The following is a 55728-nucleotide window of genomic DNA, read 5'->3' as shown; positions in this document are numbered from 1 at the left end:
TGCGGCTGGAGATCGACTTCGTCCGACGGCACCTGGCCCCGGCCGGGCGCGACGGGGACGGGGAATCGGCGTGAGACGTGTGCTGATGCTCGCGGGGGCGGTGGTGGCCGGGGCCCTGGTGCTCACCGGCTGCTCCGGTTCGCGCAGCGACAGTGCGGCCTGCCCGCCCCCGGCCGGGCCGGGCGCACCCACCACCGCGCCCGCGGTCCCGGCCGCACCACCGGCCGCACCACCCGCCACGCCGCTCGCCACGCCGCTCGCCACGGCGACCCGGGCGAGCGCGGTCGGAGCGGGCACCTCGACCTCCGTGGTACCGGCGGCGTACCAGGCGTACGAGCCGTACGGGCTGTACGACGCCGGGGCCGCCCGCACCGCGCACGAGCCGGCCGACGGGGAGGGCCCGGTCCAGCTCGCCAAGGGCTCGAAGGGCAAGAGCGGTTCCAAGGGCTCATCGGGCTCATCGGGCTCGTCCGGCTCGTCCGGCTCGTCCGGCTCGTCCGGCTCGTCCGGCTCGTCCGGCTCCAAGGGCTCGAAGACCGGGCGCACCGTGCACCACCACATCGACCACTACGACTCGGACGCCAACACCGGCAGCAACCACAGCCGCTGCTTCGGCAACCCGACGCCGGTGCCGACCGCCTCGACCGCCTCGACCGCCTCGACCCAACCGCTGATACCGACGCCGGCCCCGACGGCACCGGCGCTGCCGACCCTGCCGCCGGTCAAGCCGACGGTGGCGCCACCGCTGCCGACCAAGCGCTGAGGCCGGGACCGGCCGGGAGGTCATCCCCCGGCCGGCCCGCAGCCGTCAGCCGTCAGCCGCTACTCCAGGACCGGGTCCAGCCCCAGGGCCCGGTCCTGTTCCGCCTCCGCCTCACGGCGCATCAGGCGGTACCACATGAAGACGACGAAGCCGCCGAAGACGAACCACTCCAGCGTGTAGCCCAGGTTCTGGAACGCGCGCAGGGTGAGACCGTCCCCGCCCTGCGGCTGCACGGTCGGTACGGGGGTCAGCCCGGCGGGCGCCTCGTCGGCGGCCACCCAGCCGTCGTACCAGCCGTCGTACTCCAGCACGTTCAGCAGCGAGGCCCGGTTGATCATGCCGAGCTGCCCGGCCGGCAGGCCGCCGGCCACCGCGCCGTTGGTGCCCACGGCCTCGTTGGCCTGCAGCCGCCCGGACACCGTCACCGATCCGTCCGGCGGCGGCCCGGCGGCGGTCGCCCCGGCGGTCGTCCCGGCGGCCCCCGGGCCCGGCGCCCCGGGCGCCCACCCGCGCACCACGGCCACGGCGTGCCCGTCGGCGGTGCGCAGCGGGGTGAGCACGTAGTAGCCCTGCTTGCCGTCCACCACCCGGTTGGGGACGAGGAGCTGGTGCTCGGTGTCGTAGCTGCCGGTGACGGTGACGGACTTGCCGACGGTCTCCGTGGTCACCTGCGGCGTCACCTGGTTGAGCAGGGCGTCGATCGGCCTGGCGTCACCCGATGCGGCGAGCGCCTGCTTGGTCTCGTTGTGCGTGGACACCCGGTCCTCGAACCGACCGAGCTGCCAGGAGCCCAGCCACACGCACACCGCCACGGCCGCCACGGCCAGAGCAGTGCCGCCCAGCCAGCGCGGAGTCAGGAGGAACCGGTACACACCCCCCACGGTAACCACTCCTCACACCCGTCCGGCCCCCGGGCCCGGCCCTGGCCCTGTCGGCCCACCCCGTCGGCCCGCCCCTTCGGCCCGCCCCTTCACCCTGCCCCGGACGCGCCGGCCCGGCGGGGGCGAGGGCCCGTCACCCCGCCGAAGGCGAACCCGACGGCTGCGGCACCGCACCCGGCACCGCCTGCACACCGCCCCGGTACAGCGTCCCGCTGCAGGCCAGCGGCAGCGTCGCCGTGGCGGCGGTGGGGCTGCCCGGGGCGGGGGTGTGGGCGATGGTGGCGGTGGGGGCCGGACCGGTGGGGTCGGTGGTCGGGGTGGCGGTGGGGCTGGGGGCCGAGGTGGGGCCCGCCGAGGGGGACGAGGTGGCCTGCGGGTTGGAGCTGGGGGCGGCGGAGGCGCCGGAGGCCGGCCCGCCCGAGGCTGCGGGGACCTGCGTGGTCAGGGACACCCGGTTGGCGCCGGTCGGGGCGCTGGTGGCGCCGCCCGCCACGGTGCAGCTCGGGTCGGGGATCCAGGCGAACGGCAGCCGGTAGCCGCCCTGCGGGGCGAGCACCGGCGGTTCGGCGTCCATGGCGGTCAGGCCGCCGGCCGGATCGCCCGGGGAGTGGTCGGCGGTGCGGATGCGGTTGCGGTCGCCGCCGCTGACGCCGGTGACGGCGACCGCACCGGGCCCGCCGAGGCGGCAGCTGTGCCCGGAGACGTTGTAGACGGTGAACGAGCCGAAGATCCGTCCCGCCGCGTCGGCCGAACCGACCTGCGCGGCGCCGTCGCCGAGGTCGGTGCGGGTGCAGAGCGGGATGATGCCGCCGTCGCCGGCCCCGGAGGTCCCGGTGGGCGAGACGGTGCCGTCGGTGCGCGTGGCCCCGGTGCCGGGGGTGCGGGAGGCCCCGGCCGTGCCGGCGGCGGGCGAGGCGTCCCCGGTGCCGCTCGGGCCGGTACGCGGAGCGGTGCCGGTGCCGGTGGCGCCGATGACGGCGCCGCTGGGGGCGGTGGCGGCCGGGCTCTTGGCGTCGGCCGAGCCGGGGCCGCCGGAGAGTCCGAGGTGCTCTCCCTCGTGCAGGACGGGCAGGGCGATCGCGACGGCGAACGCGAGGGCGGCTGCGCCGGTCCAGGCTCCGCGCCGGGCGGTCCGCCGGCGGGGTACGGCCCGGCGGATCCGGGGCAGTCCGGCGGCCGAGGGTTGGATCCCGGCGACGGCGTGGTGCATCAGTTCCCGCACCGCCCGCTCGTCGGGCGACAGCTCGACCGGTCCCGAGAGCTCCGCGGCCCCTCCCGAGAGCTCCGCGGCCCCTCCCGAGAGCCCTGCGGCCCGTCCCGAGGCCCCCGGGGCCCGTCCTGAGAGCTCCGCGACCGCCGAGGTCACCGACGCCGCCGGGGCGGCCTGGGCGGCCGGGAAGGCCTCCGGCGTGCCCGGGCCCTCGGACGGTACGCCGTCCGCCCCCCGTCGCCCGCCGCCCGCCGCCGCCTCAGCCATGACCGGCCTCCATCTGCGCGCGCAGGGCGGCGAGTCCGCGCGATCCGTAGGCCTTCACCGAGCCGAGCGAGATGCCCAGGGTGTCGGCGACCTGCGCCTCCGTCATGTCCACGAAGTAACGCAGCACCAGAACCTCCCGCTGACGGCGTTGCAGACCACGCAGCGCGGCCTTCAACTGGTCGCGCTCCAGGGCATCGTAGGCACCTTCTTCTGCACTGGCCATGTCAGGCATGGGCTTCTGCAGCAGTCTCAGACCGAGGATCCGGCGGCGCAGTGTGGAGCGGGACAGGTTGACGACCGTCTGCCGCAGGTAGGCCAGGGTCTTCTCGGGCTCGCGAACCCGGCGCCGGGCGGCGTGCACCCGGATGAACGCCTCCTGGACGACGTCCTCGCAGGTCGAGAGGTCGTCCAGGAGCAGCGCGGCGAGCCGCAGCAGCGAGCGGTAGTGCGCCTGGTAGGTCTCGGTGAGCAGGTCCTCGCTGGTACCCGCGTCGGTACCGGCGCCGGAGTCCGCCGCACCGGGTGCGGCCGCCGTCATCTGGTCGTCTTCCGGCCTACTCGCAGGCCACGGGGCGCGCGAGGGGAACGACACCGCGGCCCTCGCCGGGATGCCCGCCCTTGCCCCCACCATCACGTTCGCCACGCCCGTTGGACACTCGATCCCCTGTCATGGTTGCCCAGCCCGGGGACCATTCTTCCGCATGGGCGGAAGAGGCCTCCAGGGGATTCCCTCGGGATTCCGGACAGATTGTGTCGAGGAGCGGACACAGGTATGGACACAGGTGCGTCCATAAGCGGGCAGATCGGAAGCGGCGTCAGGGTTCGACGTCCTGCTTCACCGTCAGTTCACCCGCCACCAACTCGGCGATCTGGACCAGGTTGAGCGCCGCCCCCTTGCGGAGGTTGTCCCCGCAGAGGAACAGGTCCAGCGCGTCCGGCTCGTCCAGGGCCCGGCGCACCCGCCCGACCCAGACCGGGTCGGTCCCGACCACGTCGTTCGGCGTCGGGAACTCGCCCGCGGCCGGGTCGTCGTAGAGGACCACGCCGGGCGCGTCCCGCAGGATCTCCTGCGCGTGCTCCTGGGTGACTTCCCGTTCGAACCGCGCGTGCACGGCCAGCGCGTGGGTGCGGACGACCGGGATGTGGACGCAGGTCGCGGAGACCTTCAGGGCGGGCAGGCCGAGGATCTTGCGGGACTCGTCGCGGATGCCCAGCTCCTCGGCGGCCCAGCCGCCCTCGCGCAGTCCGCCGGTCCAGGGCACGGCGTTGAGCGCGAGCGGGGCGGCGAACGGCCCGTGGTCGGCGATCACCGCGCGCAGGTCGCCGGTCTGCCGGCCGACGTCCGTGCCCGCCACCAGCGCGGTCTGCTCGCGCAGGGCCGCCTCCCCGGCGCGGCCCTCGCCGTCGGCGGCCTGGTAGGAGGCGACCACGAGCTGTGCCAGCCCGTACTCGGCGTGCAGTGCGCCGACCGCCGCGATCATCGCCAGGGTGGTGCTGGCCGGGCTGGCGACGATGCCGCGCGGGCGGATCCGCAGGGCGGCCGCGTTGACCTCGGGGACGACCAGCGGCACGTCCTCGGCGGTGCGGAAGGCGGCGGAGTCGTCGACCACCACGATGCCCTTGGTCGCCGCGATCGGCGCCCACTGGGCGGAGACCGCGTCCGGGACGGCGAACACGGCGACGTCGATCCCGCTGAAGGCCTCCTCGGTCAGCGGGACGACCTCGACGGCCTCGCCGCGCACGACCGGCTTGCGGCCGGCCGAGCGCGGGGAGGCGACGAGTCGGACCTCGCCCCAGACGTCCTGACGGAGCGAGAGCAGGCCGAGCAGCACCTCGCCGACCGCGCCGGTGGCGCCGACGACGGCGAGGTTCGGCCGCCGGGTCATCGCCCGGTGCTCCCGCTCCGCTCCCGGGTCATCGCCCGGTGCCGCCGTAGACGACGGCCTCGTCCGTCTCGCTGTCCAGGCCGAAGGCGCTGTGCACGGCGCGGACGGCCTCCGGCACGTCATCGGCGCGGGTGACCACCGAGATGCGGATCTCCGAGGTGGAGATCAGCTCGATGTTGACGCCCGCGGCGGACAGCGCCTCGAAGAAGGTCGCGGTGACGCCCGGGTTGGATCGCATGCCGGCGCCGACGAGCGAGATCTTGCCGATCGCGTCGTCGTAGCGCAGCGACTCGTAGCCGATGCCCTCCTTGACCCGGCCGAGCGCGTCGATGGCCTTCTGGCCCTCGGTCTTGGGCAGGGTGAAGGAGATGTCGGTCAGGCCGGTCGACGCGGCGGAGACGTTCTGCACCACCATGTCGATGTTGACCTCGGCGTCGGCGATGGCGCGGAAGATCCGGGCGGCCTCGCCCGGCTTGTCGGGCACGCCGACGACGGTGACCTTGGCCTCGGAGGTGTCGTGGGCGACTCCGGAGATGATGGCCTGCTCCATCTCGCCCCCTTCGGGCTTGTTCGGGTTGTCGTTGCTGACGATCGTCCCGGGAAGACCCGAGAAGGACGAGCGTACGTGAATCGGGATGTTGTAGCGCCGGGCGTACTCCACACAGCGGTCGAGCAGCACCTTGGAGCCGGAGGACGCCAGCTCCAGCATGTCCTCGTAGGCGATCCAGTCGATCTTGCGGGCCTTCTTCACCACGCGCGGGTCGGCGGTGAACACGCCGTCCACGTCGGTGTAGATCTCGCAGACCTCGGCCTTGAGGGCGGCGGCGAGGGCGACGGCGGTCGTGTCCGAGCCGCCCCGGCCCAGCGTGGTGATGTCCTTGCTGGACTGGGACACGCCCTGGAAGCCGGCCACGATCGCGATGTTGCCCTGGTCCAGGGCGGTGCGGATGCGGCCCGGCGTCACGTCGATGATGCGCGCCTTGTTGTGGACGGAGTCGGTGATGACGCCGGCCTGACTGCCCGTGAAGGACTGGGCCTCGTGACCCAGGGATTTGATCGCCATGGCCAGCAACGCCATGGAGATGCGCTCCCCGGCGGTCAGCAGCATGTCGAACTCGCGGCCGGCAGGGATCGGTGACACCTGCTCCGCGAGTTCGATGAGCTCGTCCGTCGTGTCGCCCATCGCGGACACCACGACGACGACCTCATGGCCGGCCTTCTTGGCGTCAACGATTCGACGGGCCACGCGCTTGATGCCCTCGGCATCCGCAACGGATGAGCCGCCGTACTTCTGCACGACAAGGCCCACGTGCGCTCCTCGACTCGTGTCGTCTTCCGGGGGCTCCGGGCCCCCGCACCCCCCGGGGGAGGGGGGTGTGCGGTCGGCGCCAGTCTACCGAGCAGGGGTGCTCCGACCGGCGCTTTCCATATGATGAGACACCTGTTTCAGCAGGTGATCGGCGGGGTGGGTGGCCGGACGGGCAGGTCTGCGGGCGATTCGGTACGGGCCCGGAGAAACGGCGGATCCGCGGACGGCGATCCGGCCGGATTTCCTTTCCGGGCGGATCGCTGAGGCATTCGTCACAGTCGACGCCGTACGCCCGGCCGGGCCCTTCCGTCCGCTCGGCTCGCGGCCGCACCGGTTCAGCGCCTCACCGGTTCAGCGCTGGAGCCCCAGCTCGGCCGCCATCAGGTCGCCCGCCTGCTGCTCCAGCTGCTCGTCGGTGAGCCCGTCGTCGTCGGTGTCAGCGCCGTCGAGCGCGGCGCCCATCGGGCTGTCCAGCCGGACGTGCGCGATCAACGACTGCAACGCCCGCAGCACCGCGGTGCAGGTCGTGCCCCAGTTGGAGAGGTACGAGAACTGCCACCACCACAGCGCCTCGCTGACCCGGCCCTCGCGGTAGTGCGTCAGCCCGTGCTGGAGCTCGCTGACCACACCGGCCAGGTCGTCCGAGATCCGGAAGGCGTTGGGCTTCTCCGGCGGGCCGTACGGGTCGAAGACCTCGTGGTAGACGTCGATCGGCGCGAGCAGCTCGGCCAGCCGCTCGCGCAGCTGCTCGCCGTCCGGCTCCGGACCGGCGTCGGGCTCGAAGCGGTCCTCCGGGACGACGTCCTCGATGGCGCCCAGCCGGCCGCCGGCCAGCAGCAGCTGCGAGACCTCCAGGAGCAGCAGCGAGACCGCGCTGCCCGGCTCGTCGCCCTTGGCGACCTCGGTGACGGCGAGCACGAAGCTCTCCACCGAGTCGGCGATCTGCACGGCGAAGTCGTCCGGCTCCGAGCCGTGGGCGTGGGTGTGCTGCTGGTTGATCGTCCGGTCAGACATCGAGCAGTCGTCTCCCTTCGAAGGCGCGGCCGAGGGTGACCTCGTCCGCGTACTCCAGATCCCCGCCGACGGGCAGGCCGCTCGCCAGACGGGTCACCTTCAGGCCCATCGGCTTGCAGAGCCGGGCCAGGTAGGTGGCGGTCGCCTCCCCCTCCAGGTTGGGGTCGGTGGCCAGGATCAGCTCGGTGACCGTGCCGTCCGCGAGGCGCGACAGCAGCTCGCGGATGCGCAGGTCGTCCGGGCCGACGCCCTCGATGGGGCTGATCGCGCCGCCCAGCACGTGGTAGCGGCCGCGGAACTCACGGGTGCGCTCGATGGCGACGACGTCCTTGGGCTCCTCGACCACGCAGATGACGGCGAGGTCGCGGCGGGGGTCCAGACAGACCCGGCACTGCTCGGCCTCCGCGACGTTGCCGCAGACCGCGCAGAAGCGGACCTTGTCCTTGACCTCCAGCAGCGCGTGCGCGAGTCGGCGCACGTCCGTCGGGTCGGCCTGCAGCACGTGGAAGGCGATCCGCTGGGCGCTCTTGGGCCCGACGCCGGGCAGCCTGCCCAGTTCGTCGATCAGGTCCTGAACCACGCCCTCGTACAACGTCGCGCCTTCCTTCGGATGGTCGGTGGTGCTCCGGTGCCATCATCCAACGAATCGGGCGTCGGACACAGCGCCCGACGCCCGACTCCCACATAAATCACATGGGTCTGTCGTCTGAACTTCAGACCCTTCCGGCCCGGTCACTCAGAGCAGCGGGGCCGGAACGGCAGGCTCGGAGCGGTGAGCCCGGAGCGGTGAGCCCGGAGTCCGCGGGCTCGGAGCAGTGGGCTCAGAACGGCAGACCGGGGATGCCGCCGCCGAGGCCCTGGGTCAGCGGGCCCATGCGCTCGGCCTGCATCTTCTGCGCCGTCTGGTTCGCGTCCCGGACCGCAGCCAGGATCAGGTCGGCCAGGGTCTCGGTGTCCTCCGGGTCGACCGCGGCCGGGGCGATGGTCAGCGCCACCAGCTCACCGGCGCCGGTCACCGTCGCCTCGACCAGGCCGCCGCCCGCCGAACCGTTCACCTTCGCCTCGGCCAGCTCCTGCTGGGCCTTCGCGAGATCCTGCTGCATCTTCTGCGCCTGCTTCAGCAGCTGCTGCATGTTGGGCTGGCCACCACCGGGGAACACGGCTCTCTCCTTGCTGTCACGGCTGTCTGCGGTGCGTCGTACGTCACCGCCGAGCCTACGTGCTGCGTCCTGCTCGGGTGCCTCGACGGCTCGGATGCCCCCGCGGCCCGGCTGCTTCGGCGACTCGGCCGTCTCGGCGGCCCGGGTGCCCGGCGGCTCAGCCGCCCCGGTGGTGGATCTCCTCCAGCACCGTCGCACCCAGCTCGCGGATGATCAGCTCCTGGCCGGAGAACGCCTCCTCGTTGAGGTCAGGGTCGTCCTCCTCCGGGATGTCGTCCTCCGGGGCCACCGACTGCACCGGGCGGATCGGCGGAGCCGCGGCGGGCGGCGGGGCCTGCACGGGAGCCGACTGCACGGGCGGAGCCTGCACCGGCGCGGGCGCCGCCACGGGCGCCGGAGCGGGCGCCGTCACGGCCGGCGCGGAGGCGGCGGGACGAGCCGGGGCTCCCCAGCCCCCACCGCCCTGGGCGCCCCCGGGAGCACCACCGCTCGGGGCGGCCCCGGCGCCGCCGGACGGGTCGACGATGCACTCGATCCGCCAGTCCACGCCGAGCGCGTCGGCCAGCGCGGCGCGCAGCACGTCATCGCTGTTGCTGCCGACGAAGCTGTCCCGGGCGCCGGCGTTGATGAACGACACCTGGAGCACACTGCCGTCGAACCCGGCCACCTGGCCGTTCTGGCTGAGCAGGATCCAGGTGAAGCGGCGGCGGTTCTTCACCGCCTCCAGGATCTGCGGCCACAGCTGCCGGACCTGCGCCGCGCCCTGCTGTGCGGAGGCCGACGGCTGCCCGCCGGGAACCGCCGCGGGGGCGGGGGCCGGCGCGGGCACCGGAGCAGCGGCCGGAGCCGGGACCGGCGCGGCCTGCTGCTGCGGCGCGGCGGGAGCCACCGGCGCGGCGGGGGCCTGGGCGGGGGCGCCGCCACCGGCGGGCGGGAAGCTGCGCGGGATCGGCCACGCCCCGGGCGCGGGCCCGGCGGGCGCGGCGGGTACGGCGGGCGCGGCCGCGGGCGGCGGAGCCTGCACAGGCGCCGCCACGGGCGCGGCCTGCACGGGAGCCGCCACCGGCGCCTCCATCGCGGGCGCCGCAGCGGGCGCGGCAGCGGGTACGGCCACCGGCACGCCCGCCGGCACGCCCGGCGGAGCCGCCACGGGTACCGATCCCGGCACCGCCATCGGCGCGGCGAACCCGCCCGCCGTCGCGCGCCGCTCCAGCTTGTCCAGGCGCGCCTGCAGCGACAGCTCGTCGCTGTACGCGCCGGGCAGCATCACCCGGGCGCAGATCAGCTCCAGCTGCAGCCTCGGCGCCGCGTTGCCGCGCATCTCGGTGAGCCCGGTGTTGACGATGTCCGCGGCCCGGCTCAGCTCGGCCGCGCCGAACGCGTCGGCCTGTGCCTGCATCACCGCGACCCGGTCGGCCGGGGCGTCGATCAGCCCCTTCTCCCCGGCGTCCGGCACGGTGGCCAGGATCACCAGGTCGCGCAGCCGCTCCAGCAGGTCGGTGACGAAGCGGCGCGGGTCGTGCCCGCCCTCGACCACCCGGTCGATCACCTGGAACACCGTCGCCCCGTCGTGCGCGGCGAAGGCGTCCACCACCTCGTCCAGCAGCGCGGAGTCGGTGTACCCGAGCAGTGCGGTCGCCATCTGGTACGTCACGCCGCCCTCGGCGGCCCCGGCCAGCAGCTGGTCCATGACCGACATCGAGTCACGCACCGAGCCCGCCCCGGCCCGGACCACCAGCGGGAACACCGAGTCCTCGACCTGGATGCCCTCGCGGCCGCAGACCTCCGTGAGGTAGTCGCGCAGCGTGCCGGGCGGGACCAGCCGGAACGGGTAGTGGTGCGTCCGGGACCGGATCGTCCCGATGACCTTCTCCGGCTCCGTGGTCGCGAAGATGAACTTGAGGTGCTCCGGCGGCTCCTCGACCACCTTGAGCAGCGCGTTGAAGCCGGCCGAGGTCACCATGTGCGCCTCGTCCAGGATGAAGATCTTGTACCGGCTGTGCACCGGCGCGAAGAAGGCCCGCTCACGCAGCTCGCGCGCGTCGTCCACACCACCGTGCGAGGCGGCGTCGATCTCGATCACGTCGATCGAGCCGGGCCCGCCGGTCGCGAGGTCCCGGCAGGACTGGCACTCCCCGCAGGGCGTGGGCGTCGGCCCCTGCTCGCAGTTGAGACAGCGGGCCAGGATGCGCGCACTCGTCGTCTTGCCACAGCCTCGCGGCCCGCTGAACAGGTACGCGTGGTTGACCCTGTTGTTGCGCAGGGCCTGCTGGAGCGGAGCGGTCACGTGCTCCTGCCCGATGACCTCCGCGAAGGTCTCGGGGCGGTAGCGGCGGTACAGGGCTAGGGACACACCACCGACGATATCGGGACGGACCGACAAACGCGTCGCCCCGCACCCCACGACCCCCGCGCCCACGGGCCCGGGGAACGCAAAGACCCCTCGTGCACCCGCCAGAGCTCTCCTACCCTTGCTGCCTTCCGGCCCTGGGGGGGTTCAGAGAGATGACGCCACACGAGGGGCTGACCCCCACACTACCGGATTCCGGGCCCGACGATCCACAGGCCACCCCCACCCCCCGGCCTGCGGGATAGGTGGTCGCGACCACCCCGAAACATGTACTAAGCTCTCCCTCGGAGGATTCGCCTAGAGGCCTAGGGCGCACGCTTGGAAAGCGTGTTGGGGGCAACCCCTCACGAGTTCGAATCTCGTATCCTCCGCCTTCGACGAAGGCCCCGACCGGTTCGCCGGTCGGGGCCTTCGTCGTGTTCGGGGGATGCCGTCCGCCGGGGGCTCCGAGGCCGCCCGGCGATCCGGGACGGGAAACCGTCGGGGTTTCCCGTCGTGTCGCGGGCGGCCGCGGCGGTGCGGGTCAGGCTGCCTGTCCGGCGGGGCGGACCAGGCGGCGGGCCGCCCAGACCGCTCCGCCGAGGGCGAATCCGTAGACGGAGACGAGCCCGTGGCCGTTGTCCTGGGCGATCCACATCGCGAGGCCGAGCGCCGGGACGCCGGCCGCCAGGGCAATCTCCTTGGGCAGGCGGGTGCGGGTGAGGAAGGCGAGGGCGAGGGTGGCGCCGAGGAAGTAGGTGGCGCCGGAGCTGCCGGCGAAGTTGCGGGGGTCGGTGCTGGGGCCGTCGCCGAGGCCGAGCAGGGTGTCGAGGCGGCCGGGCAGCAGGATGCCCGTGAGGAAGAAGGCGAGGGTGAGCGGGCCGCCCCAGTACCACTGGGCGAGTGCGGCGACGGCGGCGAGGGTGACGAGGTTCCACAGGCCGCCGAAGAGGCCGCCGTTCTGCATGAACACCGAGGTGAACTCGCGCCACCAGCCGGACTTGGCGGGGTCGGCGTCCAGCGCGTCCATGGCACCGGACCAGACCAGCTGGAGCAGCACGCCGCCGACGGCGACCGCGGTCAGGGCGATCGCCGCCCACGGGAGCGGCCGTCCGCGCAGGGTGTCACGGCCGACCACGCCGAGCCCGCAGTTGACCATCATGACCATCAGCGCGGCTGTGGTCACGTTGAAGACGATCGCCCCCATGTCGGCCCTCCCCCCGGTTGCGGCGCTTTCCAACGCCGTTCGAAAACCTGATGGCGCAAAGCTAGCACAGTTTTCGAACAGTGTTGGAAAAGCGTTGTACGGTGGATCGCATGAAGCTCACCAAGGACCGCATCGTCGACGCGGGCATGGCCGTCTTCGCCGAGGTCGGCTACCAGAACCTGTCCATGCGCCAGGTCGCCGACCGCCTCGACGCCCACGCGGGCAGCCTCTACTACCACGTGCGCAGCAAGGACGAGCTGCTCGCCCTGATGGCCGACCGCGTCTGCCGCCGGGCCCACGACACCGGCACCGAAGCCCTCGCCGCCCTCCCGCCCGACGCCACCTGGCAGGACCGCATCGAGGCCCAGGCCATCGCGCTGCGCCTGAGCATCAAGCAGCACGCCGGCGGCGCGCAACTCCTCGCCGAGAGCCCGGGCATGCTCAGCACCGGCGCCCTGTCCCTGATGGAGCGTCTCCTGCGCACCCTCCTCGACGCCGGCCTGCCCGCCGGCCACTGCGGCATCGCCGCCGACACCCTGCTCAGCCACGTCACCGGCTTCGTCCTCCAGGAGCAGAACCAGCCCGCCACCCCGCCGACCGTCACCGCCGAGCTCTACGCCGAGCTGTGCGAGCAGTTCCCGCTGATCATGGGCCCGCTGATCCCGCGCCTGAGCCAGGACGAGAAGTTCGCGCAGAGCGTCCAGCTGCTCTGCGCCGGCTTCGCGGCCGCCCTCGAATGACGGGAACCGGGATCACTTCGAGATCGTTTCAGACGATGTTCGAAGCGGCGCCGGGGACGCGGTGGGTGGCGACCGTCTTCGCCGGCCGCCGCAACGACAAGGACGCCTGGATCCCCGTCGTCTTCTACGCCCTCCCCGACGGCACCCGCTACGTCCACTTCGGCGTCCGCGCCACCGCCAGGACGGCCTGACCCCACGCGCCCTCCGCGATGATCGAAGGCCCGGAGCGTCTCGCGTACGGTCCGGGCCTTCGCCGTCGTGCCCCACCCGTCGAGGAGCAGCCGGCCGCCGGGCGGCCTTGCACGCCCCTCCGGCCCACCGCCCCGGACAACCGGAGCAGGCGCCGATGCGCCCGGTGCCGTCGACGACGTCAGCCGGACGGGCTCCACGTCGCCATCTGCTCCCGGAAGGTCGGGCAGCTGACGATGTCCGTCTCGCCGCACTGGAGGGCGTGGGTCAGGAGCTGGTGGGCGTGGTCGAGATCGACCATGCGCTGCTCGATCTCGGCGACCTTGGCGCGGATCATCGCCTGCCGGCGCGGCTGGTCCTGCTGGAACTCCCTGACCTCGGCCAGGCTCAGCCCGGCCTGCTGGAACTTGCGCAGCAGCACGATCCGCTCCGCAGCCTGCGGCGGATAGCGCCGCTGCCCGCTCTCGCGCTCGGGCGCCGGCAGCAGGCCGTGGCGCTCCCAGAACCGGATGGCCGACGCCGGAACGTCGGTCATCTCGGCGAGCTGGCCGATCGCCATGCGCATGCTCCGCCGCTCCTCTCCCCTGTCGTCGTCCCGTCGTACCGGGCCGAGGCTTGACTTGAACCTTAGTTCAAGTCACAGAGTGGGCGACACGTGCAGCGGCGGCGAACCGGCCGCCGCCGACAGGGAATTGGAGATGCCGAGATGACAGACGCGCCCGAAGTGAAGAGCCTGGCCCACCAGCTCGTCGAAGCCGCCCGGCAGCTCTTCGCGGCCGGGGTGATGTCACACTCCGGGCACGCCAACCTGAGTGTCCGGCTCGACGCCGACCGCTTCCTGCTGACCCCGGGGTTCGTCCGCGACCTGGAGCCCCACCAGCTGGCGACCATCGGTCTCGACGGGCAGGTCCTGGAGGGAGAACTGCGCTCCGTCAGCGCCGAGATCATCACCATGCACAGCGCCGTCTACCGCGCCCGCCCGCACGTGGGCGCGATCATCCACACCCATTCGCCCTCCGCGACCGCCTTCGCGGTGGCCCACCGGCCGCTGCCGTGCCGCACCGAGCCGATGCTCCGCTTCGGACAGCCCGAGGAAGTACCGGTGGTGCCCTGGGGGCCGCGCGGGTCGGACGTGTCGGTCCGGGGCATCGCCGACGTCCTGGAGCGACGCCCGACGACGTCCGCGGTCCTCCTGGCCAACCACGGGCTGCTGGTGTTCGGCCCGGACGCGGCGGCCGCCGGCCACCTCGTGGTGGCGATCGAGGAGAGCGCCGAGGCCGAGATCGCCGCTGCCGCGATCGGCGGGGCCGTGGACTTCCCCGAGGGCGCCCTGGAGGCCGTCCGGGCCTCGATCGCACGGGTCTCGTCATGACCGACCACACCTTCGCCGAGCGTTCCGAAGCCCTGCGGAAGCGCTACCGCACAACGCTCGGAGCCGTCCCTCCCGCGGTGGAGGACCGTCTACGGGTGGCCCAGGCCTTCGGGCGGCTCTCCACCGAGGAGGCGTTCACGGCCCTGCGCCACATCGTGCTGGCCGACAGCCCACTCGGCGGTCGAGTGCAACAGCTGGTCCACTTCGGGCAGTTGCTGTCCCTCGGCCGGGCGGAACCGGCCCGGATCCACGCCCGGGGAGCACTCCACGCGGGCGCCGGCATCGCCGACCTCATCGGAGTCGCGGAGACCGCACTCATCACCTCGGGCACGCCGGCCTACGCGCTCGGCATCGAGATCATCGTCGAGCTCCTGCCGGACGACCACGGCCAGGACGGCTGACCACCGCACACGGGCGACGCAGGACGCGCGAACTCCCCGCCCGCAGGCCGGAGCTGGTGGCGCGTCTGCCGATGAGCCAGTACGAACCTCGCATCCGCGTCCTCCCGAAGGCCCCGGCCGGTTCGCCGATCGGGGCCCTCGTCATCGTCCGGCCCGGCTCTCCGTCCCGGCTCTCCCACCCGGCTCCGGCTCGGCTCTCCGGCCGCGTTGTCGGCCGCGGCCGGATCGGGGCTCAGCCCGGGCCCGGGGCACCACCTCGGCGGGGGCCGTGGGTGAAGGCGGCGCGGTAGGCGGTGGGGGTCAGGCCGGTGCGCCGGAACACGTGGTGACGCAGGGAGTCGGGGGTGGCGAGGCCGCTGAGCCGGGCGACCCGGTCCATCGGCAGGTCGGTCGTCTCCAGGAGTTCCTGGGCCCGGATCACGCGCTGGTGGAGGAGCCACTGCAGCGGGCTCAGGCCGGTCTCCTCGTGGAACCTGCGGGTCAGGGTGCGGACGCTGGTCGCCGCGTGGGCGGCGAGGTCGGTACGGGTGAGCGGTTCGTGCAGGCGGTCGAGCGCCCAGGCCCGGGTCACGGCCAGCGAGGTGCCCGTCTCGGGTGGCAGCGGGGTCGCGATGAACTGCGTCTGCCCGCCGGGCCGCACCGGCGCCGCCACCACCAGCCTGGCGACCGCGTTGGCCGTCGCGGCGCCGTAGTCGGTGCGCACCAGGTGCAGGCACAGGTCGATGCCGGCGGACAGCCCGGCGGAGGTCAGCACGTTGCCGTCCTCGACGTACAGCACGTCGGGCCGCAGCCGAACCGACGGGAAGCGCGCGGAGAACTCCTCGGACTTGGCCCAGTAGGTGGTGGCGCTCCGCCCGTCGAGCAGTCCGGCCCGGGCGAGGACGAATGCTCCGGTGCAGATGGAGGCGACGCGTTTGCCCGCGGCAGACGCACGGTGCAGGGCGGCGAGGACGCGCGGGTCGACGTCCTCACGGGCCCCGGTCCCGGTCACGATGACGGTGTCGGCGTCGTCGACGGCCTCCAGCCCGTGGGGGACGGTGACCTGCAGACTGCCGCTGGTGGCGACGAAGCCGGGACGTGCGGTGCAGACCCGGACCCGGTAGCCGGGGCGGCCGTCGACGACCGTCTCGCCGAGGACCAGCTCGGGGATGGACAGGTCGAAGGTGGTGGCAGGGGGGACAGCGATGACGGCGACGCGGTGCACGGCCCGAACCTCCGGATGTTTGGCATTCGGGCCACTACTTTACGAATCGCCCGCGGTGGAGGGTGGAGCAGCCGGGGCGGTCCGCCCCTTCTCGTGGACCATCGACCAGGGAGTACCAGCGTGTCCTTGAACGTCATCGTGGGAGCCGGAGCCACCGGAGCGGCCGCGGCGCAGCTGTTGGCGGACGCCGGTGAGCGGGTCCGGCTCGTCACCCGCCGGGGCGGCGGGCCGCTGCACGAGCGGATCGAACGGGTGGCCGCGGATGCCACCGACACCGGTCGGCTGGCCGAGCTGACCCGCGGGGCGGCGGTCCTGTTCAACTGCGCCATGCCGGCCTACGACCGCTGGCCGTCCGAATTCCCGCCGCTGGCCGCCTCGTTGCTGGCGGCTGCGGAACGCACCGGGTCGGACTACGTGATGCTCGGCAACACCTACGGCTACGGGCCGGTCGACGGACCCGTCACGGAAGAGCTGCCGATGGAGCCCAGCAGCGTCAAGGGCCGCGTCAGGGCGCACATGTGGCACGACGCACTCGCCGCGTACGAGGCCGGCCGGGTGCGGGTGACCGAGGTCCGGGCGAGCGACTACCTCGGTGCGGGTGCCTACTCGCCGTTCACCCTCATGGTGGGGGCGCAGGTGCTGAGCGGCGCCCCCGTCGCCTACCCGGGGGATCTCGACGCCCCGCACAGCTGGACCTACACCGGTGACGCCGCGCGCACGCTGATCGCGGCGGCCCGGAGCGAGGAGTCGTGGGGCCGGGCCTGGCACACGCCGTCCACCTCCCGGGCCCCGGTCCGTGAGCTGGCCGCGTCCCTGGCACTGGCGGCCGGTGCGCCCGCTCCCGAGCTGACCCACATGACCGGGGCCGCGCTGGAGGAGATCGGCCGGACGGATTCCGTCATGGCCGAGTTCCCGGAGATGCTGTACCTGTACGACCGCCCCACCCTCCTCGACGCAGCCAACACGTCGGCGGTCCTGAACCTGACTCCCACGCCGGTCCACGCGGTCCTGGACGAGATGGCCGCCGAGCACCGACGCACCGCCCGCTGAGGGCCGCCAGAGTCCACCGGCCGACTCCGCACGCCGGCGAGGCTGCGTGCGGATCGAATCGGCTCCTGATCACACCTCCGGCCGCCTTCACCCCGTCCAGGGCCGTTCGGAGCGAGGCCTACGCTCCCCGGGCCGCCGGTCTTCCCGGCCTCCGCGATCCCCGGATCGGCCGGATCGAGGCCTGCGGAAAGGTGGTCTTACGAGAGGCAAAGCAACCACCAAAGACACAGAACACGACGCCCTCTCTGCAAACCCTCAATTTGCGAGACAAGTCGGCGTCACGACGCGCGAACGCCTCATCCGCAGCCCGTTCGAAACGGCGCGGCAGATCTGCCGGTAAGCCATGAGCACACAAACCACCCTTTGTACACATGGCAAGCAAGGCAGCACCGACGCATCGACGCCCGATGCGTCTACGTATCACCCTAAAGCGAATGTGATCCACGCCACACCTTTTCCGCGACCCGATCTGACGACCACTCAGACAGTTAGAGTCATGGCCGTTGGTCACCCTCGGGAGTCATATCCTCACGGAATGATCAACATCTGATCGCGCTTCAACGAACTCTTGGAGGGAACATGCGCAAGCCGTTGCGCACGGGTGTGGCAGTCCTCGGACTGACCGCAGCCGTCGTCGTCGGCGCAGCGACATCGGCTGCCGCTCGGGGCGGAAACGGGGACGTCTGGGTGGGCACGAGCACTCAGAACCTCAGCGGGAGCATCTACTGGTGGCCGTCGGGCAGCAACCACGGAGGAATGGAAGTCTCCGGCACGCTCTCCGACACCGCTGCGGACAGCAACAGCGTGAAGGCGCTCGCCAAGGTCTCCGGCTACGGCTACACCACAATCGGTGACAGCTCGGGCGGTAGCGGGTCCTCGGTGTGGGTCGACCGTGTGATCTACGACCCGCAAGCGACCTACGTCACCTACGGCTGGGTCCAAACCTGCCGCTACAACAGCTGGGGTACCGACAACTGTGCCACTGAGTACATGACCCGCTGACCTGCGCTCGACGCGCCCGCCCGGACTTGGTTCAGAAGCCCGGGCGGGCGCCCAGTCACGATACCGCTCGATTCGATCGGAACCACATGCTCGTCGGCAAAGACATAGGACACTCGTTCCAGGCGGCGCGGGTCCTTCACGGGGTGAGTATCTCGGTGGACGCGGGCGAGGCCGTCGCCCTGGTCGGACCGAGCGGCTCCGGGAAGACGACCCTGCTCTACTGCCTGGCCGGACTGATCCAACCGGAAGATGGAACGGTCGCGTTCCAGGGGCGGTCGCTGGCGGAGTTGGGCGACGACGCCCGGTCCGAGCTCCGCCGCACAGCCTTCGGATTCATCTTCCAGTCATCCGAGCTCGTGCCGGAACTGACGATTGCGGAGAACGTCGCGCTTCCCCTGGAGCTCCTCAAGGTGCCGAGGGCAGAGCGGCAGGAACGGGTCGGAACACTCCTGGACCGACTCGGTCTGAGCGAACACGCCGACCGGCGGCCCGCCAGGGTCTCGGGAGGACAAGCACAGCGCGCGGCTGTGGCCCGGGCCGTGATCCACAGGCCGACGGTCGTCTTCGCGGACGAGCCCACCGGCGCGCTGGACAGCGCCAACGGAGCCGTTGTCATCGACCTGCTGTGGGAGTTGGCGCGCGAACAGAACTCCGCCGTGGTGCTGGTGACACACGATCACGCCCTGGCGCAGAAGGCGGACCGGACGATCGCCCTGCTCGACGGTGCTGTCCGGGGCGAGGGAGCAGCCACCGCTCCGAGGGGTGCCGAGCAGTGACCGATCTTCGGCTGGCCCTCCGTGTCATCAAGGGCGGCGGTGTCAACGGCGGTGTCCGGATGGCACTGATGGTGCTGGGTCTGGCACTGGGCGGCGTGGTGGTGCTCCTGGTCGGAATGATGCCTTCGGTCCTCACCGAACGTGGTGCCGTCACCTCGAACAGGCAGCCACTCAGCGTGCTCGGCGACGGGCAGGGCAGCTTCGCCTTCCAGATCGCGTTCGGCGCCTGGCACGAGTCCCGGGTCACTCGGGTCCTGGTGACGCCTTCCGACAGTGCGCCGCTCCCGCCCGGAGTCACCCGACTGCCCGGCCCCGGCGAGGTCCTCCTGTCCCCCGCCGCGTCCGAACTGGCCCACCGGAACGATGACTTCAGGAGCCTGGTCCCCGGCACACCCATCGGTGAGATCGGCCGGCAGGGTCTTCTCGGGCCCTCCGAGCTGTACGCCTACGTGGGCGTCCGGCCTGATCAGATGGGCCGACCCACACAAGGCCGGAGTTGGGGCGGTGCGGGTGCGGACGCCGAGGTGCAGGCCCAGTTCGGTGACGTTCCGGCCGAGTTGGCCCTCATCATCGTGGCACCGATGGCCGTCTACCTCGTCGTGTGCTCGCGGCTCTCCGCCGTGACCCGCACCCGCCGGTACGCGGCACTGAGGTTGCTGGGGCTGACCAAGCGCCGCGTGCTCCGGCTGGCCGCACTGGAGTCGGGCGCCGCGGGGCTCCTCGGCGGCCTGCTCGGGATCGCCGGCTACGCGCTGGCCAACAGGCATCTCGGACCGTCGGGAACTCTGGGGTTCACGTGGTACCCGTCGGCCTCCGAGCTGCCGGCACCGGGAGCGGTCTCCGCGGTGGTCCTCACCACGCTGGGAGCGGCCTTCGTCGGTGCTTACGGCACCAAGAGGGCCCTCACCAAGCCACTGGAAGCGCGGTTCGACGCTGCCGACAAGGACCCCAAGTGGTGGTACGGCGTGCCGTTCCTGCTCGGGCTGGGGCTGATCGGTTTCCCGCTGCTCACCTCGGACCACGAGGGCGGCCGGCACGCGGCGATGAACGGCGGATCCGGAGCGGTCCTCATCGTCGGCGTCGTGTGCGCCTCGGTCGGGCTGCTGTTGATCGTGCGTCCGCTGCTCGCCGTGGCCGCCGATGGGCTGGCCCGGGCGTCGGTACCGTTGCCCCTGCGTCTCGCTGCACGCCGGATCGGGTACGAGTCGACGGGGCTTTCCTGGCACCTCGCCGGCCTGTGCGTGCTCGTCCTCACGGCGACGATCGGCTCCGGCGTGCTCCGACAGGCCGAGCTCGCTGCCATGCCGGCCCCCAGTCAGCTGATCGTGCACCTGTCCGGGAGCGACATTCCGGAGGAGGCGCGGTCCCGGGCCCTGGCGCTGCCGGCCGCGTTCCACTGGCTGCAGCAGAGGAGCATCACCGCACCGCCCACCGGCGGTGGCGCACCGCCGACGGAGGCGGACAAGGTGCGCCTCATGGGTGTGCAGAGGATCTCCGCGGACTGCCGAACACTGCGGGTCATGACCGGCACGCCCCTTCGTGACTGCCAGGACGACTCCGTGTACCGGCTCCGCAGCCACCTCGACGGCCGTGAGTCGCCACTGGTACCGGCCGGTGCCACGGTCCCGTATCTCAACGCCCGCGGCGGCACCGACGCGGTACGGGTTCCGGAGCAGACGCTGGACCTCCCCAACACCGGACTGTTTCCCGTCGGCATGGCCCTGCTGGACACCCGGACCTCCCCCGCGGACTCGCTGACCTCCAACACCGTCTACTTCTTCCGCCTTCCGCCCAGCATCAAGGGTCTTGACCGCTTCGCCGCAGACCTGGTGAAGGTGGCGCCCTCCGCAACGATGAACGTGGTCGACCTGGACCTTGACGGGCTGGAGGCGTACCGGGTCCACCAGGGGGTGGTGTACAGCGGGATCTGGGTCGGCTTCGTCCTGGGAGTGGTCGCCTTCCTCATCAGCGCCGTCGGAAGATCCCTCGAACGCCGCCGACAGGTCGCCTCCCTCATCGTCGTCGGTGCACCCGCACGGATGCTCCGAGTCGTGCAGGCCGTCCAGCTCCTGGCACCGCTCGGATTGGCGCTCGTCCTGGCCCTGGGAACAGGACATCTGGCCGCGAACGCGGTGCTGCTCCTGTCAGGCCAACAGATCGGCTGGTTCTACGGCACGATCGGCTTCGCCCTGCCGCTGGTGGCCGTCGCCCTGGCCTTTGCAGCCGCCGTGAGCATGTTCGTCTCAGGGCTGCATCCCCGACCCGAGGACCTTCGTCGCGAATAGTGGGCAAGGAGGAGAACTTTGGACAGCAACTCCGGTGGCCGCCCGATCCCGGACACGACAAAGGAGTCAGCCTCACCCGACCCGGAACCGCATGGGGTGGCTTCAGCGTCGACGAACGGTCACTCAGCCGTCGGCAAGGCGGCATCACCTCCGTCGAGCACACGGCGGAGAGCTCGGCGCCGGCAGATCCTGCCGGCCGCAGCCGGAGCGGTGCTGTTGTTGACCGGCACACTGCTACTGGCCCCACGTTACGACCTCCACACGGTCGGGACCATTGCCATGTCCCCGACGGTGAAGGCCTGGGACGACGCCTTGGTGGACACGGACGCCTCCGGCGGGAAGGGCCTCCGGCGCGGTGACGTCGTCCTCGTCCGCAGCGGGGACTGGAGCGGCGACCAAGTCGGACTCTCGTACACCGTGAGGGTCGTCGCGATGGGCGGTGAGACGGTCGGCTGCGACGACCAGGGCCGAATCACCGTCAACGGGAAGCCGGTTGAGGAGCCGTACGCCCACGGCGATACCGCAGCCTTCGGACCGTTCACCGTACGGGTTCCCACCGGGCGGATCTTCGTCCTCGGCGACGCCCGCAGCGTCTCCGTCGATTCACGCTCCCACCTCAAGGAAGCCGACGCCGGAACCCTGCCCGTGAGCAGCGTGCAGGGACGGCTCGTAGCGATCGCCTGGCCCCTCACGGACCTGGGCACCCTGTCGGAACCCTCCGGAGCAAGGGGCTTCCCGGTCTACCTGCTCGGCGTCGGGAGCCTCCTCGTGGGGGCTCTGCTCGAACTCGCGGCGGCCTGGCCGACGCTACGCCGTCGGACCGCGTGGATCATCACCAAGATCACCAGGCGGCGCCGTGCGCAGGCCTGGTGAGTGCGCCCGGGGACCTCGCGGCCACAGTCGGCCCGAATCCGATTCCCCCGGGGCGGGGCCTGGCCGGAACCGCCGCTACGGATCGGGGGCACCCGTCGACGGCGGGCCCCCGACGGCTCCGGGCCTGCGCTCCGGGCCTGCGCTCCGGGCCTGCGCTCCGGTCGCGCTTCGGTCGCGCTTCGGGTGTTGCGGACATGCTCAATGCGTGCCTAGCGTGAATGATCCCTTGATCCGTTCACCTGGAGAGGCACACTTTGATGTTGCGTCACGTCAGAACCGCCGCGCGGGCGTTACTCGCGGCCGGCCTGCTGGTCAGCGGGACCCTCGCGGGCGCGTCGCCGGCGGCGGCCGCTGCGGCGCCGACGGCCCTGCCCGCGTCCGACTACACCCTCACCGCGGACTACCACCGGTACGACGCGCTGAACTCGGCGCTCGTCTCGACGCTGGGGACCTCCGCCGTGCACACGGTGATGGAGAACGCGAACCACCAGCGGCAGGCGCTGCCCTCGTCCTTCTCCGTCGCCGGCCTGTCCACCGGCTTCCGGTTCGACGACGGCGACGACTCCGACTGCCAGAGCTTCCCGCAGGGCATCACGACAAGCCGGGACGCCGTGGGGACCGCGAACAGCGGCAACTACGACGGCCACCAGCTCGTGCTGGTGAGCTGGTACACCAAGGACGGCTGCAACGGCGCCCAGCAGCGCAGCCGGATCACCCTGGCCGACTGGGACGCCACCTACCCCAACACCTACCGGAAGATCCTCCTGGTGGAGCCGACCGGCACCGCCGCGGCGCCGGACTTCAAGGACATCCCGATCCACGCCGGCGGCGTCTCCTGGTACGGCGACTACCTCTACGTCGCCGACACCGGGCGCGGCATGCGCGTCTTCGACATGCGGAAGATCCTCAACACCGACTCCGGCGGCACCGCCGACCAGATCGGCCGGCAGTCCGGCACGGTCTACTACGCCCACAACTACGCCTACGTGCTGCCCCAGGTCGGCACGATCACCTCGCACACGCCCCCCGGCAAGGACCTGGTGTGGTCGTCGGTCTCCCTCGACCGGGTGAGCAAGTCGATCGTGATGACGGAGTACACCTGCCAGGCGGACTGCACCGACTACCCCAACCGCCCGCCGAGGGCGGTGCGGTTCCCGTTCGAGGCCGGGGCGACGACGTTCGCGGCGACGACGACCGCCGGTCAGGCCCTCCAACTGCCCTGGTACAAACTCAACGGCGTGGCGTCCCACAACGGCCGGTGGTGGTTCAACTCCTCGGGGCAGAAGAAGCTCTACTACTGGACCCCGACCGCGGGCCCCGCGACCTTCGCCTGGGTCAGCGGCGGCGAGAGCCTGTCCTACTGGGAGGACACCACCAACCCCGACCTGCTCTGGTCGCTGCAGGAGCCCGCGGGCGGACGCAACGTCTTCGCGGTCACCCAGGCCACCTACGGCGGCGGCTGAGCACCGGACCCGCACCCGGGCCGGGGCGCGGGGCCGGGCAACGGGGTCTTGGCGGCCAACTTCGGTTCCAAGGAGGGCGGTTCGCCGAGTTCACGGACGAGGAGTGCGCCGCCTCCGGGCGCCTGACGGCCAGTCTGATAGGTTGCCCGATACAAGGAGTTGATCATGTTTTCTTCCCGCGAGACCCATGTGATCGTCCTGCGCGAGCTGGACGACGCCCGCACCGCCCTGCATGAGGCGCTGGCCGCCGCCACCGCCGAGGAGCGTCCCGGTCTGGAGCGCGCCCTGTCGGTCCTCGACGGCATGGGCGGCACCGAGCAGCAGCTGAAGGCGAAGTGGGCCACCGGCCTGCTGGCGCAGGCCGGGATCGACCCGCGCGCCAAGGAGGTCGTCGCGATCCGCGAACTGCGCCGCGCGGTTCCCGGCCTCAGCCTCGCGGCCGCAGTCGACCTGGTCAAGCAGGTCAACGCGGCCGCCTGACGCACCACGTGAGCGCCGGGCCCGATCGAGCACCGATCGGGCCCGGCGCCTTTTGTATCTCCGGCGGGGGGTCGACCACCTCTCCTGCGCGCCCACGGGTGTCCGATTCCTTCAAGACCCGGTGGACCTGCGCCGCCTAGCGTGGCGGGCATGACCAGCACACCGGCACCACAGTTCGCCTTCATCGGGCTCGCCGTCTCCGACGTGGCCGCGTCGATCGCCTTCTACCGGCGGCTCGGCATCGAGTTCCCCGCGGGCGTCGAGCACGAGCCGCACGTCGAGGCCGAGTTGCCCGGCGGGCTGCTCCTGGTGCTCGACGCCGAGTCCACCATCCGCTCGTTCCACCCGGCCTGGCAGCCACCGACCGGCGGCTGGCGCACGGCGCTGGCGTTCCGCTGCGGGAGCCCCGCCCACGTGGACGCGCTGTACGAGGAGTTGACCGCCGCCGGGTACCACGGGGAGCTCAAGCCGTGGGACGCCTTCTGGGGCCAGCGGTACGCCGTGGTGCACGACCCGGACGGCAACGGGGTGGACCTGCTCGCGCCGCTGGCGTGAGCGGGCCCTGGGAACCCACGTGAGCGGGCCCTAGGAACCCAGCAGGGACGTCACCGGCACGCCCGCCAACTCCCGTACGTCACGGGACAGGTGGGCCTGGTCCGCGTAGCCGGTCCGGGCCGCCGTCTCGGCCAGCGGGACGCCGCGGCGGGCCAGCGCGAGGGCGCGTTGCAGACGCAGGATGCGGGCGAGCGTCTTGGGACCGTAGCCGAAGGCGGCCAGCGAGCGGCGGTGCAGCTGCCGCGCGCCGAGGCCGACCGCCTCGGCCGTCGCCGCGATGGTCCGCCCGGCCGAGAGCGCAGCGACCACGGCCCTGACCTGCGGGTCCTCGGGCGGTGCCGCGGCCGCCAGGCGCACGGCCAGGGACTCCAGCGCGACGGCCGGGTCGGGTGCCGCGTCGATCCGTTCGGTGAGCCGCCGGACCTCGGCACCGGGCCACAGGTCGGCCAGGTCGACCCTGCGGTTCCGCAGCTCGTGCGCGGGGACGCCGAGCAGCGCGGGTGCTGTGCCGGGGCGGAAGCGCACGCCCGCCCACGGGCCGCGCAGCCCGGGGCCGGGGCGGAAGGCCGTGGTGTCCGGGCCGGCGACGAGCAGCCGTCCCTCCGTCCACAGCAGGTCCATGCAGCCGTCGGGCAGCACGAGCCCGGCCGCGCCGGCACCCGTACGCCCGACCAGGGCCTGCTTCGTCCACACGACCGCGCCGGGCAGCCGGGACGTGCGCTCCGCGTACTCGGGGGCCATGGGGCGAACGCTACGCCTCCGCGCCGGGGAGCGCCCCGGACGGCCGACGGACCCCACGCCGACGGACCCCACGCCGACGGCCCCGGCCGCACGAGGCAGCCGGGGCCGTCGAGGCCGTCGAGGCCATCAGAGCGGGCAGGGCACCGGAGGCTCAGCCGACCGCTTCGGCCGCCTCGGCCTCGGCCGCCGGCTCCGCAGCCGCCCCGACGGAAGCGGCCGCCCCACCGCCTCCGCGCATCAGCACCAGGGTGAGCGCCGCGGCCGCCACCACCGCGATGCCGCCCGCCGTGAAGGTGGTGGAGGTGGCGGTGTTGAACGCCTCGCGGGCGACCGCCGCCAGCCCGCCGTCCCCCGTGGAGCCCGCGACGGCCAGCGCCCCGGTGATGTCGTGGCGCGCGGCGGCGGGGGCGGCGTCGGGCATCGCGCCGGTGTAGGTGCTGGAGAGCACCGTTCCGAGGACGGCGACGCCGAGCGCGGCGCCGGACTGCTGGATGGTGTCGTTGAGTGCGGAGCCGACGCCCGCGTGCTCGCCGGGGATCGCGCTCATCAGGGCGTTGGCGGCGGCCGGCATGCCGAGGCCGGAGCCGACGCCCAGCACCAGCATCGCCAGGGCGACCTTGGTGAAGCCGTCGCCGACGGACAGGGTGGCCAGCAGGCCGAACCCGCCCGCGATGACGAGCATGCCGACGGCCGTCAGCACCCGCGCGGGGACCTTCTTGCCGAGCGCGGCGCCGATCCCGTTGAACACCAGCGAGGCGACGGCCAGCGGGATGAAGGCCAGACCGGTGTCGGTGGGCGAGAACTCCAGCACGAACTGCAGGTACTGGGTGAGCACCAGCATCAGTCCGCCGGTGGCGAAGGTCAGCAGGACGAGCGAGAGGCTGGCGCCGGTGAACACCCGGTTGCGGAACAGCTTGAGCGGGACCATCGGCGCGTCGGTGCGGACCTGTCGGACGGCGAACCCGGCCAGCGCGGCCACGGCGACGACGAGCGCGCCGAGCGTGCCCGGACTGCTGAGGCCGTCGCGGGGCAGCACGATGATCGACCAGACCAGCGCCGTCATGCCGACCATGGACAGCACCATGCCCGGCAGGTCGGGCCGGCGCCACGGCCCCTTGGACTCCGGCATCAGCAGCACCGCCGCGAGGATCGCGACGGCCGCGACCGGCACGTTGAGCAGGAAGACCGCGCCCCACCAGAAGTGCGCGATCAGCGCGCCGCCGAGCACCGGCCCGCCGACCAGGCCGACCATGGCCACCGCCGTCCAGGCCGCGATCGCCTTCGGCCGCTCGTCGTCGTCGAAGACGGTGATCAGGATGGAGAGCGTGCTCGGCATGACGAGCGCGCCGCCGACGCCCATCAGGACGCGGCCGGCGATCAGCTGGCCGGGGCTGTCGGCGACGGCCGCGACCAGGGAGGCGGCGCCGAACAGTGCCAGTCCGACGATCATCACCTTCCGCCGCCCGTAGCGGTCGGAGAGGCTGCCCGAGGTGAGCAGCAGGCCGGCGAAGACCAGGATGTACGAGTCGATGATCCACTGGATGTCCTGCGCGCCGGCCCCGAGGTCCTCCGCGATGGGCGGGATGGACACCGTGAGCACCATGTTGTCGATCACCAGCACCAGGCTGCTGAGGCAGAGCACGACCAGGATGAACCAGCGCCGCGGATTCCGTTCCACCGCGTTCCCCCTTGAAACTCTCGGACGTCTCGATCGAACAGCTCGGACTTCCCGGGCACGGCCGCGCAGACATCGGCACGCGGAAGTCGGTGCGCGCGGCGGTCGTGCGGGCGGAAGCCGTGCGGGCACACCGCCCTCCGTCCCCACGGGTACGGTGTGCGCCGCTCCGAACACTGTACGGAGACCGAACACCGTACGCAACGCCGAACACTGTACGGCGCCACTTATGCTGAACCCCACGGAGCCGGGACGGGCGACGGCGAGCGATCACGAGTGACGAGGAGGGCCCGATGGCGGCCAAGCCGGAGGACGGAACGTCGGGCATCCCGACGCTGTGGACCCGACCCCAGCGACCCCGCCGGGAGCAGCCGGCCCTCAGCCGCGAGCAGATCGTGACCGAGGCCCTCGCCCTCCTGGACAGCGACGGCATCGAGGCGCTGAGCATGCGCAAGCTCGGCGCCCGCCTCAACGCCGGCGCGACCTCGCTGTACACCCACGTCGCCAACAAGGAGGAACTGCTCGCGCTCGCCGTCGACCAGGTCTTCGCCGAGCTCCCGCTGCCGGAGACCACCGCCACCCCCGGGGACGACCCGAAGGTCTGGCGCACGGCCGTCGAGGGGTGTGCCGAGGGCGTGCGCGCGGTCATCCTGCGCCACCCCTGGATGGTCTCGGTGATCGGCGACGTCGGGATGGTCTACTTCGGCCCCAGCTGGATGCGCCTGTCCGAGGCCTTCCTGACGCTGCTGGAGACGTCCGGTCTCGACCTCGCCGACGCCAACGAGGCGATGGGTGTCGTCATCGGCTACACCATCGGCGCGGCCACCGTGGAGGCCGCCTGGCTGAGCGCGCTCGCCAAGCGCGGCCGGGAGGAGCAGGAGTGGATGGAGCAGCTCCTGCCCGCCGTCGTCGAGGCCACCAAGGAGCACCCGCGACTGCACCGGCTGTACACGACACAGGTCGACCAGGAGATCGCGGCCGGCCGGGACACCGCCTTCCTCAGCGGGGTCCGGCTGATCCTGGACGGGATCGAGGCCTCCTGGGCGGCCCGGTCCGCCGACCGCACCGGTCGGGCCTGAGGGGCAGCCGGGCTCCGACCGCGCGGCACCGGGGCGCCGATCGCCGACTCCCCCCGGATCAGCGCTCGTTGAGGGCCTGCACCTCCGCGTAGCCCGGCACCGGCCCGACCGGCTCGCCCGCGGCCACGGCAGCCGCCGTGGCCACCGCCGCCGCCAGCGCGGAGCGGTAGAGCAGCGAGCCGAGACTGACCCGGGCCACCCCGAGCGCGGCCAACTCGGCCAGGCCCGGGCCGTTCGGCGTCCAGAGGATGTTGAGCGGGGCGGCGACGGCACCGACCACCCGGGCGATCGCCACCGGTTCGGCCAGCCCGGGGACGAACACGCCGTCCGCCCCTGCCCGCCGGTACGCCTCCAGGCGCCGGAGGGTCTCCGGCTCGGGGTCGTCCTGCGCACACCAGTAGGTGTCGGTACGGGCGTTCACGAACAGCTCCGGCACCGCCGCCTTCACCGCCGCGACCTTCGCCGCGTGGACGGCGACCGGCGCCAGCGTGCCGTCCGCCCGGCCGTCCTCAAGGTTGATGCCGACCGCCCCCGCCTCCGCCAACTCGACGGCCAGCACGGCGACCTCGTCCGGGTCGTCGCTGAAGCCGGACTCCGCGTCGACGCTGAGCAGGAAACCGTCGCGCCCGAGCCGCCGCGCCAGCCGTACGGTCTCCGCGCGGGTCGCCGCCGCGCCGTCGGGCAGCCCGGCGGCGGCCGCCACACCCAGGCTGGTGGTGCCGATCGCGACGTGGCCCGCGGCGGCGAGGGCGGCGGCGGAGGCGTGGTCCCAGGCGTTCGGGAGCAGCAGGGGGCGGCCGGGGCGGTGGTGCAGGGCGGCGAAGGGGGTCATGGCGTGGTCTCCGTGGTTCATGTGTCCTCCGGTTCTCCGGGGTGCTGTGCGTACGTGCTCATCCGCGCCGGGGTGCTGCGGCGGCCCGGGGTGGTGCGGCGGCCCGGCGTGGTGCAGCCGACTCGGGGTCATACCCGCCCCACCGCCTCCGCCGTCTCCACCGCCTCCGCCACCGCCACCGCCGACCGGCCGAGGTCCCCCACCGAGTCCGCGTAGTACCCGGACCCCGCGACGTGGCAGACGATCCGCCGGAAGCTCCAGCCCGTGCCCGGCGAGTCGTCCAGGGTGGCGTCCGGCAGCGCGGCCACCCGGCGGGACCAGATCCCGGCCAGCCGGGTGAGCCGGCTGCGGGCCTCGTCCAGGTCGGCGGCGGTGAACGGAGCGAGGTCGGCCGGGGTGGTGACGCCGGAGGCGTGCCAGTGGTCGGGTTCGGTCGGCTCGCCGGCCAGCCGGGCGTCCAACTCGGCCAGGTGGTCGACGAGATGGTCGGTGACACGGCGAACCGCCTTGTGCGGCGCGTAGGTTCGGCCGTCCTCGTTCACGATCGGCTGCCCGTCCCAGGCCGTCCAGGTGGCGGCCAGGGCGAGCACCCGGTCGACCGTCTCCGGCACCAGCGCGGCGAGTTCGGCCTTGCCGAGGCCCTGCCCGGCCGCCGCTTCGGGGCTCGCGGAGTCGGCGCCCACCAGCTCCGGGTCGGCAGGATCGGAGGCCCCGAACACGATGCCCTCCGCGATGGCCAGTGCGTGCGCCCGGCCCGGGCAGATCCGGGGCGGGGCGCCGAAGGTGAGCAGCACGCCCTCCGGCGCCTGCGCCTGCGCGGCCGCGACGTCCAGCACCACGTGCGTCCCGGCCGGTACGGCGGCCCCGCCGACCTCGGTCGCCCGGGCGGCGAGGCGGCGCATCACCCGCACCGGCGGGTCCTCGCGCAGCCGTGGGTCCTCGCGCAGCGCGCCGACCGGTCCGCCCCCGTTCCGGCGGACGCGCTCGACCAGCGCGGCGGTCGCGTCGCAGGCCTGGACGAGCAGCCCGATCCGGTTGGCGGCCGTCTCCTCGTCCGCGCCGCACACGGCCTCCCCGCCGTACGCGCCCTCCCCGCCGTCCGCGCCCTCCCCGCCGTACGCACCCTCCGGACCGCACACCGCGCCCGACATCGCGGGCAGCAGCCGGCCCACCGCCGCGTCCGCCTCCGGATCGTCCGGCGTGTCGGCGAAGTACGACCGGGCGACCGTCACGACGTCCCGCGCCACGGCCTCCGGATCGGCCAGACCGAGCGCCGCCGCCAGCACCCGGACCACCCGCAGCCGTACGTCCGGTTCGAAACCACCCGCGGCGGCCACCCGCAGCGCGGCCGGGTCCAGCCGCTCCAGGTCGGCGAGCACCAGCGCCCGACGCCGGGCGTGCGGTTCGCCCGAGCTGAACCGGGCGACGGCGGCCCGCAGCCGGGCCACCCCGGCGGGCCCGCCCGGGGCGACGGGCGCCGCGGGCAGCGGGACCAGCGCCGGGTCGGCCAGGGCCGCCGTGACGTCGTCGTAGCGGGAGAAGGTCATGGTTGCGGAGCCGGAGATCACCGTCGGTTCGCTCATGCCGTCATCGTGACCCCGGCTCGTTTCGGCCCCCGCCGAACTGTGCCGGAGCGACCATGGAGGCATGCCCGCGCAACCGCACCCCGCCCCTCCGCCGACCAGCCGCGCGACCCGGCGCTCCGACCACGGCGGCGCGGCGCTCGCCGCCCTCGCCGCCCTGCTCGCCGACCCCACTCGCGCCGCCTTCTGCTCCGCCCTGCTCGACGGCCGCGCCTGGACGGCCGGCGAGCTGGCCCGACACGCGCGCGTCGCGCCGTCCACGACCAGCGAGCACCTGTCGCGGCTGATCGCCGGCGGGCTGCTGGCCGAGGAGCGGCAGGGCCGGCACCGTTACGTCCGGCTGGCCACGCCCGCCGTGGCGACGCTGTTGGAGGACCTGACCTCCTTCGCCGAATCCGGCGGCCGCGACACCTCGGCACCCCGCAGCCTGGGCGAGGCCACCCGGCTGAGCGCCGAGGCCCGCGCCCGGACCTGCTACGACCACCTGGCCGGCCGCCTCGGCGTGGCCGTCGCCGACGCGTTGCTCGCGCGCGGCCTGGTCGCCGACGAGGCCGGGCTGGCCGTCACCGAGCGCGGCCGGGACTGGCTGGCCGCGCAGGCGATCGAGCTGCCGGCGCGCGCGGGCCGCCGGGGCGGCCGCCCGGTGGTGCGCAGCTGCCTCGACTGGACGGAGCGCCGCAGCCACCTCGGCGGGGCGCTGGGCGCGGCCCTCTGCCGGACCGCCCTGGACCGCGCCTGGGTCGAGCGGATCGGCTCCGGCCGGGCCCTGCGGGTCACTCCGGACGGCGGCCGGGCGCTGCGTGAACTGCTCGGCGTCGACGTCCCCTGAGCCGACGCACTACTCCGGCCGCTGTGAACACCCCGCCGTTCGGCGCTTCTCGATCGCCCCTCTCCTGCGGCAGCACGGCGGCGCTCTCAGCGCCCTCAGCACCCTCAGCGCCCTCAGGCCTCACCCCATCGACTTCGCCCCGTCCAGCGACTCCCGGATGATGTCGGCGTGCCCGGCGTGCTGCGCGGTCTCGGCGACCATGTGCAGCAGCACCCGCCGGAGCGACCAGGTCGCTCCCGGCTCGAACCACGGAGCCGGCGGCAGCGGGTGGGCGAGGTCGAGGTTTGGCGCGGTGCGGACCAGCTCGTCCGTCCCGCGCGCCACCCGCTCGTACTCGGCGAGCAGTCCGGCCAGCGTCTCGCCCTCCGCCATCCGGAACTGGTCCGCCCACGCCTCGGCACCGCCGGCCCGGCCCGGGTCCTCGCCCCCGGCCCGCATCGCCTCCGCGCCGCCGGTCATGAACCGCGCCCAGCGCGCCTCGACCGCCGCCACGTGCTTGATCAGACCGCCCAGGCAGAGTTCGCTGGCCGTGGTGCGCTCGGCCGCCTGCGCGTCGGTGAGGTCGCGGACGGTGCGGCGCAGCAGCTCGCGGTGCTTGTCGAGCGTCTCGACGAAGTCCTCGCGCTCGCTCATCCCACGCACCCCGGCGAGCGTTCCCCCGGTCGGCCCGCCGCCATCAGACGTCCACCGTGTTCGGCTGCTCGCCGCTCGTCCGCCCGAGGTCGATCAGCCCGAACGCCGCACCCTGCGGGTCGCCGACCGCCGCGAACCGGCCGAACGGGCTGTCCATCGGCCCGAAGTACACCTTGCCGCCGCGCGCCGTCAGCCGCTCGATCGCGGCGTCGGTGTCGTCCACGGCGAAGTAGACGCTGACGTACGAGGGCGCCTCGGGCGGCAGGAAGTCGCCCTCCGCGCCCATCCGGCCGAGCACCGGCCGGCCGCCGACCTGGAACATCCGGTAGTCGAACTCCTCGGAGTCCATCTTCTTCACGCCGTACGGGAAGACCGCCGGGAAGAAGGCGTCCGCCTTCGCGGGCTCGCGGGTCACCAGTTCGGCCCAGCTGTACGCCCCGGGCTCGCCCTGCTTCTCGAAACCCTCGTGGCGCCCGGCCTGCCACACGCCGAACACGACGCCGCCCGGGTCCTTGGCGATCACCATGGTGCCGAAGTCGCCGATCTGCATCGGGCCCATGACGACCTCACCGCCGTTGGCGCGGATCCGCGCGGCGGTTGCTCCGGCGTCCGGCGAGGCGAGGTACAGGCACCAGGCGGACTGGGCCTCCTGGCCGGGCATCGGCGGGACGACCGCGGCGACCGCCTTGCCGTCCGAGTACGCCTGCGTGTAGTTGCCGAACTCCGACGAGCTCTCGCCGAAGGTCCAGCCCAGCACGTCGCCGTAGAAGGCCTTCGCGCCCTCCAGGTCGGTGAACATCGCGTCGGCCCAACAGGGTGTGCCCTCAGGTAGCGCAGCCATATCTCTGCCTTCGTGTGCGGCGAAGAGCGCACGCCGGAAGACGCACGCCGGCCCCCGACTCGCCAGCCTAGCCACGACGCGGCGCACCCGCGCGGGATGGCCCCGCGCGGGTGCAGCCGGATGCCCGCCTGCCGCTACGACCCGCTCAGTGCCCCGGCTCCGCCCCGGTCGGCGACAACCGCAGCGACGCCGTGCCCAGGCCGGTCGGTCCGAGCGGCACCACGCCCGCCGCCCCGGCCGAGCCCGCCGCGGCGGTCGTCTCCGCAGCCCCCGCCGCCACCCGCCGGGCCTCCGTCGCCGCCACCAGGTCCCGGTCGGCGCCGAAGTGCCGCCGCAGGTCCTCCTCGCCGTAACGACGGCACTCCCGGTGCCAGTTCAGGACGCCCGCGAGCCAGTCCTCCAGCTCCTTCACGTACCCGTCGAGCAGCTTCCGCGCCTCGCCGTCCAGCCCGAAGTCCTCGTACATGACCGGGAGTTCCTTCTGCGCGACGTGCTCGAACTGCCCCAGCCGCGAGTGCATCAGGTCGTCGACGATCCGGACCGCCGACGGGTAGTCGCAGTCGAAGAAGTTCTGCACCACCAGGACGAGGTTGTGCAGGTCGCCCTCGTACTCGATCTCCTTCCGGTACGAGAAGAGGTCGTTCACCATGGCCCCGACGTCCATGGCCGAGTTCTCCAGCGCGCGCATCGAGCCGTGCCGGTGGACGTCGGACGGGATCGCCTGCCCGTGGCCGAGGCGGCTGAGGCTGGTGGTGAGGTCGGAGCCGAAGGTGGCGCGCCGCATCTCCAGGTAGTCCACCGGGTCCGGGATCCGGTTCTGGATGCGGTTGCCGAGCTCCCAGACCCAACTCTCCGTCATGGACTCGACGGCCGCACGGAACCGGGTCCTCGCCTCGACGGTCATCGGCCCGGCGGTGCGCTCCCAGAGGTCGGCGAGACCGCGCTCCAGGGCATTGGCGGGCTCGGGCGCGGGGGTGCCGTCCACCGGCATGAGGAGTGCCAGCCGCTCGTTGGCGCGCTTGGCGCCGGCCAGGTCGCGGGTGGGGCCGAAGACCGCCGGGTAGTAGTCGTCCGCCCAGGTGCCCCAGGCCAACCAGGCGGAGCTGAGGTCGAGTTGTTCGACCCCGGCGTCGGGGTGGATGCCGGCCGCGCAGAGCGCGAGGTCGTGGTCGCGCATCGACGCGGCGTCCCAGATGCCGGATCCGGGGATCGCCGGGTCCGCCGCCAGCAGGCCGATCCGCTCGGCCCACTCGACCACGCGCTCCCGGGCACCGTCCAGGTGCGGGCTCAGCGAGAGGGCGTACGGCAGCCTGAACTCCGGCAGCACGGAGGGGCCGACGGCCTGGAACGGCACGTACCCGAGCGAACGTGCCCGCCGCTCGGCCGGGCGGGCCCCGCCCTTCACCGCACCCTTCACCGCCCCGTCCGCCGCAGCGGCGGTCGCCGCACCGCCGTCCGCCGCACCGGCGGTCGCCGCACCGCCGTCCGCTCCCGCCGTCGCACCGCTCCGCAGGATGTCCAGCGCCGAGGTGCCGATCCCGCCGATCGCGTACTGGTCCCACCAGTTCCCCGAACCGGGCAGCCCCGGCAGCCCCGGCAGCGCTCCGCCCGACCCGGGCGCCACCTCGCCGGCCGAACCCGCCGACGCCCCACCGCCGTTCATGTACCGGCTGGAGCGCATGTGCCACTCGTGCCCGCCGGCCTGCCAGTCCTGCAGGCCCTTGACGTACGCCATGACCTTCGCGACGCTCTCCGGGTCGAGCCCGGTCTCCGCGAACAGCACCGGAAGTTCGGTGAACACGGTGTTCTCGAACTGCTGGAGCCGCGAGGTGAGCAGGTCGTTGACCGCCTCGGCGGCCTCCTGGGTGGTGCACTCCAGGAACCGCTCCAGCACCAGGATGCCGTTGCTCAGCTCGCCCTCGTCCTCCACCTCCCGCTGGTACGAGAAGATGTCGTTGCGCAGGTGCACGCCGTCGGAGAAGGCGTCCATCAGCACCCGCAGCGCACGCGAGCCCGACACCTCCTTCGGCACCTCGGCACCGGCGGCGTACTCGACCAGCTGCGCGGACCACGGCGCACCGCCGACCTTGCGGCGCATCTCGATGTACTCGACGGGGTTGGCCACCCGGCCCGCGTCGATGTTGGCGAGCTCCCAGAGCGACTCGTCGAGCAGGTTGCGGGTGCTCCGGGCGAACCGGATCCGCCAGTCCTCGCCCATCGCCGGCACGGTGCGCCGCCAGAGGTCCGCCAGGCCCGCCTCGACCGGGTTCTGCGGCTCCGGCATCTCGGCGGCCGGGTCGGCCGGCATGAACAGCGGCAGCCGGTCCAGGTGCGCCTTGCCCGCCTCGCGGTCGTTGGTGCGCTTGAACATGTCGAGGAAGTGGTCGTCGAAGAAGAAGACCCAGACGTACCAGTCGGTGACCAGCGACAGCGCCTCGGCGGAGGCGTCGGGGTGGGTGTAGGCGCAGAGCAACCCGTAGTCGTGGGCCTCCAGATCGGCCTGTTCCCAGATGCCGGAACCCTCCAACATGCCCATCTCCCGGGCCCAGCCGGTGGAATGGGCCCGTGCGTCGTCCAGGTGGGGGTTGAGGCGTGCCGGGTGCGGCACGTAGAAGGACGGCAGTTCGAACGGCTGGGTCACGGCGGGCGAGCCTTTCTGGACGCGTCGATTGGACCAAGAATGACCCGCGACCGGGACGCCGCACCGGCACAACAGGAACAGTCATATGAGATGACCAAGTCACTCGAACCCCAGCGCGACCCGCCACCCGAGCAACGGCCCGGCCCTGGATCGTACGTACGGCCCCGCCCCACGACTCCACCCGATCCCACCGGAACCACCCGCCCGGCCGAGCGCACCCCCACCCACCCGCGCCCCCTGCTCCCCACCCGCACCACCCGCCCCAACTCCACGGGGACGGACCGCGATCGGCCCGCCCCCGTGGCGCCGCCCCCTCGTTCAGGCCGCCAGCCCCAGGGCCAGCGACGCGGCCGCCGGGGCGAGGTAGACGAGCGGGAAGGGGATGTGGGCGTAAGCGCGGGCGCGGGCGACGGTGAGGACGGCGCCGAGGAAGTAGAGGATCACGCCCACGGCGGCCGCGTAGCCGATGACCGGGACGGCGAGGCCGACCAGGAGGCCGAGGGCACCGGCCGCCTTGGCCACGCCGAGCCAGGTCCACCAGGCGCGCGGGACGCCGTAGTCGACGAGCGGCTTGACGACGTACTCGGCGCCGGCGAAGACCGAGTAGGCCGAGAAGCCGACCATGAGGGCGCCGAGGACGGTGACGACGGTGTAGGCGACGGACATTGAAGTGCTCCCCACTCGATGGCTGTTCGGTTCGACACCCCTCTGACCCGACGCCCCCGACGGATGTGACAGACGCGGGCAAAAAATATTCCGCGCCACGCCCCGAAGACCCCCAACAACCGCTCCGCCAACGAACAAAGCAGGCATGCCAAGGCCTGGAACACCAAGACTTCCCACGATACGGGCGTGTTGACCGCCTCCGCCCCCCGCACGTCCACCAGACTGGGCGCCGACCCGACGTCAACTCCGAGGAGGGCAAGCCCATGAACGTCACCGTTCGGCTCGCACAGCAGCCCGAGGCCGACGAACTGCTCGGACGGAGTGCGCTCGCCGCGCTCGTCGGCATGCTGCTGGACCAGCAGGTGCCGATGGAGTGGGCGTTCACCGGCCCGCTGACCATCGCCCAGCGCCTCGGCCGGGACGACCTGGACGCCCACGAGATCGCCACCTACAACCCGGAGGAGTTCGTCGCGCTCCTCTCCGCGAAACCCGCCGTCCACCGCTATCCCGCCGCGATGGCCAAACGCGTCCAACAGCTCTGCCAGTTCCTCGTCGCGCAGTACGACGGCGACGCCGCCGCGCTGTGGAAGAACGTCCGCACCGGGAAGGAGCTGCTCAGCCGCCTCAACGCGCTGCCCGGCTTCGGCAAGCAGAAGTCCCAGATCTTCCTCGCCCTGCTCGGCAAGCAGTACGGCGTACGGCCCGAGGGCTGGCGCGAGGCGGCCGGCGCGTACGGCGAGGAGGGCGCGCACCGTTCGGTCGCCGACATCACCGGCCCCGATTCGCTCGTCCTGGTGCGGGAGTTCAAGCAGGAGGTGAAGCGCGCCGCGAAGGAGGCCAAGGCGGCGGCCAAGCCGCGCACCACCACCCGTTCGACGGCCGCGCCCACGCCGACCGGCGCGCGCTGAAACCGGCGGCCCCGACACGACCGCAGCCGCCGCACCGGCCCGCCGGACCCACGCCGGGCCGCCGGACCTCCGGACCGCCGGGCCGGCGCCCGATCACCGTCCCCCGCAGGGCAGCCCGCCGGGACCGGCTCCCGGCCCGCCCCTCCGACGTCCGCCCCCGGGACGGCAGCGGCTACCGGCCGGTCGCCGACCGCCGGTAGGCGTACCGGCCGCGGATCCGTCGGACGAAGTACCGCCCGTGGCTCTCCGCGGCCAACAGCTCCCGGTGCACCCGGGCCGGTACGCCCGCGTACTCGTACACCGGACCGCCGGTGAACTCCAGCTCCAGCAGCCGCGCCGCCGGGTCGTACCCGACCGAGCGCAGCACCGAGGAGTCCACCGCCGTACGGTCCATGGCCCTCCCAGTGTGCGACGAGGGCCCCGGTCGCGCAGTGCGACCGAGGCCCTCGCTCCGGGTGCGTTCCGTCCGTCGGGTCGGCGGCGGATCAGCCGGCCGGTCCTCAGACCAGGACGGACTCCCGCTCCTCCACCGCGCCCGCGGCGCCGGCGTCGAGCGCCTTGCGCCGCCGCGGCAGCGCGAACATGAGCAGGAACACCGCCGCCAGCACGCCCGCGACCCACCACAGCGCGTGCACGAAGGCCCCGCCGAACGCCGTCCCGACCGCCTCCGGCGCGACCACGTCGTCCATCGCCCCGAAGAACGCCACCGAGACCAGTCCGAGCCCGAGCGCGTTGCCCACCTGCTGCACGGTGTTGATCAGCCCGGAGGCCGAGCCGGCGTGCTCGCGCGGCACCTCCGCCAGCACCGCGTCGGTGATCGGCGCGACGATCAGCCCCATGCCGAGGCCCATCACCACCAGCGGCAGTGCCATCTGCCAGGGCGAGATCGCCGTGCCGTACCGGTCCGCCTCCCAGATGTAGGTGAGCACGCCCGCCGCCATCACCAGCGCGCCCGCCTGCAGGACCTTCCGCCCGAACCGCGGCACCAGCTTCTGCACCGACAGCCCGGCCGCGGTGGAGACCGCGAGCGAGAACGGGATGCCGGTCGCACCGGCCTTGAGCGGGCTCCAGCCCAGGCCGACCTGCATGTAGAGCGTCCAGACCAGGAAGAAGATGCCGAGTGCCACGCCGAAGGCCAGTTGCACGCAGATCCCGGCGGCGAAGGACTTCACCCGGAACAGCGCCAGCTCGACCAGCGGCGAGCCGTCCCGCCGCGTCTTGACCTTCTCGTACGCCACGAACAGCGCGAACACCGGCAGGCTGCCGGCCATCGACAGGTACCCCCAGAGCGGCCAGCCGGCCTCCCGCCCGTGCGTCAGCGGGTAGATCAGCATCAGCAGGCCGAGGCTGGCCAGCAGCACGCCCACCAGGTCGAGCTTCAGCGCCTGGTCGGCCTTCGACTCGTCGATGAAGCGGCGGCCGAGCAGCAGACCGGCGATGCCGACCGGCAGGTTGATCAGGAAGATCGGCCGCCAGGCCAGGCCGAACAGGTCCCACTCAGTCAGCAACGCACCGATCATCGGACCGGAGACGGCGCCCAGTCCGACCACCGCGCCGAACATGCCGAACACCTTGCCGCGCTCCTCCGCCGGGAAGGTCGCATGGATGATCGACAGCACCTGCGGCACCATCAGGGCCGCCGTCCCGCCCTGCAGCAGCCGGGTCGCGACCAGCATCTCCGGCCCGGAGGCCAGCCCGCACAGCGCGGACGCCACGGTGAAGCCGCCGATCCCGATCAGGAACAGCCGCTTGCGGCCGTGGATGTCGCCCAGCCGCCCGCCGGTGATCAGCCCGATCGCGAAGGCCAGCGCGTACCCGCCGGTGACCCACTGCACGGCGCTGAAGGAGGCGCCGGTGTCCGCCTGGATGCTGGGGATGGCGATGTTGACGATGGTGACGTCCACCAGGTCCATGAAGGAGGCCACCATCACGATCGCCAGGGCGATCCACCTCCGCCGATCGGCTCCCGCCGCGCTCATTCCGTACTCCTCGACTCGACTTCTCGCTCTGACCGCTTCTTCTCGACGTCCACGACGGTAGCGGCCATGTAGGTCAGGAGCTGTCCCAGTTCATCCGGCATGCTGGACGGCATGACCGACACCCCGGCCCGGCTGCTGAACCTGCTGTCGCTGCTGCAGACCCCGCGCGAGTGGCCCGGCAGCGAACTCGCCGAGCGGCTCGGCGTCAGCCCCCGGACGATCCGGCGCGACATCGACCGGCTGCGCGACCTCGGCTACCCGGTGCAGGCCACCATGGGCGCGGTCGGCGGCTACCGGCTGGTCGCGGGCACGGCGATGCCGCCGCTGCTGCTGGACGACGAGGAGGCGGTGGCCATCGCGGTCGGGCTGCGGGCGGGCGCCGGGCACGCCGTGGTCGGCATCGAGGAGGCCTCGGTCCGGGCCCTCGGCAAACTGCTCCAGGTGCTGCCGGGCCGGCTGCGGCACCGGGTCGGCACGCTCAACAACGCCACCGTCCCGCTGCTCACCGGGGACGGCCCGACCGTCGACCCGGACGACCTCACCCTGATCGCCGGCGCCGTCACCAACCACGAACGCCTGCGCTTCGCCTACCGCGCCTACGACGGCACCGGCACCAGGCGGCTGGTCGAGCCCGAGCGGCTGGTCTCGGTCGGCCGCCGCTGGTACCTGGTCGGCTACGACCTGGACCGCGAGGACTGGCGGCTGTTCCGGGTCGACCGGCTGAGCGAGCCCTTCGCCACCGGCGCGCGCTTCACCCCGCGCCCGCTCCCCGCCGAGGACGCCGCCGCGTACGTGGCGGGCAAGCTGCGCCCCGCGTCACCGAGCGGCACCGTGGTCGCCACCGTGCACGCGCCGGCCGCGCTGGTCCGGCAGCGCTTCAGGCCGGGCGACTCCGAGATCGAGCCGGTCGACGAGCACAGCTGCCGGCTGCGGTCCCGCTCCGACTCCCTGGAGTGGACGGCGGTGCGGCTGCTGTCGCTGGACCGCGCCTTCGAGGTGCACGAGCCGCCGGAGCTGCGCGAGCACCTGCGCAGGCTGGCGGCCCGCGCCGCCCACGCGGCCGGGGAGGAGACCCAGGAGGGGAGGTAGGGGGAGGGGGGCTCAGACCCCGACCCGGTACCAGCCGTTGCCGCTGCGGAACCAGCGGCCAGCAGCCCGGGGATCGCCATCGGGTGGTCGCCGTAGATGCCCTCGTCCCCGTACGCCATCCAGATCCGGCCGTCCCGGTCGGTGACCAGCACCGCGGGCCAGGCGCCGGGCGGTGCCGCGTGGGGCTCCGGCACCACGAGGACGGCCAGTTCGCCGTCCGGTCCGACCGTCCAGGTCAGGGGCCTGCGCCCGGCCCGCCGCTCCTCCTCGGGCAGCCGCCGGACCTCGACCGGACGATCGGGTGTCGACGCCGGGCCTCAGACCCCGTACTCGCCGGTCAGCAGCGCCCGGCCGAGGGTGTGGAAGGTGATGTGGAAGCCGATCTGGGCGGCCGGGGTGTCGGCGGAGACGTCCAGCTTCTCCACGTCCAGGGCGTGCACGGCGAAGACGTAGCGGTGCGGGGCACCGGGCGGCGGGGCCGCACCGTCGTACTTGTTGCCCGGGAAGTCGTTGCGGCCGTGGAAGGAGGCCGCGCCCGGCAGGCTGTCGTCCGAGGCTCCGGCGCCGCGCGGCAGCCCGGCGGTGTCGGCGGGCAGGTTGAGGGCGAGCCAGTGCCACCAACCGGAGCCGGTCGGCGCGTCCGGGTCGTAGCAGGTCACGGCGATGCTCCGGGTGCCCTCCGGCAGGCCCGACCAGGCCAGCTGCGGCGAGAGGTTGCCCCCGGCATGGATGAACTCCCGGGCCAGCGTGCCGCCTTCGGTGACGTCCTGACTGCTCAGCTCGAAGGACGGCACCTGCGGCAGGAACTCGTAGGGCAGCGGTGGACGCTTGCTCATGGGTGGTCACCTCTCGCAGTCGGAATGACACCGGTCACTGTAATGGGGTGCACGTCCGATCCGTCCGCCCGTACAGTCGGGTCATGGCCACCCGGATGACCCGTCTGCTCTCCGACTCCCGCACCGCGCTGTTCACGATGCTCGGCATCCAGGCCGTCATCTGGTCGGTGCAGGTGCTGAACTGGCTGGACGACTACGGGCTGTCGCGGGAGTTCGGCCTGCGCTCGGAGCAGCTCGGCGACCTGCCCGAGATGTTCACCTCGCCCTTCCTGCACTTCAGTTGGGAGCACATCGAGGCGAACTCCTGGCCGCTGTTCGTGCTCGGCTTCCTGGCCGCCGTCCGCGGCATGCAGAAGTTCCTGCTGGCCAGCCTGGTGATCATGGTGTCCGGCGGGCTGACGGTCTGGCTGCTGGAGAGCTCGAACACCGTGACGGCCGGCGCGAGCGGCATGGTCTACGGCTACCTCGGCTACGTGGTGCTGCGCGGGCTCCTCGACCGCAAGGTGCTGGACGCGGTCGTCGGCGTCGTGGTCGCGGTGCTCTACTCCTCCCTGCTGATCGGCGTGCTGCCGGTCGCACAGGGCGTCAGCTGGCTGGGCCACCTGGGCGGGCTGATCGGCGGGCTGGCCGCCGCCGTCCTGCTCCGCAACCGGACCCCCGGGCCCGTCGCCCCGGCTCCGGCTTCGGCTTCGGCTTCAGCTCCGAACAGCCCCGGCACCGCCCTGCTCAAGCAGCTGGACGACCTGGGCATCTGAGCCACCCGGCCGACCCTGCCAGGTATAGACCAATCCCACCCCTGCGGCTAGCGTGAACGGCGCACCTGCCCCCAGCCCCGGAGCCGCACCGTGGAGTCGTCCGTCCTCGCCTTCGCCACCGACCTGCTCGACGAGGGCCCCGACGCCTTCTTCGGCAACCTCACCGACCGCGCCGGGGTCGGCGGCGTCACCCTCGCCTCGGTCTACCACGCGGCCCGTGACGTCTTCCCGCACAACCCCCGCCGGGTGATCCGCTACCTGGAGCCGGGCGCGGCGTACTTCCGCCCCGACCCGGCCGCCTGGCGGGGCCGCCGACTGGCACCCACCCCGTCCACCGCCATCGGCGAGCGCGACCCCTTCGCCGAGGCCGCCGCGCAGGCCCACCGCCGCGGCCTGAAGCTGCACGCCTGGACGGTCTTCTGCCACAACGACCGGCTCGGCTTCGCCCACCCCGACTGCGCCCCGGCCAACGCCTTCGGCGACCGCCTGCTCACCGAGCTCTGCCCGGCGAACCCGGAGGTCCGCGAGTACGCGCTGACCCTGGTCGCCGAGCAGGCCCGGTACGGCGTGGACGCGATCCGGGCCGAGTCGCTGCACTTCCACGGGCTGCGCCACGGCTACCACCACGAGCGCTACTTCGAGGAACTGGGCCCCGTCGCCGAGGCCCTGCTCGGGGTCTGCTTCTGCCCGCACTGCCGCGCCGCCGCCACGGCCGCCGGCGTCCCGGCCGAGGAGGCGGCCGAGGCGGTCCGCACCGAGCTGCGCCGCCGGCTGGCCGACGACTCCGCCGCCGCCGAGCCCGCCGACCTGAGCGCCCTCGCCGACGGCGCCTTCGCCGCGTACGTGGACGCCTCCGCCGCCACCGTCACCTCGCTCGCCGCCGACCTGTCCGAGCAGGCCCGCCGCCACGGCATGCGGCTGAGCTTCATGGACGGCGGCGGCCCCGGCAAGGGCTGGCTCGCCGGGATCGACCTGCCCGCCCTCGCCCGGGCCGCCGACCGGATCGAGACGCTCGGCTACGCCACGACGCCGGAGGCCGTCCGGGAGAAGGTCGCCGCCTTCGCCCTGCACGGCGTCCGCCCGCAGGACCTGGCGGTGATCCTGCGCCCGATGTCCTCCGACTGCGACGGCGCGGAGAACCTCGCCGCCAAGGTCTCCCTGCTGCGCGGACTCGGTGTCCCCGAGATCGGGTTCTACCACTACGGCCTGATGCGCCTGTCCTCCCTCGACCGGATCGGCGCCGCCCTCCGCGGCTGAGCCGTCACCGCCGCCGCTTGGACGTCCCGAACAGGCTGCGCGAGATCTCCTGCCCGAGCTGGCGCCCCGCCGAGCGGGCGAAGGACTTCACGGTCGGATTGCTCAGCAGCGACCCGAGCAGCCCGCCCACGCCCTCCTTCTCCCCCGAAGCCTCCCGGGGCTCCCTGGACTCCCTCGCCTCCCGGGGCTCGTCGGCCTCACGCGTCCCACGCGCCCCGGGCCCGGAGCGCTCGGGCTCCGTCGACGCCGCCTCCGGCCGGGGCGCCCGCGCCGCGAGCTTCTCGTACGCCGACTCCCGGTCGACCGCGTCCCGGTAGCGCGCCGTCAGCGGAGAGCCGTCCACGGCCGCCCGCAGCGCCCCCGCCTCGATCGGCCCCATCAGCGACTGCGGCGCCCGCAGCCTGGTCGCCGCGACGGGCGTCGGCGCGCCCTCCTCGGACAGCACGGTCACCACCGCCTCGCCGGTGCCGAGCGAGGTCAGCACCGTGCCGAGGTCGTACGAGGAGCGCGGGAAGGTCGAGACGGTGGCCTTGAGCGCCTTGGCGTCGTCCGGGGTGAAGGCGCGCAGCGCGTGCTGCACCCGGTTGCCCAACTGCGCCAGCACGTCGGACGGGACGTCCCGCGGGGTCTGGGTCACGAAGAAGATGCCGATGCCCTTGGAGCGGATCAGCCGCACGGTCTGGGTGATCGCCTCCAGGAAGGCCTTGGAGGCGCCCTTGAACAGCAGGTGCGCCTCGTCGAAGAAGAACACCAGCTTCGGCCGGTCGAGGTCGCCGACCTCGGGCAGCTCCTGGTAGAGGTCGGCGAGCAACCACATCAGGAAGGTGGAGAACAGCCGCGGCCGGTCCTGCACCGCAGGCAGCTCCAGCACCGAGACCACGCCCTCGCCGGCCGGCGTGGTCCGCAGCAGCTCGGCGGTGTCGAACTCGGGCTCGCCGAAGAACTGCCCGGCGCCCTCGTTCTCCAGCACCGTGAGCGCCCGCAGGATCACCCCGGCGGTGGCCGCCGAGAGGCCGCCGAGGGTCTTCAGCTCCTCCTTGCCCTCGGGCGAGGCGAGGAAGGCGATCACCGCGGTCAGGTCCTTGAGGTCGTAGAGCTCCAGGCCCTTGCCGTCGGCGTAGTGGAACACCAGGCTGAGCGAGGACTCCTGGGTCTCGTTCAGGTCCAGCACCTTGCTGAGCAGCAAGGGCCCGAAGCTGGTGACGGTGGCCCTGATCGGGATGCCCGTGCCCTGCCCGCCGAGCGCGTAGAACTCGGCGGGGCGGCCCTGCGCCGCCCACTGCTGCCCGACCTCGGCGGCCCGGGCGGTGGTGCGCTCGCTCGCCGTGCCGGGCGCGGCGACGCCGGAGACGTCCCCCTTGATGTCGGCCAGGAACACCGGCACGCCCTGCGCGGAGAGCTGTTCGGCGATCAGCTGGAGGGTCTTGGTCTTGCCGGTGCCGGTGGCCCCGGCGACCAGCCCGTGCCGGTTGAGGACGCCCAGCGGGATGCGCACCTGGGCGCCCGGGTACGCGGTGCCGTCCAGCAGCACCGCGCCGAGGTCGAGGGCGGGCCCGGTGAAGGCGTACCCGTCGGCGATCTCCCGGACGGCTTGCGGGGTGGGGGCGGAGGACATCGGCACACTCCTGGGCGGATCGGAACCATTCGGCACGCGTCGCCACGCACCGGCACGCATCGGATCGCATCGGAACGCTTCGCCACCGGAACCGGAACCCGATCGACTCGAACCGGTCGACACCGGGCGATGTTCGCGACATTTCCCATCAAACAGCCGCATTCGTCCACCCGCAGTTCACACCGGTGCGCGTGGCGGCGTCGCGGCTGCTGCGTCATTCGCCGCCCAAACGGTAGGCTTTCCGTGTGATCTTCAAGCGCATCGGCAATGGGCGGCCGTACCCGGATCACGGCCGGACGAGCACCCGACAGTGGGCTGACGTCGCCCCGCGTCCGGTGCGGCTCGACCAGCTGGTGACCACCAAGGGCCAACTCGACCTCGAAACCCTGCTGGCCGAGGACTCGACCTTCTACGGGGACCTCTTCGCCCACGTGGTGAAGTGGCACGGCGACCTCTACCTGGAGGACGGGCTGCACCGGGCCGTACGGGCCGCGCTGCAGCAGCGCCAGGTGCTGCACGCCCGCGTCCTCGAAATGGAGTGACGGGCCCCCGGCACCGGGCCCGTCGGACCGGCCGCAGGCTTCCGGACCGCCCCCTCGCCACCCGGCGGAGGGCGGTCCGCGCGTACCCCGGTACCCCCATTCGGGTACCGGGCTACTCCAGATGATGATCATTTAGTACCTTCGCAGCTGTACGGCACTACGCTGCTGACTACGGCCGCGACCAGGGGATCCGCCCGCACCCGGGGGATGCCCCTACCCGGCCGACCCGTCATCCCGACCCCGCCCCGGTACGAGGGGGAGACAAACCATGAGCATGTTGACTCCCCAAGGCCTCAAGGGGAAGCAGTACCGCGTCACCGGCAACTCCTACCCGCGGCTGGGCCGGCCCCCGAAGAAGAGCCGCAAGGTGATCGCCGCGCTCGCCGGCCTGCTCGCCCTGGCCCTGATCGGCCTCGGCGGCGTGCAGCTCTACGACATCTTCACGGGCCGGAACAAGAACTCCTCCGCCCAGGCGTGCGCGACCTCCTCCGGCAAGCCGCTGGCCGCCCCCACGCCGGGCGCGACGCCGGGCGCCCCCGCGGCCTCCGGCGCGCCCGCCGCCGCCCAGGGCGACCCGCACGCCGTCCCGCAGCCCACCGCGGTCACCGTGAACATCTACAACGCCACCACCAAGGCCGGCCTGGCCGGGCGGACCGCCGAGGAGTTCAAGAAGCGCGGCTTCGTCATCGGCAAGGTCGGCAACGCCCCGGCCGAGCTGGACAAGAAGGTGCCCGGCACCGCCCAGGTGATCGCCGGCCCGACCGGCGCCGGGGCCGGCACCCTGGTCGGCTCGCAGATCGCCGGCGCCACCGTCACCGCGGACGCCCGCGCCGACGCCACCGTGGACTTCATCATCGGCGACAGCTACAACGCCCTGCTGGACGAGACCCAGGCGGCCGCCGCCCTCGCCCTGGCCACCAAGCCCTCCCCCACCCCCACGGCGGCCGGCAGCTGCTGACGCCCGGTACGGACAACGGAAGGGCCCTGCGGCGCGCTGCCGCAGGGCCCTTCCCATGGGTCCGTTCTCCGTCGGGGACTCAGCCCGCGGTGCCGTACAGCCGGTCGCCCGCGTCACCGAGGCCGGGGACGATGTAGCCGTTCTCGTTGAGCCGCTCGTCCAGGGCGGCGGTGACCACGGTGACCGGCAGGTCCGCCAGCTCCCGGCGCATCACCTCGACGCCCTCGGGGGCGGCCAGCAGCACCACGGCGGTGACGTCGGTGGCGCCGCGCTCGATCAGCATCTTGATGGCGGCGACCAGGGTGCCGCCGGTGGCCAGCATCGGGTCGAGCACGTAGACCTGGCGGCCGGAGAGGTCGTCGGGCATCCGGGTGGCGTACGTGGAGGCCTCCAGGGTCTCCTCGTTGCGCACCATGCCGAGGAAGCCGACCTCGGCGGTCGGCAGCAGGCGGGTCATCCCGTCCAGCATGCCGAGGCCGGCCCGCAGGATGGGCACCACCAGCGGGCGCGGGTAGCTGAGCCGGGTACCGAGCGTGACCGCCACGGGCGTGGTGATCTCCACCTCGTCGGTGCGGACGTCCCGGGTGGCCTCGTAGGCGAGGAGGGTCACCAGCTCGTCGGTCAGGCGACGGAAGGTCGGCGAGTCGGTGCGCTCGTCGCGCAGGGTGGAGAGCTTGTGGGCGACCAGGGGGTGGTCGACGACGTGGAGACGCATGTACCGAGGTTAGCCCGCGTCTGGACGCCTGTACGACATGCCGGGCCCGACCCGGGCGCCGGACCGGGTGACGAACCCGTGACACGCCGTGACACGGGGTGAATGTCCGGACGGAAGCGGCTGCTGTGGTATCAACCGGGCCGTTCTGGGAATGTCACGTCTTATGACGAGCAACCCGAAGGCCGGGGACGGCTCGGCGGACGAGCCCGTCGGCGGGGCGGGCCGGCGCGCGGGCCCGCCGGACGACCCCCCGGAGACCGAGGCGGAGCGCCGCAAGCGGCGGGCCGTCTTCCTGCGCGAGCTCACCGAGGCGCGCGAACTGCGGGAGCGGGTCCAGCCCCGCCGGACCAAGGAACGGCGGATGCGCGAGGCGATGCGGATGCGAACCTTCCGGATCTGACGGGCCTCCGAGCGGGTCCGCGGCAGGGCTCGCGGCGGGGCGGAGACGGGGCGCGATCGGCCCCGGCGGGCGTTCGGAGCAAATTTCGACCGGCTTCGGACCGTCCCGCCACGGCTCGGCCCTCCGCCGCCCGGCCCTTCCGACACGACCTGCAAAGACGCGCTGCCGAACACCCCCCGCGAGGGCGGGCTTTCTGTCACGATTCCGATGGGACGGTCCGAACAAGCGGACCGCCTCTGGCGCGGGGGCGGCCAGATTCCGCGTTGCCCGGCGCGCCGACAGCCGAGACCGATGATCTTGGGAGTGTCCCTGGTGGCGTACTTCGCTGCAGTGCTTGCTCGCACCGAGGACGGGTGGGATGTGAGCGAGACGGAGCTCGACGACGTCGAATCCCTGGCCGATCTGGCCGACCTGGCCCGCAACTCCGCGCAGGACGACGACAGCGTCCTGATCTTCATCGAACAGGAGGACTCCTGGTTCGCCGTCGTCCGCGTGGACGGTGAGGACGACCCGCGGATCTTCGTGTCGGACGGCGCCGCCGCGGCCCGCAGCTCGTACGGCTCCGTCCTCACCGACGAGCTGGTCGACCAGGCCGGCGAGAGCGAGTTCGGCGACCTGGACCACCTGCTGGACGAGGAAGCGGATGCGCAGGCCCAGGACGACGAGGACGCCGAGCCCCGCGGCGGCGTCCCGGTCGGCCCGCTCGGCGACGCCCACCTGCTCACCGAGTTCGGCCTGGCCTCCGACGAACTGCTCGCCCTCAGCGGCGAGGGCGCGGTGCCGGGCGACGCCCTGGAGGAGATCGCCGAGGCCCTCGGCTGCGGCGAGGTCCTGGAGGCCGTCCGGTAGCGGCCGGATACCCGACACTGGATGCCATGCAGCCCGCATCCACCGCCCTGACCGTCCCGCACGTCCCCCCACTGCCCGCCCCCGTCCGCCCCGACCCGGTCCGCGACCGCTGGGCGGCGCCGATGCGCCTCGCCATGGCCGAGGCCGCCCTGGCGCCGGCCACCGGGGACGTCCCGGTCGGGGCGCTCGTCCTGGGCCCGGACGGCGAGGTGATCGGACGCGGCCACAACGAGCGCGAGGCGGTCGGCGACCCGACCGCGCACGCCGAGGTGGTCGCGATCCGGCAGGCGGCCGCCGCCGTCGGCGAGTGGCGGCTCGGCGGTTGCACCCTGGTCGTCACCCTGGAGCCGTGCACGATGTGCGCCGGCGCCATCGTGCTCTCCCGGATCGACCGGGTGGTCTACGGCGCCCTCGACGAGAAGGCCGGCGCGGCCGGCTCGCTCTTCGACGTGATGCGCGACCGCCGGCTCAACCACCGCCCCGAGGTGATCTGGGGCGTCCTCGCCGAGGAGTGCGGCGAGCAGCTGCGGGCGTTCTTCGACACCCACCGCTGAGCCCCTCCGACGGCCCTCCCGATACGGATTTCGTTCCCGAGCCACCCGTCCGGTAGAGTTCCCCTCGGTAGCGTGTCCGAGCGGCCAAAGGAGCACGCCTCGAAAGCGTGTGTGGGGGCAACTCCACCGTGGGTTCGAATCCCACCGCTACCGCCAGAAAGCCCGAGGGCCCGTCCGATCCGGACGGGCCCTCGGCGTTTCCGCGCACCCTCGGACACGGAAGCGGCCCCGTACACCGGGCCGACGACCACCGACGCCCGGTCCGTACGGAGCCTGGAGGGGGGAGCGGCTCGGGGGGACTGACCGCTCCCCCGGCGGAGTCCCACAACCGGCACCGCGTCGGGGGGAAGCCGCGGCGGCCGGTCCCACAGCGGGGAGCTCCGGATCCACGCACCGGGGATTCCTGCCAGATCCTCGGTACGTCATCCATCCTGCCGCCCGGCTCGCGGCCGGGCACCCGGAGAAAGGCCCCACTCGCGGGGACCTTCGTCCCGCCGGCCGAACGCGTCGCACACTTGATAGCCCGTCCGGGTGGATAAGCTGCCCCCTGCAGGCCGCTCGGGGACCGGATGACGGCGGCCCACCGCTGGGAGGAAGGTCACCCGATGGCGCAGGCGAAGAAGATCGGCATGGTCCTCCTGCTCGTCTTCGTGCTCTACTCGATCATCACGTCGCCGGCCCGCTCCGCCGAGCTCGTCCAGCTGGGGTTCGAGGGCATCTCGAACGCGGCCAAGGCGGTCGGCACCTTCATGACCGGCCTGATCAAGTAGACCGGCCCGACCCGGCGTGACCGACCCGGGCTCCGGCCCGGGCTCCGGCCCGCACCCGACCGGCGGACGGCCGTCCGGCGGCACCGGTGCACCGGCTACGGTGGGCGGGACCCCACCCCCGTCCGCGAGGAGCGGCAATCGTGATCCGGCACCTGGTCCTGTTCAAGCTCAACGAAGGCGTCAGCAAGGACGACGAGCGCGCGCTCGCCGGCGCCAAGGCCTTCTCCGAACTCGGCGCGGTCATCCCCGAGCTGCGCGAGTGGGAGTGCAACTGGAACACCACCGAGCGGGACATCGCGTACGACTACGCGATCAACAGCCTGGTCGAGGACCGCGACGCCCTGCAGGCCTACCTGACCCACCCGGCCCACCAGGCCGCGGCGGCCCTGTGGCGCGAGTTCGCGACCTGGGTGATCGCCGACATCGAGGTCTGAGCACCCGTCCGGCCCCGCCCCGTCCGGCCCCGCCCCGTCCGGAGCCCGTCACGGGCCCTTCCCCCGGACGGACCGCGGCGCCCCGTCCGACCTCCGGGCGGGGCGCCTTGCTCTGTCCCGGAACGATCCCCGCCGCTCCCCGCCGACCGGCCGGGCGCAGGTCGAACGGCCTACCAACACACCTCTACCGGGTGCTTGCCCGACCTGCGCCCACCTTGTGATGCTATGACCGGTTTTGCCGGACATGGCGAGGTGATGAACCAGCCGCGACACCCGATCCGCAGGGCCCGCCGTTGTCGACTTTGGGAGGGGTGACGTGTCCGTGGACGAGGTGCTGGCTGCGATCATCAGCCCGGCCGGCGAGCTCCGCCCGGACGGGCTGCGCGGCCCCGGCGGGCGGCCCGTCGTGGACGTCCGGACGCTGACCCGGGTGCTGTTCGAACGGCTCGCCGAGCTGCCCCCGGACGCCCCCGAGCGGGAACGCGTCCGGGCCGCCCTGATCGAGGTGAACATCCCCCTGGTCCGCTACGCGGCCACCCGCTTCCGCAGCCGCAGCGAGCCGATGGAGGACGTCGTCCAGGTCGGCACCATCGGCCTGATCAACGCGATCGACCGCTTCGACCCCAGCCGCGGCGTCCAGTTCCCCACCTACGCGCTGCCGACCATCCTGGGCGAGATCAAGCGCTACTTCCGGGACAACGTCCGCACCATGCACGTCCCGCGCCGGCTCCAGGAGCTGTGGGTCCAGGTCAGCGGCGCGATGGAGGAGCTGACGGTGCTGCACGGACGGGCCCCCAAGGTGCCGGAGATCGCCGCCAGCCTGCGGATCCCCGAGGAGGACGTCCGGGCCTGTCTGGACGCCGGGCGGGCCTACAACGCGGCCTCCCTGGAGGCCGCCCAGGAGCACGAGGGCGGCCTCGCCCTGCTCGACCGGCTCGGCTACGAGGACGCCGCGCTGGCCGAGGTCGAACACCGCGACATGGTCCGTCACCTGCTGGTCCAACTCCCCGAGCGGGAGCGCAGGATCGTGATGCTGCGGTTCTTCGCCAACCTCACCCAGTCCCAGATCAGCACCGAGCTGGGGATGTCCCAGATGCACGTCTCCCGGCTGCTCTCCCGGATCCTCAACCGGCTTCGGACCGGCAACTCCTGGGAAGAGTGAGATTGCAGCGCGTTACCCCCGCGTGACATCTTGCGACGTTCGGGTTTGCCGTGCACCGTGTTCCGGTATGGAGGGGGGAGGGCCCCGCCGGGAACCTCCGTGCGAGGGCCCCCGTTCAACCGTCAGTCACAAGGGGGTGGGTGCATGTCCGGAGAGCTGGGCACTGCGGAGATCCACGCTGGACACGCCAACGGCACGGCCGTCGCCGAGGACCTGGTCCCGCGGCAGCGGGTCGAATCCGTCCGGCCGCCCGGCCCCGACGCGGCACCGGAGCCGCCGGCCGGCTCCGGGCTGGACACCCGGACGCTCTCCCGCTCGCTGTTCCTGCGGCTGGCCGCGCTGGAGCCCGGCAGCGCGGAGCACACGTACGTCCGCGACACCCTGATCGAGCTCAACCTGCCGCTGGTCCGGTACGCCTCGGCGCGCTTCCGCAGCCGCAACGAGCCGATGGAGGACATCGTCCAGGTCGGCACCATCGGCCTGATCAAGGCGATCGACCGCTTCGACCCGGAGCGCGGGGTGGAGTTCCCCACCTTCGCGATGCCCACCGTGGTCGGCGAGATCAAGCGCTTCTTCCGGGACACCAGCTGGTCGGTCCGGGTGCCGCGGCGGCTCCAGGAGCTGCGCCTGGCACTCACCAAGGCCGGCGACGAACTGTCCCAGCGGCTGGACCGCTCCCCCACCGTCGCCGAGCTGGCCGCCTGCCTGGGCGTCAGCGAGGAGGACGTGGTCGAGGGCCTCGCGGTCGGCAACGCGTACACCGCCAGCTCGCTCGACTCGGGCTCCGGCGAGGAGGACAGCGACGGCCCGCTGGCCGACCGGCTCGGCTACGAGGACCTCGCGCTGGAGGGCGTCGAGTACCGGGAGTCGCTGAAGCCGCTGCTGGCCAAGCTGCCGCCGCGCGAGCGCCGGATCATCATGCTGCGGTTCTTCGGCAACCTCACCCAGTCGCAGATCGGCGAGGAGATCGGGATCTCGCAGATGCACGTCTCCCGGCTGCTCACCCGGACGCTCACCCGGCTCCGCGAGGGCCTGATCAACGAGGGCTGACCGAACCGGGCCGACCGGCGGACGCCGATCGACGGAGGCCGAGCAGGAGGGCCGGCAAGAGGCCCAGCGGGGGCCGAGCAGCGGGCCCAGCAGGGGCCGAGCAGCGGGCCGGGAGCAGGGGGCCGATCGACGCGGGTCGATCGGTCCCCTCAGCTGTCGCTGCCGTCCAGCAGGTTGACGCGCAGTCCGGCCAGCACGTCGTCGTCCAGCCCGAGCCCCTCTCGCCAGAACGGTTCGAAGCCGCCCCAGCCGGCCTCGACCTCCGCGAAGGCCGCGTCCAGGTAGGCGCGGTCGGCCCGGAAGACCGGCAGGAGCAGCTCGGGCTCGCGCATCAGGCCGCGGGCCGCGAAGTCGCCCAGCACGCGCTCGACGACCGCCGCGGAGCGCTCGTTGGTGAGCAGGTAGTCGTCGAGGACCGTCGCGCGGTCCACCCCCAGGGCGGTCATCAGGAGCGCGGCGGCCCAGCCGGTGCGGTCCTTGCCCGCGGAGCAGTGGAACAGCAGCGGCGGCCCCTCCGGGGCGGCCAACAGGCGCAGCAGGGCGGCGAAGCGCTCGCGCGCCACCCGGTCCGTGACGAACCATCGGTAGAGGCCGGTCATCATCGCGCCCGCCCGGCCGTCGCCGAGCAGTGCCCGCTGCCGCTGCGCACTGGCGTCGGACAGCGCATCCCTGATCATCACGTAGATGTCGAAGTCCGTTGCCAGCAAGGGGAAGTGGTGCAGCGCCACACCATCGGGCAGCCGGTCGCGGCCGGCCTCGCGGACCTCGTCCATGCTGCGCAGGTCCACCACCCGGCGCAGGCCCAACTCGGCCAGCGGGCCGAGGTCTTCGGCGGTGACGTGGTTCAGGCCGTCACTGCGCAGGGCCACTCCGCGGCGCAGGATCCGTCCGTCGGCCGCCCGGTAACCGCCCAGATCCCGTGCGTTCACCGCGCCGCGCAGACCGAGGCTGCGCCCGACCGACTCCGTTCCGCCCCCCTCCGGCGCCGAATTCCGTGCGTTCACGATTCTTCCGGACCGGGCCTGCCGATCGGTCACGCGCGCCTCCATTGCATATTCAGACTGTCACATGGCACAACGGTGCCCGATATTGCATGAACCTGCCCAATGGACCGGGGAGATGTGCAAGAGTGTCATGCGCAACGACGACAGTGTAGGTGTCCCACCCACCCCATCGGGCCACACCGTCGGTAACCACCTGTAGCGCTCAGCTTCCGGTTTTTCATTTTCAATTCATTATTTGCGTCACCGGTCCGGTTCCGGTCACAATCAGCGCCTTCATGGCAACGCCATGAACGTTGGTAACAGGTTCGCTGCACTCTCGCCCATTTGGTCCCTCGCACGGCCGACCCTCGACCAGGATGGGCGCCGGGCAGCCTGCTGCCCGCGAACAGCTACACGGGCAGGCGAGCGCCGAGCAGCGCGTTGCCTGGCCCAAGGGGAGGATCAACCATGGGTCGAGCGACCCGAAGAGTCGCCGCGTGCGCGGCGGCAGTCCTGCTGGCCGGCGGCCTGCAGACCACCCTGGCCTTTGGCGACACCACGGCGCCCAGGATCGACCTCACCATCCTGGTCGTCGACGACGGCGGTCCCTCGGTCGCGGCCATCACCGCCGAGCTCAAGAGCCAGGGCACGCCGTACAAGGTCGTCAGCCTCAATGACCCCAACCGTCCCGTGATCAACGCGGCTTTCCTGAGCGACACGGTGAACGGCCAGCCGCGCGGGAAGTTCCAGGGCATCGTGCTGCCCAACGAAAACCCCTTCCCCAACAGCGCGGCCGAGATGACGGCCATCGCGAGCTACGAAGCCGCTTTCAACGTCCGTCAGATCGACGCGTACACGTGGGCCAGTCCGGCGGTGGGGCTGAACTACGCGCAGAATCCCGGATTCGTCGGCACTCTCGACGGATTCCAGGGCGCCACCACCGCGGCCGGAACGTCGGGATCGTTCGGGTACCTCAAGGGCAGCGTCCCGTTCGAGGACAACGACCCGAGCGTCAGCGAGAGCTACGGCTACCTCGCCACCCCGCTCGCGAGCCTCCCGGCCGGCGCCTCCTTCGTCCCGCTGGTCGACGCGCCGATACCCGGCGGCACCTCGCGCGGGTCGCTGGTCGGCGAGTACACCCACGACGGCCGCAAGGAACTGGTCGTCACGTTCGTCTACAACCAGTACCAGCAGCAGTACCGCCTGCTCGCCCGCGGCATGGTCGACTGGATCACCCAGGGCGTCCACCTCGGCTACGACCGCAACTACTTCGCGGCCCACGTCGACGACGTCTTCCTGGCCGACGACCGCTGGGACACCACGCTGAAGTGCACCCCCGGCGACGTCACCTGCCCGCCCGGCACCCCGGACACCGCGAACCCGATCCGGATGACCCAGGCGGACGCCCAGTACCTCAAGCAGTGGCAGACCGCCAACAACTTCACCCTGGACATGGTGTTCAACGGTGGCGGCAGCGAGGACTGGAAGGCCGACCACGAGACCACCGTGGACCCCACGGCGAGCCAGATGATCGCCGACCAGAACAGCTACCGCTGGGTCAACCACACGTACACCCACCCGTACCTGGGCTGCGTCCAGGACGTCTCGGTGGTGCCGTGGAAGTGCACCAAGGACGCCGCGGGCAACACGGTCTGGACCGACCAGAACACCGTCTCCAGCCAGATCAAGAACAACTTCGACTGGGCCAGGACCAACGGCCTGAACGTCGACCCGCAGGTCCTGGTCACCGGCGAGCACTCCGGTCTGCTGACCGCCCCGCAGGAGACCAGCGACAACCCGTACCTGGCCCCGGCGCTGGCCGCCAACGGCATCAAGTTCACCGGCAGCGACGCCTCCCGCGAGCCCGCCCAGCGGGCCGTCGGCTCCTCGACGCTGACCGTGCCGCGGTACCCGATGAACGTCTTCTACAACGCCGGCACGGCGAAGGAGGAGACCGACGAGTACAACTGGATCTACACCAGCGCGGCCAACGGTGGCAGCGGCGTCTGTGAGAACAACGCCAACTCGACCTGCCTGCCGGCGCCGCTGGACGTCAACACCGGCTTCCAGTCGTACATCGTTCCGCTGGAGGCCCGGATCGACCTCGGCCACGTGCTGAACAACGACCCGCGGCCGCACTTCATCCACCAGTCGAACCTGTCCGAGGACAAGATCCTCTACCCGGTGCTGGAGAAGATCCTCGGCACCTACCGGTCGCTGCACGCCGACAACACCCCGATCGTGAACCTCGGCGAGCGCGAGATCGGCCAGGAGTTCCAGAAGCGCGCGGCCTGGAACGCGGCCGTCGCCGCCGGCAAGGTCACCGCCTACCGGGTCGGCAACACCGTCACGGTCAGCGCGCCGTCCGGTGTTCAGGTCCAGGCCACCATGCCGACCGGCACTTCTCAGAAGCTGGTCATCGGATCGACCGGGTTCGGTTCGTCCTACGCCGGTACGCTCTCCGGCTGGGTGTCCCCGGGCTCCCTGCAGAGCAACGTCACCCTGCAGCTCCCGTCCGCTCCGGCCGCCCCGGCCGCGGTGGCGCCGAGCGTCGCGGCCAAGTCCGTCCCGGCCGCGGTGCCGGCGGACAAGAAGGTCGTCCCGCAGGGCGTCGCCACTCCGGTCCCGGTGGGCCCGAGCGACATCACCCGCAAGCCGGCGCCGTCCCTGGTGCCCGGCAGCGGGACCCCGGTGCCCGGCAAGGGCGTGACCACTGATAACAACGGTCACGGCGGCAAGGGCGCGGCGAACAGCGGCAAGGCCTCCGGGGGGACGGCCACGCCGAGCAGCACCGCCGGACGCTCCGGCAAGCGGTAACCCGTAACACCCGCCGGCGGGGGGGGGGGGGGGGGGCCCCCCCCCCCCCCCCCCCCCCCCCCCCCCCGGCCCCCCCCCCGGGCCCCCCCCCCCCCCCCCCGGGGGGGGGGGGGGGTGCG

Annotated in this window: 56 protein-coding genes, 2 tRNA genes and 1 other RNA gene (1 of these 59 cut by a window edge); 32 read left to right on the top strand and 27 right to left on the bottom strand. The window is 72.8% G+C overall.

Translation table 11 applies throughout. The features are described 5' to 3' along the window. Both ACIRST_RS15970 and ACIRST_RS15965 read left to right on the top strand, forming a co-directional pair. Positions 1–74: the 3' end of a prolyl oligopeptidase family serine peptidase gene (locus ACIRST_RS15970; protein ID WP_350519767.1), read on the top strand. 1789 nt of this gene lie to the left of the window's left edge; 74 of the gene's 1863 nt are visible here — the last part of the coding sequence; its start codon lies beyond the left edge, outside the window; the stop codon is at positions 72–74. Next, complete coding sequence (locus ACIRST_RS15965) at positions 71–763, top strand: hypothetical protein (RefSeq protein ID WP_402802811.1); 693 nt, start codon at positions 71–73, stop codon at positions 761–763. Before ACIRST_RS15970 ends, ACIRST_RS15965 begins: the two co-directional genes overlap by 4 nt. Positions 764–822: 59 nt before the next feature. On the opposite strand, the gene ACIRST_RS15960 is transcribed toward ACIRST_RS15965, so the two are convergent. From ACIRST_RS15960 to ffs, 10 genes are all read right to left on the bottom strand, one after another. Beyond that, the gene (locus tag ACIRST_RS15960; RefSeq protein WP_402802810.1) at positions 823–1635 is read right to left on the bottom strand and encodes an SURF1 family protein; all 813 of its coding nucleotides are present in this window, start codon (positions 1633–1635) and stop codon (positions 823–825) included. A 142-nt stretch (positions 1636–1777) separates the two neighbouring features. Next, positions 1778–3121: a hypothetical protein gene (locus ACIRST_RS15955; protein ID WP_402802809.1), complete on the bottom strand. Its 1344-nt coding sequence runs from the start codon at positions 3119–3121 to the stop codon at positions 1778–1780. Continuing rightward, positions 3114–3659 carry a SigE family RNA polymerase sigma factor gene (locus ACIRST_RS15950; RefSeq protein WP_350519763.1) on the bottom strand — a complete coding sequence of 182 codons (546 nt, stop codon included), beginning with the start codon at positions 3657–3659 and terminating at the stop codon, positions 3114–3116. The genes ACIRST_RS15955 and ACIRST_RS15950 overlap by 8 nt, the downstream gene beginning before the upstream one ends. A gap of 277 nt (positions 3660–3936) precedes the next feature. Continuing rightward, positions 3937–5007: an aspartate-semialdehyde dehydrogenase gene (locus ACIRST_RS15945; protein WP_402802808.1), complete on the bottom strand. Its 1071-nt coding sequence runs from the start codon at positions 5005–5007 to the stop codon at positions 3937–3939. A 28-nt stretch (positions 5008–5035) separates the two neighbouring features. Further along, positions 5036–6316 carry an aspartate kinase gene (locus ACIRST_RS15940; RefSeq protein ID WP_350519761.1) on the bottom strand — a complete coding sequence of 427 codons (1281 nt, stop codon included), beginning with the start codon at positions 6314–6316 and terminating at the stop codon, positions 5036–5038. A 351-nt stretch (positions 6317–6667) separates the two neighbouring features. Beyond that, on the bottom strand, positions 6668–7330 hold the full coding sequence (locus ACIRST_RS15935; RefSeq protein WP_350519760.1) for a DUF5063 domain-containing protein: 663 nt from the start codon (positions 7328–7330) through the stop codon (positions 6668–6670). Next, complete coding sequence (gene recR / locus ACIRST_RS15930) at positions 7323–7922, bottom strand: recombination mediator RecR (protein ID WP_218198914.1); 600 nt, start codon at positions 7920–7922, stop codon at positions 7323–7325. Before recR ends, ACIRST_RS15935 begins: the two co-directional genes overlap by 8 nt. 229 nt (positions 7923–8151) lie before the next feature. Next, the gene (locus ACIRST_RS15925; RefSeq protein WP_148644036.1) at positions 8152–8490 is read right to left on the bottom strand and encodes a YbaB/EbfC family nucleoid-associated protein; all 339 of its coding nucleotides are present in this window, start codon (positions 8488–8490) and stop codon (positions 8152–8154) included. 157 nt (positions 8491–8647) lie between these two features. Next, entirely contained in the window at positions 8648–10843 is a 2196-nt protein-coding gene (locus tag ACIRST_RS15920; protein WP_402802807.1) for a DNA polymerase III subunit gamma and tau, read from the bottom strand. Positions 10844–10921: 78 nt separating this feature from the next. Next, positions 10922–11018, bottom strand: an RNA gene (gene ffs / locus ACIRST_RS15915) — signal recognition particle sRNA small type. Positions 11019–11126: 108 nt separating this feature from the next. On the opposite strand from ffs, the gene ACIRST_RS15910 reads away from it, so the two are divergent. Next, positions 11127–11211: transfer RNA gene (locus tag ACIRST_RS15910), tRNA-Ser, on the top strand. Between the two features lie 152 nt (positions 11212–11363). Here the strand turns inward: ACIRST_RS15910 and ACIRST_RS15905 are convergent. Beyond that, complete coding sequence (locus tag ACIRST_RS15905) at positions 11364–12026, bottom strand: hypothetical protein (protein WP_396545136.1); 663 nt, start codon at positions 12024–12026, stop codon at positions 11364–11366. A 110-nt stretch (positions 12027–12136) separates the two neighbouring features. Here ACIRST_RS15905 and ACIRST_RS15900 point away from each other — a divergent pair, with 110 nt between their 5' ends. Together ACIRST_RS15900 and ACIRST_RS15895 are read left to right on the top strand one after the other, a co-directional pair. Next, on the top strand, positions 12137–12766 hold the full coding sequence (locus ACIRST_RS15900) for a TetR/AcrR family transcriptional regulator (protein WP_402802806.1): 630 nt from the start codon (positions 12137–12139) through the stop codon (positions 12764–12766). Between the two features lie 65 nt (positions 12767–12831). Continuing rightward, positions 12832–12957, top strand: a complete 126-nt coding sequence (locus tag ACIRST_RS15895) for a hypothetical protein (RefSeq protein WP_402802805.1) — start codon at positions 12832–12834, stop codon at positions 12955–12957. 179 nt (positions 12958–13136) lie between these two features. Here ACIRST_RS15895 and ACIRST_RS15890 read toward each other — a convergent pair whose 3' ends face one another. Then, positions 13137–13520, bottom strand: coding sequence for a MerR family transcriptional regulator (locus ACIRST_RS15890; RefSeq protein WP_402802804.1), 384 nt, complete (start codon positions 13518–13520; stop codon positions 13137–13139). A 141-nt stretch (positions 13521–13661) separates the two neighbouring features. Between ACIRST_RS15890 and ACIRST_RS15885 the strand changes: the two genes are divergently transcribed. Then, positions 13662–14327 carry a class II aldolase/adducin family protein gene (locus tag ACIRST_RS15885; RefSeq protein ID WP_402802803.1) on the top strand — a complete coding sequence of 222 codons (666 nt, stop codon included), beginning with the start codon at positions 13662–13664 and terminating at the stop codon, positions 14325–14327. Then, positions 14324–14728 carry a carboxymuconolactone decarboxylase family protein gene (locus ACIRST_RS15880; protein ID WP_402802802.1) on the top strand — a complete coding sequence of 135 codons (405 nt, stop codon included), beginning with the start codon at positions 14324–14326 and terminating at the stop codon, positions 14726–14728. Before ACIRST_RS15885 ends, ACIRST_RS15880 begins: the two co-directional genes overlap by 4 nt. Positions 14729–14960: 232 nt before the next feature. Here the strand turns inward: ACIRST_RS15880 and ACIRST_RS15875 are convergent, their stop codons facing one another. Further along, the gene (locus ACIRST_RS15875; RefSeq protein ID WP_350519750.1) at positions 14961–15932 is read right to left on the bottom strand and encodes a helix-turn-helix domain-containing protein; all 972 of its coding nucleotides are present in this window, start codon (positions 15930–15932) and stop codon (positions 14961–14963) included. A gap of 120 nt (positions 15933–16052) precedes the next feature. On the opposite strand from ACIRST_RS15875, the gene ACIRST_RS15870 reads away from it, so the two are divergent. The 8 genes from ACIRST_RS15870 (at position 16053) to ACIRST_RS15835 (ending at position 24416) form a co-directional block, all read left to right on the top strand. After that, entirely contained in the window at positions 16053–16982 is a 930-nt protein-coding gene (locus ACIRST_RS15870; RefSeq protein WP_402802801.1) for an NAD-dependent epimerase/dehydratase family protein, read from the top strand. A 579-nt stretch (positions 16983–17561) separates the two neighbouring features. Then, positions 17562–17984, top strand: a complete 423-nt coding sequence (locus ACIRST_RS15865; RefSeq protein ID WP_402802800.1) for a hypothetical protein — start codon at positions 17562–17564, stop codon at positions 17982–17984. An 86-nt stretch (positions 17985–18070) separates the two neighbouring features. Continuing rightward, positions 18071–18760 carry an ABC transporter ATP-binding protein gene (locus ACIRST_RS15860; RefSeq protein ID WP_402802799.1) on the top strand — a complete coding sequence of 230 codons (690 nt, stop codon included), beginning with the start codon at positions 18071–18073 and terminating at the stop codon, positions 18758–18760. Beyond that, positions 18757–21045, top strand: a complete 2289-nt coding sequence (locus ACIRST_RS15855; RefSeq protein ID WP_402802798.1) for an FtsX-like permease family protein — start codon at positions 18757–18759, stop codon at positions 21043–21045. The genes ACIRST_RS15860 and ACIRST_RS15855 overlap by 4 nt, the downstream gene beginning before the upstream one ends. Positions 21046–21063: 18 nt before the next feature. After that, positions 21064–21918 (top strand): signal peptidase I, encoded by an 855-nt coding sequence (gene lepB, locus ACIRST_RS15850; RefSeq protein ID WP_402802797.1) that lies wholly within the window; start codon positions 21064–21066, stop codon positions 21916–21918. A gap of 260 nt (positions 21919–22178) precedes the next feature. Further along, positions 22179–23381, top strand: coding sequence for a hypothetical protein (locus ACIRST_RS15845; protein WP_402802796.1), 1203 nt, complete (start codon positions 22179–22181; stop codon positions 23379–23381). A gap of 165 nt (positions 23382–23546) precedes the next feature. Continuing rightward, on the top strand, positions 23547–23861 hold the full coding sequence (locus tag ACIRST_RS15840) for a hypothetical protein (RefSeq protein WP_350519747.1): 315 nt from the start codon (positions 23547–23549) through the stop codon (positions 23859–23861). 150 nt (positions 23862–24011) lie between these two features. Further along, positions 24012–24416 carry a VOC family protein gene (locus ACIRST_RS15835; protein ID WP_402802795.1) on the top strand — a complete coding sequence of 135 codons (405 nt, stop codon included), beginning with the start codon at positions 24012–24014 and terminating at the stop codon, positions 24414–24416. 30 nt (positions 24417–24446) lie between these two features. On the opposite strand, the gene ACIRST_RS15830 is transcribed toward ACIRST_RS15835, so the two are convergent. Then, positions 24447–25157, bottom strand: a complete 711-nt coding sequence (locus ACIRST_RS15830; protein ID WP_402802794.1) for a helix-turn-helix domain-containing protein — start codon at positions 25155–25157, stop codon at positions 24447–24449. A gap of 151 nt (positions 25158–25308) precedes the next feature. Further along, entirely contained in the window at positions 25309–26835 is a 1527-nt protein-coding gene (locus tag ACIRST_RS15825; RefSeq protein ID WP_402802793.1) for an MFS transporter, read from the bottom strand. Positions 26836–27125: 290 nt separating this feature from the next. Between ACIRST_RS15825 and ACIRST_RS15820 the strand changes: the two genes are divergently transcribed. Then, positions 27126–27911: a TetR/AcrR family transcriptional regulator gene (locus ACIRST_RS15820; protein ID WP_402802792.1), complete on the top strand. Its 786-nt coding sequence runs from the start codon at positions 27126–27128 to the stop codon at positions 27909–27911. A 58-nt stretch (positions 27912–27969) separates the two neighbouring features. On the opposite strand, the gene ACIRST_RS15815 is transcribed toward ACIRST_RS15820, so the two are convergent. Further along, a complete protein-coding gene (locus ACIRST_RS15815; RefSeq protein ID WP_350519742.1) occupies positions 27970–28764 on the bottom strand; it encodes an isocitrate lyase/phosphoenolpyruvate mutase family protein in 795 nt (264 codons plus the stop codon). 107 nt (positions 28765–28871) lie between these two features. Beyond that, entirely contained in the window at positions 28872–30326 is a 1455-nt protein-coding gene (locus ACIRST_RS15810) for a hypothetical protein (protein ID WP_402802791.1), read from the bottom strand. A gap of 64 nt (positions 30327–30390) precedes the next feature. On the opposite strand from ACIRST_RS15810, the gene ACIRST_RS15805 reads away from it, so the two are divergent. Further along, on the top strand, positions 30391–31155 hold the full coding sequence (locus ACIRST_RS15805) for a winged helix-turn-helix domain-containing protein (protein WP_350519740.1): 765 nt from the start codon (positions 30391–30393) through the stop codon (positions 31153–31155). Positions 31156–31275: 120 nt separating this feature from the next. Here the strand turns inward: ACIRST_RS15805 and ACIRST_RS15800 are convergent, their stop codons facing one another. The 4 genes from ACIRST_RS15800 to ACIRST_RS15785 form a co-directional block, all read right to left on the bottom strand. Then, a complete protein-coding gene (locus ACIRST_RS15800; protein WP_402802790.1) occupies positions 31276–31788 on the bottom strand; it encodes a DinB family protein in 513 nt (170 codons plus the stop codon). Positions 31789–31831: 43 nt separating this feature from the next. After that, positions 31832–32629, bottom strand: coding sequence for a VOC family protein (locus ACIRST_RS15795; RefSeq protein WP_396545162.1), 798 nt, complete (start codon positions 32627–32629; stop codon positions 31832–31834). A gap of 145 nt (positions 32630–32774) precedes the next feature. Next, the gene (locus ACIRST_RS15790) at positions 32775–35270 is read right to left on the bottom strand and encodes a germacradienol/geosmin synthase (RefSeq protein WP_402802789.1); all 2496 of its coding nucleotides are present in this window, start codon (positions 35268–35270) and stop codon (positions 32775–32777) included. Between the two features lie 318 nt (positions 35271–35588). Then, entirely contained in the window at positions 35589–35936 is a 348-nt protein-coding gene (locus tag ACIRST_RS15785) for a DoxX family protein (protein ID WP_402802788.1), read from the bottom strand. A gap of 263 nt (positions 35937–36199) precedes the next feature. On the opposite strand from ACIRST_RS15785, the gene ACIRST_RS15780 reads away from it, so the two are divergent. After that, on the top strand, positions 36200–36844 hold the full coding sequence (locus ACIRST_RS15780; protein ID WP_350519735.1) for an HhH-GPD-type base excision DNA repair protein: 645 nt from the start codon (positions 36200–36202) through the stop codon (positions 36842–36844). A 172-nt stretch (positions 36845–37016) separates the two neighbouring features. On the opposite strand, the gene ACIRST_RS15775 is transcribed toward ACIRST_RS15780, so the two are convergent. Continuing rightward, on the bottom strand, positions 37017–37238 hold the full coding sequence (locus tag ACIRST_RS15775) for a KTSC domain-containing protein (RefSeq protein WP_402802787.1): 222 nt from the start codon (positions 37236–37238) through the stop codon (positions 37017–37019). Positions 37239–37344: 106 nt separating this feature from the next. Further along, positions 37345–38823 (bottom strand): MFS transporter, encoded by a 1479-nt coding sequence (locus ACIRST_RS15770; protein WP_350519733.1) that lies wholly within the window; start codon positions 38821–38823, stop codon positions 37345–37347. Positions 38824–38934: 111 nt separating this feature from the next. Between ACIRST_RS15770 and ACIRST_RS15765 the strand changes: the two genes are divergently transcribed. Further along, positions 38935–39912: a YafY family protein gene (locus ACIRST_RS15765; RefSeq protein WP_350519732.1), complete on the top strand. Its 978-nt coding sequence runs from the start codon at positions 38935–38937 to the stop codon at positions 39910–39912. 317 nt (positions 39913–40229) lie between these two features. On the opposite strand, the gene ACIRST_RS15760 is transcribed toward ACIRST_RS15765, so the two are convergent. Further along, positions 40230–40748, bottom strand: a complete 519-nt coding sequence (locus ACIRST_RS15760; protein WP_402802785.1) for a YbhB/YbcL family Raf kinase inhibitor-like protein — start codon at positions 40746–40748, stop codon at positions 40230–40232. A gap of 83 nt (positions 40749–40831) precedes the next feature. Here ACIRST_RS15760 and ACIRST_RS15755 point away from each other — a divergent pair, with 83 nt between their 5' ends. Next, on the top strand, positions 40832–41503 hold the full coding sequence (locus ACIRST_RS15755; protein WP_402802783.1) for a rhomboid family intramembrane serine protease: 672 nt from the start codon (positions 40832–40834) through the stop codon (positions 41501–41503). 90 nt (positions 41504–41593) lie between these two features. Continuing rightward, a complete protein-coding gene (locus ACIRST_RS15750; protein ID WP_402802781.1) occupies positions 41594–42760 on the top strand; it encodes a hypothetical protein in 1167 nt (388 codons plus the stop codon). Positions 42761–42764: 4 nt separating this feature from the next. Here ACIRST_RS15750 and ACIRST_RS15745 read toward each other — a convergent pair whose 3' ends face one another. After that, complete coding sequence (locus ACIRST_RS15745; RefSeq protein WP_402802779.1) at positions 42765–44375, bottom strand: helicase HerA-like domain-containing protein; 1611 nt, start codon at positions 44373–44375, stop codon at positions 42765–42767. Positions 44376–44620: 245 nt separating this feature from the next. Between ACIRST_RS15745 and ACIRST_RS15740 the strand changes: the two genes are divergently transcribed. Both ACIRST_RS15740 and ACIRST_RS15735 read left to right on the top strand, forming a co-directional pair. Continuing rightward, positions 44621–44917 carry a type II toxin-antitoxin system VapB family antitoxin gene (locus ACIRST_RS15740; RefSeq protein ID WP_030061387.1) on the top strand — a complete coding sequence of 99 codons (297 nt, stop codon included), beginning with the start codon at positions 44621–44623 and terminating at the stop codon, positions 44915–44917. A 268-nt stretch (positions 44918–45185) separates the two neighbouring features. Then, the gene (locus tag ACIRST_RS15735; protein ID WP_402802778.1) at positions 45186–45875 is read left to right on the top strand and encodes a LytR C-terminal domain-containing protein; all 690 of its coding nucleotides are present in this window, start codon (positions 45186–45188) and stop codon (positions 45873–45875) included. Between the two features lie 79 nt (positions 45876–45954). On the opposite strand, the gene upp is transcribed toward ACIRST_RS15735, so the two are convergent. Beyond that, entirely contained in the window at positions 45955–46590 is a 636-nt protein-coding gene (gene upp, locus ACIRST_RS15730; RefSeq protein ID WP_350506235.1) for a uracil phosphoribosyltransferase, read from the bottom strand. A gap of 163 nt (positions 46591–46753) precedes the next feature. On the opposite strand from upp, the gene ACIRST_RS15725 reads away from it, so the two are divergent. From ACIRST_RS15725 to ACIRST_RS15690, 8 genes are all read left to right on the top strand, one after another. Continuing rightward, positions 46754–46990, top strand: coding sequence for a hypothetical protein (locus ACIRST_RS15725; protein ID WP_350519726.1), 237 nt, complete (start codon positions 46754–46756; stop codon positions 46988–46990). 291 nt (positions 46991–47281) lie between these two features. Next, positions 47282–47839, top strand: coding sequence for a tRNA adenosine deaminase-associated protein (locus tag ACIRST_RS15720; protein WP_350519725.1), 558 nt, complete (start codon positions 47282–47284; stop codon positions 47837–47839). A gap of 26 nt (positions 47840–47865) precedes the next feature. Next, entirely contained in the window at positions 47866–48393 is a 528-nt protein-coding gene (gene tadA / locus ACIRST_RS15715) for a tRNA adenosine(34) deaminase TadA (protein ID WP_350519724.1), read from the top strand. A 66-nt stretch (positions 48394–48459) separates the two neighbouring features. Then, a tRNA-Ser gene (locus ACIRST_RS15710) sits at positions 48460–48549 on the top strand. 449 nt (positions 48550–48998) lie between these two features. Next, positions 48999–49163, top strand: coding sequence for a hypothetical protein (locus ACIRST_RS15705; RefSeq protein WP_350519723.1), 165 nt, complete (start codon positions 48999–49001; stop codon positions 49161–49163). A gap of 140 nt (positions 49164–49303) precedes the next feature. Continuing rightward, a complete protein-coding gene (locus ACIRST_RS15700) occupies positions 49304–49597 on the top strand; it encodes a Dabb family protein (RefSeq protein WP_350519722.1) in 294 nt (97 codons plus the stop codon). A 322-nt stretch (positions 49598–49919) separates the two neighbouring features. Continuing rightward, positions 49920–50759 (top strand): RNA polymerase sigma factor SigF, encoded by an 840-nt coding sequence (locus ACIRST_RS15695; RefSeq protein ID WP_396545244.1) that lies wholly within the window; start codon positions 49920–49922, stop codon positions 50757–50759. Positions 50760–50903: 144 nt separating this feature from the next. Further along, positions 50904–51809 (top strand): RNA polymerase sigma factor SigF, encoded by a 906-nt coding sequence (locus tag ACIRST_RS15690; protein ID WP_350519721.1) that lies wholly within the window; start codon positions 50904–50906, stop codon positions 51807–51809. 149 nt (positions 51810–51958) lie between these two features. On the opposite strand, the gene ACIRST_RS15685 is transcribed toward ACIRST_RS15690, so the two are convergent. After that, a complete protein-coding gene (locus tag ACIRST_RS15685) occupies positions 51959–52738 on the bottom strand; it encodes a tyrosine-protein phosphatase (protein WP_402802776.1) in 780 nt (259 codons plus the stop codon). 522 nt (positions 52739–53260) lie between these two features. Here ACIRST_RS15685 and ACIRST_RS15680 point away from each other — a divergent pair. Beyond that, the gene (locus ACIRST_RS15680) at positions 53261–55609 is read left to right on the top strand and encodes a hypothetical protein (RefSeq protein ID WP_402802775.1); all 2349 of its coding nucleotides are present in this window, start codon (positions 53261–53263) and stop codon (positions 55607–55609) included. Positions 55610–55728: the final 119 nt, after the last annotated feature.

It is taken from the genome of Kitasatospora sp. NPDC101447, from assembly GCF_044767225.1.
Classification (GTDB): Bacteria; Actinomycetota; Actinomycetes; order Streptomycetales; family Streptomycetaceae; genus Kitasatospora.
The sequence above is the reverse complement of the archived record's forward strand: the minus strand, read 5'-3'. Positions and strand labels throughout refer to the sequence as shown.

Excerpts from the sequence above, each read along its gene's own strand:
- ACIRST_RS15765 (WP_350519732.1), top strand. The coding sequence starts at position 38,935 with ATGACCGACACCCCGGCCCGGCTGCTGAACCTGCTGTCGCTGCTGCAG.
- ACIRST_RS15780 (WP_350519735.1), top strand. The coding sequence starts at position 36,200 with ATGAACGTCACCGTTCGGCTCGCACAGCAGCCCGAGGCCGACGAACTG.
- ACIRST_RS15690 (WP_350519721.1), top strand. The coding sequence starts at position 50,904 with ATGTCCGGAGAGCTGGGCACTGCGGAGATCCACGCTGGACACGCCAAC.
- ACIRST_RS15800 (WP_402802790.1), bottom strand. The coding sequence starts at position 31,788 with ATGAGCGAGCGCGAGGACTTCGTCGAGACGCTCGACAAGCACCGCGAG.
- ACIRST_RS15775 (WP_402802787.1), bottom strand. The coding sequence starts at position 37,238 with ATGGACCGTACGGCGGTGGACTCCTCGGTGCTGCGCTCGGTCGGGTAC.
- ACIRST_RS15880 (WP_402802802.1), top strand. The coding sequence starts at position 14,324 with ATGACCGACCACACCTTCGCCGAGCGTTCCGAAGCCCTGCGGAAGCGC.
- ACIRST_RS15805 (WP_350519740.1), top strand. The coding sequence starts at position 30,391 with ATGCCCGCGCAACCGCACCCCGCCCCTCCGCCGACCAGCCGCGCGACC.
- ACIRST_RS15860 (WP_402802799.1), top strand. The coding sequence starts at position 18,071 with ATGCTCGTCGGCAAAGACATAGGACACTCGTTCCAGGCGGCGCGGGTC.
- ACIRST_RS15705 (WP_350519723.1), top strand. The coding sequence starts at position 48,999 with ATGGCGCAGGCGAAGAAGATCGGCATGGTCCTCCTGCTCGTCTTCGTG.
- ACIRST_RS15815 (WP_350519742.1), bottom strand. The coding sequence starts at position 28,764 with ATGAACCACGGAGACCACGCCATGACCCCCTTCGCCGCCCTGCACCAC.
- ACIRST_RS15770 (WP_350519733.1), bottom strand. The coding sequence starts at position 38,823 with ATGAGCGCGGCGGGAGCCGATCGGCGGAGGTGGATCGCCCTGGCGATC.
- ACIRST_RS15900 (WP_402802806.1), top strand. The coding sequence starts at position 12,137 with ATGAAGCTCACCAAGGACCGCATCGTCGACGCGGGCATGGCCGTCTTC.
- ACIRST_RS15950 (WP_350519763.1), bottom strand. The coding sequence starts at position 3,659 with ATGACGGCGGCCGCACCCGGTGCGGCGGACTCCGGCGCCGGTACCGAC.
- upp (WP_350506235.1), bottom strand. The coding sequence starts at position 46,590 with ATGCGTCTCCACGTCGTCGACCACCCCCTGGTCGCCCACAAGCTCTCC.
- tadA (WP_350519724.1), top strand. The coding sequence starts at position 47,866 with ATGCAGCCCGCATCCACCGCCCTGACCGTCCCGCACGTCCCCCCACTG.
- ACIRST_RS15745 (WP_402802779.1), bottom strand. The coding sequence starts at position 44,375 with ATGTCCTCCGCCCCCACCCCGCAAGCCGTCCGGGAGATCGCCGACGGG.
- ACIRST_RS15865 (WP_402802800.1), top strand. The coding sequence starts at position 17,562 with ATGCGCAAGCCGTTGCGCACGGGTGTGGCAGTCCTCGGACTGACCGCA.
- ACIRST_RS15735 (WP_402802778.1), top strand. The coding sequence starts at position 45,186 with ATGAGCATGTTGACTCCCCAAGGCCTCAAGGGGAAGCAGTACCGCGTC.
- ACIRST_RS15945 (WP_402802808.1), bottom strand. The coding sequence starts at position 5,007 with ATGACCCGGCGGCCGAACCTCGCCGTCGTCGGCGCCACCGGCGCGGTC.
- ACIRST_RS15760 (WP_402802785.1), bottom strand. The coding sequence starts at position 40,748 with ATGAGCAAGCGTCCACCGCTGCCCTACGAGTTCCTGCCGCAGGTGCCG.
- ACIRST_RS15835 (WP_402802795.1), top strand. The coding sequence starts at position 24,012 with ATGACCAGCACACCGGCACCACAGTTCGCCTTCATCGGGCTCGCCGTC.
- ACIRST_RS15820 (WP_402802792.1), top strand. The coding sequence starts at position 27,126 with ATGGCGGCCAAGCCGGAGGACGGAACGTCGGGCATCCCGACGCTGTGG.
- ACIRST_RS15680 (WP_402802775.1), top strand. The coding sequence starts at position 53,261 with ATGGGTCGAGCGACCCGAAGAGTCGCCGCGTGCGCGGCGGCAGTCCTG.
- ACIRST_RS15785 (WP_402802788.1), bottom strand. The coding sequence starts at position 35,936 with ATGTCCGTCGCCTACACCGTCGTCACCGTCCTCGGCGCCCTCATGGTC.
- ACIRST_RS15755 (WP_402802783.1), top strand. The coding sequence starts at position 40,832 with ATGGCCACCCGGATGACCCGTCTGCTCTCCGACTCCCGCACCGCGCTG.
- ACIRST_RS15955 (WP_402802809.1), bottom strand. The coding sequence starts at position 3,121 with ATGGCTGAGGCGGCGGCGGGCGGCGGGCGACGGGGGGCGGACGGCGTA.
- ACIRST_RS15720 (WP_350519725.1), top strand. The coding sequence starts at position 47,282 with ATGATCTTGGGAGTGTCCCTGGTGGCGTACTTCGCTGCAGTGCTTGCT.
- ACIRST_RS15905 (WP_396545136.1), bottom strand. The coding sequence starts at position 12,026 with ATGGGGGCGATCGTCTTCAACGTGACCACAGCCGCGCTGATGGTCATG.
- ACIRST_RS15935 (WP_350519760.1), bottom strand. The coding sequence starts at position 7,330 with ATGTCTGACCGGACGATCAACCAGCAGCACACCCACGCCCACGGCTCG.
- ACIRST_RS15840 (WP_350519747.1), top strand. The coding sequence starts at position 23,547 with ATGTTTTCTTCCCGCGAGACCCATGTGATCGTCCTGCGCGAGCTGGAC.
- ACIRST_RS15810 (WP_402802791.1), bottom strand. The coding sequence starts at position 30,326 with ATGAGCGAACCGACGGTGATCTCCGGCTCCGCAACCATGACCTTCTCC.
- ACIRST_RS15885 (WP_402802803.1), top strand. The coding sequence starts at position 13,662 with ATGACAGACGCGCCCGAAGTGAAGAGCCTGGCCCACCAGCTCGTCGAA.
- ACIRST_RS15890 (WP_402802804.1), bottom strand. The coding sequence starts at position 13,520 with ATGCGCATGGCGATCGGCCAGCTCGCCGAGATGACCGACGTTCCGGCG.
- ACIRST_RS15725 (WP_350519726.1), top strand. The coding sequence starts at position 46,754 with ATGACGAGCAACCCGAAGGCCGGGGACGGCTCGGCGGACGAGCCCGTC.
- ACIRST_RS15830 (WP_402802794.1), bottom strand. The coding sequence starts at position 25,157 with ATGGCCCCCGAGTACGCGGAGCGCACGTCCCGGCTGCCCGGCGCGGTC.
- ACIRST_RS15795 (WP_396545162.1), bottom strand. The coding sequence starts at position 32,629 with ATGGCTGCGCTACCTGAGGGCACACCCTGTTGGGCCGACGCGATGTTC.